This is a genomic window from Pseudomonas sp. GD03842, assembly GCF_029841165.1.
GTDB lineage: Bacteria > Pseudomonadota > Gammaproteobacteria > Pseudomonadales > Pseudomonadaceae > Aquipseudomonas.
Genome location: NZ_JAOCEA010000006.1, coordinates 229910 through 287580, shown reverse-complemented (window position 1 = coordinate 287580; position 57671 = coordinate 229910). Strand labels below are relative to the sequence as shown.

The window sequence follows — 57671 nt, the reverse complement described above, 5'->3', positions numbered from 1 at the left end:
CGCTGGACAAGCCAATTCCAATGGTCGCTACAGCGGACGTAGGCAGGGTAAGCGCTGAATTGCTGCAGGAGGAGTCTTCGGGCAAGCAAATCGTTGAGCTGGAATCTGAGCATCAAGTCACTCCCAATGACATCGCTGCTGCGTTTTCGGAATTGCTGAATAAAGACGTAAGAATGGAAGCAGTACCCAGCAACACCTGGGAAGCGGTGTTCAGCTCTCAGGGTATGAAGAATCCTCATCCGCGCATTCAAATGCTTCATGGATTTAATGAGGGCTGGATCCGGTTCGAGGGTGTTCCCCGCAAGGGGCGCGTAGGGTTGAAAGACGTGTTGTCAGAGATGCTTTCATGCTGATGCTCTTGGTTCTAATGCCGTGCTGCCTAAACTTGAACTTACGTATTGGTGGCGGCCGAGGGTGAAAGAGCTTTTTTAGCGTATCAAGATAAGTTTCATCAAAAAAAGCGCTCCATCAAATAGCTACATCCTTCTGCTTCCGAAACATGACTATCCAATAGCGCGGCTTAACTACCGAGCACGGCCTGACGTTACAAACGACTAGCGATTCCAAATAGTGATGAAGATTGGCCCTTGAGCAGACCCTAAGTGACGTTGGGTGACTTCTCAGCTGATGGCTGATCCGTCGATCAAATCCTCCTTGATCAGTAATTTGAATCACTCGTTACAGCCCAGCAAGCCGGGTGACGGCCTCATACAGGAGAAAAAATATGAGCAATAAATCTACCGCTTTAGTGATCGGTGCTTCTCGCGGACTTGGTTTGGCGCTCGCCGAGGAGTACCTCACACGTGGCTGGCAAGTCATTGCAACCACTCGTAGCACTTCTGAAGGTCTGGACAAACTGCAGCGACGCTTTGGCGTTGCGTTGGAGATCGAGCAAGTCGACATAATTGACTTGAGTTCCGTAAAGGCACTGCGCCGACGCCTGGATGCGCGTGAACTGGACACCCTTTTCGTAAACGCCGGCATCTGCAAAGCCAACGAACTTACGCCTGTCCAGGTTGCAGAGAAAGACTACTTGGATATGTTGCTCACCAACGCCCTCAGCCCAATGCGCGTCATCGAGCTTTTTCATGACCGTGTCAAAGGTAACGGCGTCGTTGCGGCCATGTCGTCGGAGCTGGGCAGTATCGCTGACAGCACCGGTTTCTGGGAGCTCTACAGCTCCAGCAAAGCCGCACTGAACATGTTGATGAAAAGCTTTCACGCGCGCCATGTGGAAGACACTCGCGCGCTACTGCTCGTCGCTCCAGGTTGGGTTCGTACCGACATGGGTTCGCAGGACGCGCTGCTGGAGGTGTCCGAGAGCATTCCGTTGGTCGTTGACGTTGTCAATCGCAACGCCGGAGTACCGGGCCTGCGCTTCATCAACCGCCACGGTGACGAACTGCCTTGGTGATACGCTCGACTCGTCCGGAGAATAGGCCTAAGGGGGAAACTTTAAGATCTGGTGGGTGAATCCATGACATTCGCAGATCGAAATCTGATATCTGATCGATAGGCGTGAAAGCGGGGTTCATTGCCCCGCCGTCACGTAATCAATCGAGCAACGTGACGGTGCTTGAGGTGGGCCAGAAAAAACCCTCGAACACATTCTCGACCTGATTCAAGTCGAGCGCCGGACAGCATGGCTTACTCATGGGGCGAGCGCAGATGCAGTGTCCGCTTTGGGTCGATTTCAGCCGCTCGCGCGAGGAGGCCCGCCGACTGAAGTCGATTGTTCGATCATTAATGCTTCATCCAGATGCTCACAGCCCCTCAGCACGCCGGGCGTGGCGGCTAGCCAAGGGGCCGAGAGCAAACAATTACCCTAGCTCTCGCTCGAGTTGTTCTCTGTCCAACGCGCCATCCCAGCGTGCAACGAAAAGGGTGGCGACCCCGTTGCCAATCACGTTAATCAACGCGCCGCCTTCCGAAATAAAGCGATAAACCCCCAGCACCAACACCAGTCCGGCAGCAGGAATGACGTCAATTGAGCCCAGCGTCGCGGCCAAGGTGATGAAAGCCCCACCGGTCACACTGGCTGCTCCTTTGGACGTCAGTAGCAGGATCAGCAGCAAGGTCACCTGATGATAAAGTGATACGTCGATGTCCAGCGCCTGGGCGATGAAGATTGCGAGCACCGTCATGTTGATACAGCTGCCGTCGAGGTTGAAACAGTAGCCGGAGGGCACCACCAGGCCCACGGTAGATTTCTCGCAGCCAAGCCTCTCCAACTTGCCCATCAGACGCGGAAGTGCCGACTCCGAGGATGAAGTACCCAGCACCAGAACCAACTCTTCGCGGATGTACTTGAGAAATTTCCAGAGGCTGAAGCCGGCCAGTCGCGCCACGATATTCAGGACCACAAAGACGAACACCAGGCCTGTAATGTAGTAGCACACCAGCAGGTTTACGTAGGCTCCCAGCGACTGGACACCATACTTACCAACAGTAAATGCCATACCACCAAACGCCCCAAGCGGTGCGAGATACATGACGATCTTGAGCATCCGGAAAAACGCTTTGGCAATCAGGTCGATGGTGTTCAGCAATGGCTTGCCCACCTCCCCCAGGAGTTGCAGCCCGAACGCGAACAACACGGAAATGAAGAGCACCTGGAGGATGTCACCATCGGTGAACGCCCCGAATACCGTGCTCGGAATGATATGGGTCAGAAACCCAACGACGCTCTGGTCATGAGCCGCTTTGGCGTATCCAGCGATCGCTGATGCATCCAGCGTCGCAGGATCAATGTGCATACCCACTCCCGGCTTGAGCAGGTTGACACCGATCAGGCCAATGATTAATGCGATGGTGGTCAGCACCTCGAAATACACGAGGGATTTGAAGCCGATCCGCCCTATGCGCTTGAGGTCCTGCATACTGGCTATCCCGCTGACCACCGTACAGAAGATGATCGGCGCAATGAGCATTTTGATCAGCTTGATGAACGTGTCACCCAGCGGCTTCATCTGCTCACCCAGCCCTGGACTGTAATGCCCCAGGATGACACCCAGAACGATGGCGACGAGCACCTGAACGTAAAGATGGCGGTAGAAGGGTCTACGACGTGGCAAGGCGACGTCGGCTGTGTCTATCGAAGAGCTGATTGTTTTTGTCATGGCTCTACCTATTTTTTAATGGGTTCGATGATGGGGTTTCAGGTCACCACGTTGATCGGTGCACCTTTGGCAAAGGCTGTGATGTTGGCGGCAAGCACGCTTTTAAGCCGTGCAACGCTGCTCTGGCTTGCCCAGGCCACGTGCGGGGTGACGATCAGATTGGGATGTGGGCTGTGGAGCAAAGGGTGATCTGCGCTAGGTGGTTCGGCATAGAGCACGTCCAGTGCCGCCCCGCCCAACCGCCCATTGGCGAGTCCTGCCAGCACAGCGTTCTCGTCGACCAGCGGGCCACGCGCAGTGTTGATAAGGACTGCACCGGGTTTCATCCGGGCTATTTCCGCAGAGCCAATCAGATAGCGGGTTTGCGGCGTCAGCGGGCAATGGAGCGTCAGTGCATCTGACTTGGCCAGTACTTCGTCGAATGCGCTGTAGCCTTCCCGTACCTTCTGAGCCCCTCGCTGCTCGGCGAACAACACATTGATCTCCAGAGCGCGCGCAAGGCGTGCGACGCGACTGCCAATATCGCCACGACCAACAATGCCGAGGGTCGAACCTTGCAGATCCTGAATCGGCTCCCCATGAAAACAGAAGTGCGATGTGCCGGGCCATTGGGACGCAGAAGCCGCCTGGTAGGCGAGCAGATGGCGGCGCAGTGCAAACAAAGAGCCGATGACGGACTCGGCAACGCTCACCGCGCTATAGGCCGGCACGTTGCACACGATTACTCCCTGATCGCGACAGGCAGCAATGTCGACGCAGTCGTAGCCGGTGGCAGCCACACAAATCAGTTTGAGTTGGGGTAGTTGCTCCAGCGCAGCTCGGTCAAGGCGAACCTTGTTGGTGATGGCCACATCTGCCCCGGCCAGCGCTTCAACCACCTGATCGAGCGGTGTTTTTTCACGTTCGATCCAGCCAGTGGCTTCCAGCGGACGTGCTAATGGGGACGGCAGGCTAGCGCCGTCAAGAAAGACGATATTCATGGCGATGGGTCTCTTCAGCGGTCAGGTGCGAGAAGCTCGGAAATCTCGATCAGATTCAGGTCGGGATCGCGTACGTACACCGAGCGAATCGGTCCGGTCGCGCCCGTTCGTTGCACAGGCCCATCGATGATTGGCCAGCCCTCGGACTCCAGTCGCGCAACCACGGCATCGAGCCCGACGCTTGCGATAAAGCACAGATCCAGCGCACCCGGCACAGGTAGATGTGCCTTGGGTTCAAACTCACGCCCGCGCTCGTGGACGTTGATTTTCTGATTGCCGAAACGGAATGCAGACCGGCCATTTCCGAACGTTTCAGCACGCATTCCTAGCACCCGAACGTAGAAATCCTTACACGCCTTGATGTCGATTGTGGTGAGTACCAGATGGTCGAGACGGTCGATCATTGCGCACGCTCCAACTCGGTGTTGGTCACCTGCCGGGTGAGCGTGTGCACATGTTCCGGAATCGGATGCAGATCCAGGCGCTTGCCGGCCCTGAGAATCTGGCTGGGCGTATCGTGGCCGATCAAAGCTGGCAGGCGCGCTGCCGCCGCCAGTACCCGGTCCAGATTCATGCCGGTGTCGTAATCCATCAGACTGAGCATGTGCACCAGGTCTTCCATGCATACGTTGCCGCTCGCTCCCGGCGCATAGGGGCAGCCGCCCAGACCGCCCAGCGAAGCATCGAAACGGTCCACACCGGCGGCAAGTGCGGCCAGCGTGTTGGCCAGGGCCATGCCACGGGTATTGTGAAAATGCAGGGTGACTTGCAGATGGGGAAAGCGCTCCAGGACTTGCCGAGACAACGCTTCAACCTGGGACGGATAAGCCATGCCTGTGGTATCGCACAGCGTCACCCCTCGTACCCCCAGCGCAGCGAAACGCTCAACGAAGCCAAGCACGTCAGCGCTAGGGACATCGCCCTGCATTGGGCATCCGAAAACGGTCGACAAGGAGACGTTTACGGCCACCGGGCCGGTGCCTATTGCCCCCACCACATCCTTGAGCTGGGAGAACGATTGTTCCCGAGTCATCCTCAGGTTTGAGCGGTTGTGCGGTTCGCTGACTGACATCACCAGATTGGCTTCATCGATGCCGCAGCCCATTGCTCGCTCAGCACCCGTCACGTTTGGCACGAGCACCGTGTACTCAACGCCCGGTTGGCGAGCGATACCCGCCATGACCGCTTCAGCGTCGCGCAGCGCCGGGATGGCCTTTGGTGACGTGAACGATGTGACTTCGATCTTGGCGTAGCCACACTGGCTCAACTCATTGATGAGCGCGATTTTATCGTCGGTTTGTATGAAGGTTTTTTCGTTCTGGAAGCCGTCACGGGTCGCGACCTCCTGCATGAACAGGCGTTTCATTCAAGGTACTCCGCTAATCAGATAAGGCCGCGCTGGCGCCATTGCTCACGCGTGGGAACATCGATGCCCAAACGACCGAGAACGGCGTCGGTGTGCTCACCCAGCATCGGAGCAGTCGAACGTAACTGACCTGGTGTTGCGGTCAGTTTGGGGACGACGCCTGGCAACGTGACCGGCGTACCGTCATCCAGTTGGCTGCGGATCAACATATCGCGGGCCTGGTAGTGGGGATCGGCAGCGATGTCGGCGGCGTCGTAGATTTTTCCGGACGGGATGTTGGCGTCCCTCAGAGCAGCCAATACCTCGTCCAGAGGACGTTCGGCGGTCCAGGTGGCAATCGCGGCATCCAGTCTGGCGACGTGGCGTACACGACCGTCGTTCTGCTGAAGCTCTGGATCGTCGGCCAGATCCTGCCGGTCGATCTTCTCCATCAAACGCTTGAAGATGCTGTCGCCATTACCTGCAATCAGCGCGTACTTTCCATCCTGGCAACGATACGCGTTGGTAGGCGCAATTCCCGGCAAGCTGCTGCCAGCTGGCTCGCGCACTGTGCCGAACACCGAGTGTTCAGGAATCAGGCTCTCCATCATGTTGAAAACCGATTCGTAGAGCGCCACGTCTACCTGCTGACCTGCCCCGTGATTCTGCTCCCGGTGACGCAGAGCCAAGAGAACACCAATCACGCCATGCAGCGCCGATAACGAATCGCCAATCGATACGCCAACACGCACAGGAGTGCGCCCTGGTTCACCAGATAGATGACGTAGCCCACCCATGGCCTCGCCTATGACGCCAAAGCCTGGAAGGTCGCGATAAGGTCCGGTCTGCCCGTAGCCTGATACGCGCAACATGATCAATTTCGGGTTGATATCGCTCAGTACATCCCATCCCAAACCCCAGTTCTCCAAGGTTCCCGGACGAAAGTTTTCGATGAGGATGTCAGCATCCTTCACCAGCTGCTTCACGACGGCATGCGCCTCGACCTGACGAAGATCCAGTGTTACGGATTGCTTGTTACGAGACTGAGCCGCCCACCACACAGAAGTGCCATTGTGCAGTAATCGCCATTTACGCAGAGGGTCGCCCGTCACCGGAGGTTCGATCTTGATTACTTCGGCGCCAAACTCGGCGAGGATTTTTGCAGCGAAGGGTCCAGCGATTAGCTGGCCCATTTCGACGACTTTGATGCCATCCAGAGGTAGGCTCATGACGTTTTCCGTTCTTGTTGGAGGTTCTGTCTGGATCATCCCCCTGAACGGTCCACGTGAGAATTTCAAAGTTTTCCACTACTCTTTCCAAAATGGAAACCTTTGGAGCAATGTGTGCTCAATCTCCTTCAACTCGACCTGGCGTCTCTGAGACTTCTGGTACTCGCGGCGAGCAGCCAGAATCTGACGAAGGCTGCGGACGGAGCGCACATGACCGTATCGGCAGCCAGCAAGCGGCTTGCTGAACTTGAACGCGTCACGGACTGCACTCTTTTCATTCGTCTTCCAAGGGGACTTCAGTTGACCCCCGCAGGAAGAGGCCTGGCCGAACATGCTCGATTAATCCTCGAAAGTGTCGAGCGCATGGCACATGACGCCAATGACTTTTCTCATGGCGTTCGGGGGCACGTCAGGCTGTTCGCCAATACATCAGCGGTGATCCAGTTCCTTCCCAAGGACCTCAACACTTTCCTTGCGACGAACCCGCACGTGCGCATTGGTATGGAGGAAGCGCTAAGCGACTCGACGATTCAGGCCGTTGAGGACGGTCGTGCCGACATAGGGATCTTCGCTGACAATGTATTGGCTCCAAATCTGGAGGTACGCCCTTACCGCGCAGACCAATTAGTGCTGTTAGTGCCAAACAATCATCCCTTGGCCGAACGCTCACAGCTGAGCTTTGCTGACACGCTCGATTACGATTATGTCGCGCTGAATCAAGGCAGCTCGCTATTACGGCGCATCAGCGATGCCGCCCATGATGCAAGGAAACTGCTGAAAGTCAGAATTCAGGTAGCCAGCTTCGATGGCATCTGCCGAATGATCGAGGCCGGTTTGGGTATCGGGATTTTGCCGTTGGAGTCGGTGAGGCATGGGCTTCTTGAGACGAGTTTGAAAGCAGTCGCGCTTGAGGATCATTGGGCATCTCGAACGTTGTTCGCAGGTGTTGCTGCCAACACGCGTCTATCTCCGGAGGCAGCGAATCTCTTCAACTTCCTGACAAGCTTGGAATAAGTAATCGAGTTTCAGAAGGCAGTGCGCGCGCCTGGACAGGCCGCTGTCGGCCAGAAACAGTCCTCGGTAACAGGCCTCAACATTCCTGATCGCTGATGATCACAGAAGCCGCTCACTTGTTTCCATCAAATAATCGATGAAGAGCCGCACGCGCATTGGGACCTGCCTGCCAAACGCGTGCAGGGCATGGATCGAGGTGGTTGCCATTAGCTCGTTTGGCAATACTCGGGTAAGCGTTCCGCGCTCTATCTCATTGCGCAATGCGAAAGCGGGCAGTTGAACAATTCCAACGCCCTCCATGGCAGCTTGAATCAGCGTGACCGCATCATCTGTGTCAAAGCAGCCATCAGGCAAGTAACTGCGCCCATCCGCAAATATGAAAGCGTAAGGGCGCCCTGCAAGCAGGTATCTGAGGCAGGCATGGTCTTGAAGATCGGCAACGCTTTCAGGATGCCCCCGACTGGCCAGATAAGCAGGTGACGCCACCAAGAGATACGGAATGTCTGCCAGGTGCCGCCCGATCAAGCCCGTATCGTCGAGATTGCCGATGCGTATGGCCAAATCATATCCCTCACGGATCATATCCACATTTCTGTCAGTCACCGTGACTTCAAGTTTGATGTTTGGGCTCCTTTCAGAGAACTCTTTGACCCAACCTGAAACCAACGATCTGCCAACCAGCACGGGCACCGTTATTCGCAAAAGCCCTTTGGCTGACCCGGCGGATTGCACAACATCTTCCGCGCTTTCGATACCTTGGAGCAGAGGTGCTACAAAGTCGTAATAGACGCTTCCCTCCGCTGTAAGACTCAGCGTTCGCGTAGACCGTTGCAGCAACCTGACACCCAGTCGCTTCTCCAGCCGAGCCACGCTTTTGGACACTGCGGACGGGCTTGCGCCCAATATTCTCCCGGCGCCACTGAATGATCCTGAGTCAACCGTGCGCACAAAAGCAGCTAGCCCCGCAGTTTTTTCAACGATGGTGACCATTCGAGAACTCCAGGCACAAATGAAACGATTATTTGGCGGATGGTGCAAAAAGCCAGGCCGATTAGGATATCTAAAACCTTGAATCGGAGTGGCACGGATGAACAGGCTAGACGGCAAAGTAGTTGTTATCACGGGGGGGGCCCAAGGATTAGGCGAATCTCATTCCAGGCTCTTCGCAGAGCTGGGCGCTCACGTGGTTATCACCGATGTGGAGACCGGTGCGGGCTTCAGACTCGCGCAAGAACTGACAGGCATGGGGTATGTCGCGAATTTCCAAGAACTGGACGTAAGCGATGAGGCCAACTGGGGACGGGTCATCGAGCAGGTTCTCGGCCAGCATCGTCGTATTGACGTTCTGGTGAACAACGCGGGTATCTATCTGCGCACCCAGCTTGAAGAGATTAGCGCTCAGCAGTTCGACAAAGTGATGGCAATCAACGTGAAGGGCACGTTTTTGGGGTGCAAAGCGGTTGCGCCTGTCATGCGTGCACAGGGCGGCGGTGTCATCGTCAACACTGGCTCAATCGCGGCAATGGTCGCTAACTTGGACGGTGAAGTCGCCTATTGCGCTAGTAAGGGCGCGATCAAGATGCTGACCAAAGCCGTCGCTTCAGATTTGGCTAAAGACAATATTCGTGTCAACTCGGTGCATCCTGGCGTCGTCAAGACCCCTATGGCAGCGGACTTTTTCAAGGACCCCCAACTTGCCAAGCAACTGCTGGGGACAACGCTGATGGAGCGCGCCGCTGCTCCCGCTGAAATCTCCCAGGCGATCGCATTCCTCATTTCCGATTCGGCTTCTTTCATGACCGGCTCCGATCTCGTCGTTGACGGTGGTTTCACTGCAGTGTGATCCGCACTGACCTTGTTCATCCCTTTGGCTGGGGAACCAGCCTTTTTTAACTCTTATCGAGAGCGATATACATGAACGATCTGACCGGCAAAGTCGCCATCGTCACTGGGGCATCAAAAGGTATCGGCGCGGCGATTGCCAAGGCTTTGGCCTCCGCGGGTGCCGCCGTTACTGTTAACTATGCGTCAAGCAAGTCTGGCGCGGACCGCACTGTGGCTGAGATTCTGAATAAAGGAGGAAAAGCAATCGCAGTTCAAGGTGATGTCGGGTCATCTGCCGACGTGAAAAGAATGTTCGAGGAAACCCAGGCCGCATTTGGGGCGCCTTCTGTACTGGTCAACAATGCGGCTACGTTTGAATTCGAGCCGTTTGAGAACGTGTCAGAAGAGGAGTTTCACAAGGAATACAACACCAATGTCCTGGGCCCCATTCTAACCATTCAGCAAGCGCTGAAGTACTTCCCCAAAACGGGTGGCAGCGTGATCAACATCAGCTCTATCTCCAGCAAGAACCCGGTCCCGACAGCGGTGCTTTACTCCTCCACCAAAGGCGCTATCGACGCACTGTCTGCCGGTTTGGCCAAGGAACTTGGGCCGCGAAATATTCGAGTGAATATTGTTGCCCCAGGCGGCACTGAGACCGAGGGAACAGAGCGTATCGGCTTGGTCGGCAGCGAACAACAACAGATCATGGCAGCTGCTACACCGCTGGGACGCTTCGGCCGACCAGAAGATATTGCTCCTGCAGTCGTGTTTCTTGCTTCGGATGATTCTGCCTGGTTGACGGGTGAACGCATTAACGCTTCGGGTGGTTTGCGCTAACAGCTAACGGTTATCGTAATTTTCCCACGCCAGCGTCTCCAATCCTCGACGATCAACTCGAAATGCCTTCATTCGTTTTTCAAATAAATGAAAGTTGTCGTCGAGGGCTACATGAGGAAGCTTCGATTGCGGACCCTATTGTGACTGACTACATCAGGAAATAAAAAATGTCGCTTCAACTCAAGCTCGATGCAGTGAAACATGACTTTGAATCCAGAGTTCCAGCTCAAGCCCTTGCCGTGATGGAGAAGTCTACTCAAGACCTCGTGGCCTCCAGACAGGCAGAGCGCGCGCTTAAAAGCGGCGATGTTGCGCCGACTTTCACGCTGGCGGATTCTGACGGAAACACGGTTGCATCTGAAGATCTGCTTTTGAAAGGTCCGTTGGTCATCACCTTCTATCGAGGCGTCTGGTGCCCTTATTGCAACCTTGAACTGCAAGCTTTAGAAGCCGTGCGCAGCGAAATCGAATCGCGGGGCGCGACGCTCATTGCCGTCTCCCAACAGACAGCGGGCAACAGCAGAGCGTCGCGCCGTGACAACGCTGTTTCCTTTCCAATCCTGATCGATCAGGGCGGGGGCTTGGCCGATTCGTTCGGAATTCGCTGGGCGCTACAGGGTGAAATCAAAGCGCTGTACGAGCAGTTCGGCGTCAATCTCCAAACATTCAACGGCGAGTCAAGCTGGACGCTGCCAATGCCTGCCCGATACGTGATCGATACAGAAGGCGTGATTGCGTACTCCGAAGTCAATCCGGATTATACGAGGCGCCCAGAGCCTGCCGAGTTGTTGCCCATCTTAGACGCCTTCGACAAATACGCTGGTTAGCGTGACCTCGGCAGGTGCGTTGTGAAGCTCTATTACCATGCTGGGGCATGTTCGACCTCCAACCTCATTGCGCTGGAAGAAGCCGAATTGAGCTACGAGGCAATTCCGGTAGACCTCACTGACTCCCTCAGTACAATTACGGCGCGGGTAAAAAAGCTGAATCCGATGGTCCAGCTCCCCATACTCGAGCTGGATGACGGGACGGCGCTGACCCAGAATGTTGCAATTCTTCCTTACATTGCAGACCTTGCCCCTGAAAAATCTCTATTCCCTCCGCAGGACAGATTTGAGCGCGTGCAGGCGGAAAGCTGGTTGTCATTCATCGCCGCAGATTTGCATACCGCGTTCGCTACAGAGTATGCATGGACGCTGATCTGGGAAAAGAACTCTCCAGATTCGTTTTTCATTTGCATTCAAAATGGGTGAGACGGGGGTGATCATGTGCGCACTCACGCGCAATTTTCGCAAGTCAGCTATCGGCTCGAAGCGGACGTTCAGGTGACACAACCCGTAACGATCCACACGCCCTCCGCAACGCGAGCATTCTTCCACCCGGTCCAGGGTATTGGGCTGAGCCATCGAAAAAATAGTGTGAGATGATGTGTTTGGCGTTGCCAAGGAGATAAGAATGGAGGGTATTAGGGACGCCATACCCCCCTCGCTTCTTAACTTTACGAGATGGGCATGGGACCTGGGCTGAAAAAGTGATAATGAACACCCTGTTAGTACAAGCCCCCGCTGTTGTTCTGGTCAACAATGCAGTAGGCATCACGATCATAAAATATGCGATTTACTTAGTCAGCCGCCGTGCGACTCGTTTAGCTAATTTCCCAAATTAATCAGAAGGAAGATTCCATTTTCAAGTGAATGATTATTTTGATGGCGCAGTGAAATCTATCGCATTCACTGCCGAGTCAGGCAGCACAAGCGTAAGCGTTATGAATCCTGAAGCTTATGTCTTGAGCGCAAGCCAGCGCGAAACGATGCAGGTCATTTCAGTTCGGTTGACAGCTAAGCTCACCTCTGACGGTGCCTGGGAGGCGCACGAAGCCGGGAGTCACTTCGACGCCCAGCAAAACAACCAGTTTGAAGTCAAAGTCGAAATCATCTCAGCTTACCTTTGCGAATATCATCCATAATTCCTAAGAAATTGTCGGTTTTCTGCACAATTTCAAAAGTTAAAAGTGTGCGCTGCCTGATGGGTTGCGCCCCGTCTGCAAGCTATGCAGAAAAGCCGTGATTAAATACTGTTTTCATGCAAGCCAACGCTGCACAACCCTACGTAGCATCTGGATACGGCGACGCTCGGTTTCGGACCGCCGACTGATCTAAAAACAATAACGTCAGTGACCCAGCCAAGCGGTATCTATCCGTAGTGCTAAACGCCTTTCTCACTGCCAAACATCCACTTCGCTCGCAAACCTCGTGGCGAATATTGTTATGAGCCAACGCTCTGTGAGGGCAGGAATGTCTATTTGCATCAGCCTGAAAAAACGACTCAACTACTTCAATTCGCTGCCCGGGCTCAGGGCCGGCGCAGCATTCCATATGGAGGTGGACGCCAAAATAATGTGTAGCAGCTAAAGCCATAAAATAACAATAGCTAAACTACCCTTCTGCCGCCGTTCGAAGTCAATGAAAGGAGCGATAAAATGGCAAGTCCTGAACCTCGGGCTTTAAAACACGGGTTGACCTCCCGACAAGTCTCAATGATTTCAATCGCGGGCATTATTGGTGCCGGATTATTTATCGGTTCCTCAAAAGCGATCGCTACCGCAGGCCCTGCTATTCTTCTTTCTTACCTTATCGCAGGCGTGCTGGTGCTTCTTGTCATGCGCATGCTCGGTGAAATGGCTGTCGCTAACCCTAATAGCGGATCATTTTCAACTTACGCGGGCCGTGCGATCGGGCCGTGGGCTGGCTTTACAATCGGTTGGTTGTACTGGTGGTTCTGGGTGCTCGTCATTTCGGTCGAGGCAATCGCCGGCGCAGATATCCTGCATGCTTGGATTCCAACGGTGCCGTCTTGGCTCTTCGCGTTCCTGATCATGGCCGCTCTGTCAGGAACCAACCTGGTAAGTGTTCGAAACTTCGGCGCGTTTGAGTATTGGTTTTCATTGGTAAAAGTTGTCGCAATCATTGCTTTCATTGTCGTCTGCGGCTTAGCAATCAGCGGGTATTGGCCTCTTGCGCAAGCCTCAGGAGTTAGCAATCTGAATGCTCATGGTGGCTTCATGCCAAATGGTTTTGGCGCTGTCCTTGGTGGCGTTCTTGTAACCATTTTCTCGTTCTTCGGGGCTGAAATCGTGACGATTGCAGCCGGTGAGACAGCCAATCCAAAAGAAAAAATCCGGCGGGCAACCAACTTCGTAGTCTATCGAATCGCGGTTTTCTACCTGCTGTCTATTTTCCTCATCGTTTGTCTGGTGGCGTGGGATGATCCTACTCTCGTGCAGGTTGGTTCATTCCAGCGAGCTCTCGAGATCCTGAATGTACCTGGCGCCAAATTGATGGTCGACATTGTGGTGCTGGTGGCCGTAACCAGTTGCATGAACTCTGGTCTCTACACTGCTTCGCGTATGCTCTACTCGCTGGGCGAGCGCGGCGAAGCTCCTCGTAAAGCCAAACACATTTCCCGCAATGGTGTACCTACCGTCGCAGTAGTGGGATCAACGCTGGCAGGCTTCGTAGGCTGCTTTGTTAACTACGCGCTGCCTGGCCAGGTTTTCGGCTTCCTGCTGTCTACCACTGGCGCCATTGCGTTGATTGTGTACCTGGTAATCGCGGTGTCGCAGCTTCGTATGCGCTCTATCATGACTAAGCAGGGAATCGATCCTGCGTTCAAAATGTGGCTCTACCCATGGCTAACCTGGTTTGTCATCGTGCTGATTGGTGCAGTACTCGGGTATATGGTATTGAGTCCATCTTACCGCTATGAGACCTTGATGACTGCGGCGGTGGCCGGGACGATGTTACTCATCGCACTCGTACGGAAAAAATCTGAAGTCAATCACTACAAGATTGAGAGTTTTTCTTGACCCACACGTAATCGCTTCAAGTAGTACGGCGCATGATTGCGCCGTACCACAAGATTCACTCCCCGCCTGATGGATTCAAAAACTACACCTCGATCAAGCTTTGGCCCGAGCTACCGAGAAGCCTCCGCCCCGCATCGCGAATGCCGCCCCAATCCCCAGCGCAATGAAAGGCCCACGCTCAGGTAATAAGTGGAAAGCCAACGACACCAGGACTGCGCCAAAGCACTGACCCAGAAATCTTGAGAGAGCGACGATTGCGCTCGCGCTACCCCGCGTTGTAATGGAGCGCTGAACATCATCATTTTGAGATTCGGAGCTTGGTAGAGCCCAAAACCAACTCCACAAACCACCATTCGCCATCCAACGTCGATGAACGCGACGTGATCCGGAAGAACGCTAAGCGCGAACATCCCAAGAGAAAGAATAAGCAGTCCGGTGGTGCAGAGCACATCGGGGCTAAAGCGATCGGAGAGCAAGCCGCTTATGATTGCCATGCAGGCAACAACTGCGGGCCACGGCGTTATCAACATGCCAGCCGCTCGGACACAACGGAAATCAAGTCTGTCTCCGTGAGTATCACCGGTAATGCCAACCAGTGGGGGATGGTTAGCGTAATTTTTCTACGAAGACTTCGCTCGGCCAACACATTGTCGACAAAACGCACGTCATGCTGAGTAACCGTCACGTGAACGTGATGCGCACGTAGAAACTCATCCAACGTCAAATCTCCTGCTGCCAAGGGGATGACCACTACGCATAACGGAAATCATCTGGTCGGTGAAAAGAGGTTCACCACTGATATTCGACGGAAGTTTAAGTTGCGTGCTGATTGCGAAATCGAGCTGGTCGTTTTCGAGCATCACAATCGTCTGATCGACGGAGACCTGAGTAATATCCACTTTTAAGCCGGGTGCCTGGACAAGAAACTCACCAGCTAGCTGTGGCATTACGAGGTAGGTGACCAGATCTGACAGGCGACCAAAAAATGATCATCGCTCAAGGCCGGTTCAAAGGTAACCTCAGAGGTCATCAAACGCTCCATCTCTCGCAGCATCCTGATGACACCGACGCTCAATTCGATTGCGCGCGGTGTAGGCTCAATCATCCTCCCAACCCGGATGAACAAGTTATCCTTGAACAACACGCGCAAGCGCGATACGGCGCTGCTCATTGCCGGCTGACTTATCGGCGCCTTTAGGGCTGCACGCGTCACATAGAGCTCTGTCACCAACGCATCGGAAAGAACCAATAGATTTAGATCGACGGCCGTAGATTCATTACCCCTCCGACATCTGGGCAGCACGCAGATAGTGGGACCAAGGCCATGATTAGAATCACGATCAACGTGCCATTACCAGTTGGCTCGATTTTCATTTGGATTTCTCCCCCCAGAGCGCACCAAGAATGCCACCGGTCAATGCGCCGGAGACAACATGGCTGTACTTTGGAAGAAACCAGTAAGCGCCGATTGAAGAGCAGGCCGCGCCCCCATAGACCAGCATGCGCAGACCTTTCTTCCCACCCACCACCATAGCGAGTAGAAAGCAGCCCATCACCATGTCGAGACCAAGGCTCACTGGATCATGCAGGGCATTGCCGAAATGAAGGCCGAGCCAGCTTCTTGGCGTCCGTTGTCATGGGACAGGCCCACCATTGCCCAATTTGCATCGGAGCTAATCACCAGAACGCCTTAGCGTTTGGCGGGCGAAAGATCTCTTAGCCAAGGATAAAGGGTGGCCTCCATGAGCAGATGCCTGGCATTGATGGCTATAACTGATACGACCAAAGGCACCGTCGGCACGTGTTCACCTCAGAGATCCGACACAGCAAATTGCGCCGCACCGACAAGTATCACGATCAAATCACCCTTTTTGATCAACTTATATTTCGTATAGCTCTATTTGAAAATCGAATGAGCAAATCGGCGTACTTAGCCGGAATCGGGTCCCAGTTGGCAGTCAGTCGCTCAAGGAATCAGGCGCAGGCGTTGCGAGTGCCCACCCTCCAGTCTCAGCAGCCTATAGGTAAGCGCCAAAAGAGCGGACACGGCTTGACTGTGCAGCGTTATCTGGCTGCGCGCTATCAACTCAGGCGCACTGTCGAGTAACAGGATGACACTCGTCGCCATCAACCTTAGATCTGAGTCATGATGTTTCCGCCCTGTGCACCCAGCAATAATTGTTATGAGTTCAAGTAGATACCGGTCGCGCTCTTGGGCTAGACGCGCCCGCTGGTCTTCACCCAAGTGGCGCATTTCTGATAATACCAACCCTTCCACCCTGCCAACCGTCAGTTGATCGTTCACGTGAAACGTGACGAATGCGGTAAGCAGGTCTGACGGGGTGGCACGCTTAGGTCGGGCGCATTGCCAACGCTCGAATCTTTGATCGATGATATTTTCAAGGACCTGCTCAAGCATTTCAGCTTTGCTTTTGAAATGGTGATAAAGGCTTCCCGGCTGCAATCCCAGCTTTCGAGCCAGGCAACGCATCGACATCGCGGAAAAACCCAGCTCGGCGATCAGTTGCATGGCTGAATTCAGTATGGCTTCGGCGGGGCTCTGCAAAGGCTCGGCTAACTGGGTTTGTGTCATGTATCACTCCAGCTCAAAAAGGATGTCGGCATAACCGACGACAGCGCCATCAGTTGCGTACGCTCGCGCCAGCACACCATCGTGTTCGCTCACCACGCCTTCAAGCGTATCTTTGTATTGGACGAATGCGATTATTTGTCCTTTCTTGACGGTTGCCCCTAATGCGGTAAAACGCTCGCTCTGTTGCGGATGGGTCAGTCTGAGGACGCCCATTTCAGGTGAGTTAACCACTTTCGCCTTTCTGATCGATTCGCAGGACGCAACCACCTTCGTGGCCGTTTTCGGGCGAGGTGCAACACTCAACTTCAAGTGTTGCCCTCCGTGTTCGAACTCAAAGTTACGGACTTGGGTCGAAGCAACAAACGTCACCAGCCTTTCAAGTTCTTCGTGTGTCACTTCGCATGCTCCCTGGTCCGCTCATTGCTTTGGCTGAGGTAACGCTCAAGGTGATGGATGTCCGCCCCACCTTGCACGAATCCGTCCTCCGTCATCAGCGTTTGATGCAATGGAATGTTGGACTTCACACCACTTAGACGTGTCTCGCTGAGCGCGCCCTGCATACGAGCAATAGCTTCCTCACGAGAAGCTGCGTGCACGATGCATTTTGCGATCAACGAATCGTAGTAAGGCGGGATGGTATAACCGCTATACAAGTGCGTATCGACCCTGACGCCAGGACCTGCGGGCGCAATCCATTGCTCAACTTTGCCCGGACAGGGGGCGAAGGTGTACGGATCTTCTGCGTTGATACGGCACTCGATAGCGTGCCCCCGCATCCTGACGTCTTTCTGCTCGATGGACAGGGTCATACCCATTGCAATACGCAGTTGCTCGCGGACGATATCCACGCCAGTCACCAACTCGGTTACTGGATGTTCGACCTGCACACGGGTATTCATTTCAATGAAGTAGAACTCGCCATCTTCATAGAGAAACTCGAACGTGCCGGCACCACGGTAGCCGATCATTGAACAAGCCTTCGCACAACGCTTGCCAAGATCCCGAAGCGCGTCACGATCAATACCTGGCGCAGGTGCCTCTTCGATCACTTTCTGATTACGCCGCTGCATCGAACAGTCACGCTCCCCTAGCCAGACCACGTTACCGTGACCGTCGGCAAGAATCTGGATCTCGATGTGACGGGGATGCTCAAGGAATTTTTCAAGGTAGACCTCAGGATTGCCGAACGCTCGCCCGGCTTCCTCCTTAGTCACGGCCACTGCCTCGTCAAGCTGCTCGGCAGAGCGCACCACACGCATTCCGCGTCCTCCGCCTCCTCCGGAGGCTTTGATGATCAGGGGATAGCCACACGCTTTGGCGAGCGCGTGGGTCTCCTTCTTATCAGCTGGAAGCGCGCCCGGAGAACCAGGTACACAGGGAACTCCCGCTCGAAGCATGGCTTGCTTGGCGCTGACCTTGTCTCCCATGATGCGAATAGCTGCCGAATCTGGTCCTACAAAGATCAATCCGGCCTTTTCAACTGACTCAGCAAAGTTGGCATTTTCGGAAAGAAAACCGTATCCGGGATGAATTGCCCCGGCCCCGGTCAGCTCAGCGGCCCGCAAGATGCGATTGGCATCCAGATAGCTGGAGCTGGCTGCTCCAGGGCCAATGCACAGGGATTGATCGGCCATATTCACATGCAATAGGTCGCGATCGGCCTCCGAATGAACAGCCACTGTGCGTAACCCTAGATCCCGGGCCGAGCGCAGAATACGCAGCGCAATCTCGCCACGGTTTGCTATCAACAATGTGTCAAAAGCAGCACTGGCCATGTTCAAGCCTCCTCATTGATCGTGAACAGCGGCGCACCCGCATCAACCATTTCGCCCTCGCGAATGAGGATTGCCGAAACGCGGCCCTGTGCGGGAGATTCGATGGGATTGAGCATCTTCATTGCCTCAATGATCGCGAGCGTCTGACCTTCTTCCACCCAATCGCCGACCTGCACGAACGGTTGCTCACCGGGAGCTGGTGCGCGATAGAACACCCCGCCCAAACTTGAGATGACCGTTTGACCGTCGGCTGCTGGAAGAGGAGTCTGGGCCGCTGTTTGCACCATCGTCGTCGCTGCGTCGTCACTGATTGCTTGGGCGCTTCCTAAGGGTGAGGCCTCATCGGCATCCAGTTTGAACCGTACTACGTCTCCGTTTTCGGAGTACTCCAGTTCTCCCAATCCGGTACGCTCCGCGAGCTGGATCAACCGCTCGATGAACTCAATCTTCATACAGGCACCTGTTCTTATATAAAGCGCGATTCAACTGAAATTGGTGACTTCGATGCCTTCGGTCGCCAAAAGCTTACGGATCGTTCGGGCGATCTCTACTGCCGCAGGCGTGTCGCTGTGGACGCAAATGGAATCCACTGGGCAACTGAAGATTTTCCCCGATACAGTCTCAACGCCCCCACCGCGAATCATGCGTATGACACGCTCTGCTGCGAGCTGCGGGTCGTGAATGACCGCGCCCGCCACCTTGCGATTTTGCAAGTGGCCGTCTTCGGTATACGCGCGATCAGCGAAGATCTCAGCGCGGGTGGTCAGCCCCATGTCTTGGGCGATCTTCGCGTGGTCGCCGACGGCCATGACCAAACAGATCAGTGTGGGATCGACTGCTTTCACAGCGCGGCACACCGCGGCCGCCACCTGCGGATCCTGTGCGGTGAGATTGCTCAGGGCACCATGTGCCTTCACGTGAGTAATTGGATGACCAGCCAGAGCGGACATCGCTTGCGCCGCACCAATCTGATACGCAACGAGGCGCTCAATCTGCCCGGGCGTGAATGCCATCACTCGCCGGCCGAACCCCCACAGATCCGGAAACCCTGGATGCGCTCCGACAGCCACGTTTCGCTCTTTGGCCATAGCGAACGTCTGCGCCATAATCTCAGGGTCACCGGCGTGAAAACCGCAGGCGATGTTGGCTGAGGTCACGACATCCAGAATGGCGTCGTCATCGCCCATCTTGTAGGCGCCGTACCCTTCGCCCATATCGGTATTGAGATCGACCTTGAATGAATTCGACACGGCTTGTTCCTCGTTTTTAGACTAATTTTTTGTACGCAGTGCCGACGACTCGCCGCAGTCGGTACAGTTCATCGTCAAGCTGGATTTGCGCCTGCAGCGCTTGGTCATGCGTGACTTCGACGAATCGGAACGTCGATCCCACGGCAAGCTGTGCTAGGCGAGCTATATCAACGTCGATCACGTTGGCGATTTTCGGGTAGCCTCCACAGGTGTTCGCATCGGCCATTTGCACGATGGGTTGCCCGGCGGGGGGGACCTGAACCGTTCCAGGCAAGATGCCATGTGAAAGCATCTCCATTTTCTGCCGGGGGGCGATTGTTGGACCTGCCAAGCGGATACCCATCCGGTTGGACTCTTGGGTGACTGTCCATTTGCTTGTAAAAAAACGTCGTAGTTCTTCGTCTGAGAACTCGCTGTACTCAGAAGCAGCGGTCACTCGGATTTCAGCTTCCCCTGTGACAACCGAAGTGGGGGCGCACACGCCACCGCTGAACTCAAAAGCAGCAGACTGATACACATCAATCGTGTCTCCGCGCCTCAGACCACGACCCTCCAGCCCACCCAATGCACTTTTCAAATCAGTCGAACGCGATCCCATGACCAACTGAACATCAAGCCCGCCGGCGAAGCAGACATAGCTGCGCACGCCGACGCTCGGTGGTTGCAGCACAAGAGTGTCGCCGGCTTTGGCATGACATACCCATTGAGGTGGCACGACTCTTTCGCCTAACGTGATCTGGCAATGTGCGCCTACGACGGCGAAGGTCTGCTCCTTGGTGAACCTTAATTTGAACGGGTACATTGCCACTTCAAGCGCCGCGCAAGCTGGGTCGTTGCCCAGCACCAAGTTACCAACCGCCAGTGCAGTAGCATCCATAGCGCCGGACTGCGCGACGCCAAGGTTCAGATAGCCGAACCGACCGGTGTCCTGAACCGAATTCAAAGCACCCGTAGTAAGGATCTCGATCACGATTGGATTCCTTCAATGACAAAACGAATCCGGTCGCCTGGTTGCAGCAGAGCCGGTTGTTCAGCGCTCGGATCAAACAGTCGGGTTGCCGTACCGCCAATGACATGCCATCCAGACGGTGCAGCGCATGGCGTGATACCGGCGTGACTGCCCCCGATGGTGACGGACCCTCCGTCGAGGCTCAGCCTCGGAGATGAACGTCTCGGCACCTGAATGCGCGCATCGAGTCCCGTGAGATACGGAAAACCTGGCATGGCACCCAAGCAAGCCACTTGGTACTCAGCCTCACTGTGAATACGGACGAACTCTTCCACCGACACGCTGCAGTAATCGGCGACGGTTTTGAGATCGCAACCTTTCGCTCCCCCATACTGAACGGGGATTTCAAACAGGCGACCCGGCGAGTTAACGGAATCGGTCTGATCCCATAGCGCAGAGAGCTTTCTCATCAGATCGCCTGCGCTAATGTTGCGTGGCTCGTAAACCACCAACAAACTGTTCACGCCAGGCACCGTCTCAGTCACAAACGGATGAGTGTCGACCGTTCTGGCCATGGACAGGATTCTGCTCTGTACCTGATCATTGAACTGCGCCTGCGCGGCATTCAGAAAAATGCCGCGAGTTCCTGCAACGCTCAACATCGGTTTGAGATTGAGGCTAGGCATAAGCCGATCACTCGTTAACAGGGACTGTATAGTTGAGGATCAGACGGCCGCCATCGGGATAGATGGTCTGTCCAACTATGTACGAAGCATCATCGCTGGCGAGGAACGAGGCCACACTAGCCACCTCGGAGGCATCGCCCAGTCGGCCAATCGGGGTACGTGACAGGACTGTCTTACGCTGTTCTTCACTAGCCATGACCGAGTTCATCACCAGTTCGGTTCCGATGGTGCCTGGGCCCAGAGCGTTGACGCGAATACCGTGTTTAATCAGCGCCACTGCCATAACGGCCGTCAGTTGCTTCACCCCACCCTTGGAAACGGCGTAACCCACCGCACTCGGATTGGCGAGGATCGCGTTGATGGACGACATGTTGATGATGGCACCCTTGATGCCACGATCGATCATGACGCGTGCCGCTGCTTGCCCGATCAGGAAAGGCGACTTGAGGTTGATGCGTTGAATCCGATCAAACTGATCTTCAGGGAAATCTACGAAGTCGGCGGTATGGATGACGCCCGCGTTGCAGAGCACGATATCAATCGAGCCAAAGTGATCGACTGCTTTAGCGACAATCGCGGCTGCCATCGCGCTATCAATTTCGCTGAGATCCGCCGCATACCAGGTAGCTTTTTCACCCAAACGCTCGGCTTGTGCTTTGACTTTCTCGCCCTGCACGTCCACCAATACCACTTTTGCACCATCTGCCAGGAACCGTTCGGCACATGCGAGACCCAACCCCTGAGCGGCACCTGTGACTAGCGCAACTTTGTTTTGATGCTTCATTACCTGCCATCTCCGTTGATGAATTGAAACTTCCCTGGGTTTTGGCTCAGGGCAACTGTCTCAATGCTACGGAGCTAGCCTCTAGCTGGCTTGCACCCTCTGTGGTGGCTTTTCTCGGTTTTTTGCACAGTTATGCTCGCCAGAATGAGTGCTATTGCCGCTTTTTTTGACGGATCCCCGCCTTATCTGGCTCATCAGTTCAGGGGCGCACCTGGTAGTTTTTCTGCGCTAAAAGCGAACGTTTGTGCGTGGATTAACAGAGCTAGTGTAAGCCCATAGCGCAAAAATCATCATCGTTCAAATATCCGTCTGGCTGCGAAAACTATGCAGTAAACCGTGATTATCGACGGAGCCTCTGCAAGACAATAAAACAAGGCGAGCTGCACACTATTGGCTCAATAGAGAGAAGTGTGGAGAGGACGTGATGAGCCAGGTATCAGAAACGGTCGTCATCATTGGTGGCGCCATCATTGGAAGCTTTGCTGCGTACTTTCTGAGGCAGGAAGGCTTCAAAGGACAGATCAAGATCATCGAGAAGGACAGCACCTACCAGTTTTCTTCTACTGCTCTGTCTGCCGCATCAGTACGTACTCAGTTTGGTTGCCCATTCAACATTGGAATGAGCCTGTTTGGCGTTCATGTGTTCAAGAACGTCCAACAGTACTTCGGTGACGACGCCGACATCGGCTTCGATGAGCGCGGCTATCTGATGCTGGGGTCGCATGATGCGGCGCAGAGTCAGCGTGAAAACGCGATGATGCAGCGCGAGCAAGGCGCGAGTATCGAGATTCTGACACCTCAAGATATCCGCGCTCGTTATCCCTGGCTGAACGTCGACGATATAGGCATCGCGACTTATGGCAGTGCCAACGAAGGCTGGTTCGATGCCTGGGCACTCCTGCAACTGGTGCGTAAGCAAGCACGCAAACTCGGCGCGGAGTACATCAATGGCGAGGTTACTGGCATTGAGACTTCAGCAGACGCAGTCGTAGGAGTTCGGCTCGCTGACGGTAGTCGAGTTGCCTGCGACTGGTGTGTCAATGCAGCTGGACCGGCAGGCGGCCAAGTAGCTGGGCTTGCAGGGGTGCAAATCCCGGTCGAGCCGCGCAAACGTACGGTCTTTCACTTTACTTCGCCCGTCGCCAGCGAGGGATTCCCGATGCTGTTCGACAACTCTGGATTGTGGGTGCGGCCTGAGGGTGATGGTTTCATCGCTGGTATCGCACCGGACGAGATCGACGATGCTCACCCCAACGACGATTTCGAACCCGCACATGGGCTACTCGAAGGCAAATTGTGGGAGTTACTTGCCCACCGTATTCCGGCAATGGAGCAATTGCGTCTGCGCCGTGCATGGGCAGGTCATTACGAGATGAATCTACTGGACCACAACGGAATCGTCGGTGCCCACGACACTCTGAAGAATTTCGTGCTGGCGACTGGATTTTCCGGGCATGGCGTCATGCATTCACCCGCGACTGGCCGTGGAGTCGCCGAACTGATTACCCACGGCAAGTTCACCTCGCTGGATCTCTCGCCGCTTGGTTTTCAGCGCATTCGTAACAACCAGCCCATCGTGGAATCAGTCGTCTATTGAGGTCCGATACACCTGTCAGCAGGAACTACCTATGAGCAAAATCGAACAACTGTTGCAAGAACAAGGACTTGAGTTGCCCGTACTGTCCGCAGGCGTTGGCAGCTACAAGCCTTATTACCTGGCCGGCAGTTTGCTGTTCCTTAGCGGGCAAGGCCCCCGCGACGACCAGGGAACTCTCCTTAAGGGCAAAGTAGGTGCCGGATATACCACCGAGCAGGCGTCTCAGGATGCTCAGCGTATTGCCCTGCAATTGCTGGCCACCGCCAAGCTTGCATTGGGCGACCTGAATCGGCTCAAGGGCGTGGTCAAGGTATTGGGGCTGGTCAACTGCGTACCCGAGTACACGGACCACCCCAAGGTAGTAGACGGCTGCAGCCTTTTGTTCAACAAGGCTCTGCCCCAAACGCCAGGGCATGCTCGTTCTGCCGTGGGTGCTACGTCTCTGCCCGGTGGAATCAGTGTCGAAATCGAAGCGATTTTTGAAGTCGAGTGATTCGTTTCCTAATCCGTTATCTCCAACTGCTGAACGATCGCCCAGCCTCTGTAGAGGCGCTAGAGGTTAGCCATGTCCGAGACAAAAAGTGCCTTTGTGAGCACTGATTCCATCCGCCTGCAATTTTCCGAGGCGATGTCCGATATGTATAAGCAGGAGGTCCCGCTTTACGGTGACCTGCTGGAATTGGTCAACGCAACCAATACTCAAGTGCTGGACGAACAGCCTCTGTTGGCCAGCCAGCTCAGTGACGATGATCATTTAAGTCGTTTGTCAGTCGAGCGTCACGGCGCCATTCGCCTCGGGAGTTCCAAGGAACTGAACATGATGCGGCGATTGCTGGCAGTTATGGGTATGCATCCGGTTAGCTATTACGATCTGAGCGTTGCGGGTGTCCCTGTTCATGCGACTGCATTTCGCCCTGTCACTGACGCCGCTTTGCATGCCTGCCCCTTCAGATTATTTACATCGTTGCTGCGCCTTGAACTGATAAGCGACCCGGAATCCCGGGAGCTTGCGCGCGAGTTGATCGAAAAACGCGACATTTTTACTGACCGCGCAAGGGAGTTGGTCGCAGCGTTCGAAGCCTGCGGTGGGCTGACTGAGCCCCAAGTACGGGAATTCGTAGCGCAAGCACTGCAAACCTTCAAATGGCACAGTCAGTCGACTGTCACCAGCGAGCAGTATTCCCGCCTGAATGCGGAGCACAGACTCGTTGCGGATATCGCCGCGTTCAAAGGACCGCATATAAACCATTTGACGCCTCGTACCCTAGACATCGACCGCGTACAGGCGTTGATGCCTTCCTACGGCATCGATGCAAAAGCACTGATCGAGGGCCCGCCGCTGCGGCGTTGCCCAATCCTGCTGCGTCAGACCAGCTTCAAAGCGCTGGAAGAGGCAGTCGCGTTTACCGATCAGAACGATGCACAGGGCCGACACACTGCCCGGTTCGGTGAGATTGAACAGCGGGGGATCGCTCTGACCCGCAAAGGCCGTGAACTGTATGACCAACTTCTCACCCAAGCCAAGGCCGCACACACCAGTGCTGGTGGAGGACCTGCGACATATGGGCAGCATCTTGAAAGGGCGTTCACTCAAATTCCAGACGATTACAGAGATTTGAGAACATTGGGCCTTGCGTATTTCCGCTACAGCACCGCGCAACCCGCCGATGCTCCGCCACTCGATGAAAGCTGGAACGTCGAAGCGTTGTTGGAACACGGATATCTGACCATCGCTCCACTGATCTACGAAGACTTCTTGCCAGTCAGCGCGGCGGGCATCTTCCAGTCAAACCTGGGAGAAGCGGTTCACGGCGACTATGGCATCCCGTCCAACCAAACCACGTTCGAAGCTGCTCTGGGTCTGCCAGTGCTGGACGAGTTCGAACTCTACGATGCCGCACAAGCCCAGTCTCTTGAGAACAGTCTCAAACAACTGAAAACAATTCACGGCTGATTACGCGATAACAACGATCCATTTCCCGCGAACAACAGAGCGAGAGCTGCACATGAACGACCAGAATTTGCCGATTACCGATGACGACAGAAGCTTGCTGCTGATCCAGGCTGATCACTTTGTAGACGATCGCACCGGCGCACTTGTGCCTCCTATCCACACTTCTACTGTCTTCGCGCGCGACGAGAATTACGAGCTGATCGGCAACATCCGCTATGGCAGATATGGCAATCCTACGACCATTCTGGCAGAGGAGCTGCTTGCGAAGCTGGAAGGTGGACGAGAAGCTCGCTTGTTCGGCTCAGGTTTAGCGGCCACAACCGCCATCCTAGAAACGGTCAAAACCGGTCAGCATATCCTCGCGCCGCAGGTTATGTATCACGGCGCCCAAAAATGGATGCGCCGGATTGCCGAGCGCCGGGGTATCGAACTCAGCTTTTTCGACCAATCGAAGCCAGGCGCGATGCGTAAGGCAATCCGCCCAAACACCGGCTTGTTGTGGATCGAAGCCGCAGTCAATCCAACGTGGGATATCATCGATATCAAAGAAGCCGCAGACGCGGTGCACGCGGTTGGCGGCATTCTGTGCGTAGACGGCAGCGTTTCGCCTCCTGTGACCTCACACCCACTGGAGCTAGGCGCGGATATCGTTTTCCACTCATGCTCCAAATACCTGAATGGGCACAGTGACGTATTGGCTGGAGTGCTGGTTACCAATACGCTTGACGAACGCTGGGATGAAGTTAACGTCATTCGCAATTTATCGGGAGCGGTGCTGGGGGCTTTCGAATCGTGGCTACTGATTCGAGGTATGCGTACGTTGTCGGTACGCTTCGAGCGCGCATCCGACAACGCCCTTGCGTTAGCCAAGCACTTCCTCAAGCACCCTAAGGTACAGGGCGTACTGTATCCCGGCCTTGAGTCTCATCCAGGTCATGAAGTAGCAAAGCGGCAGATGACCAATGGCTTCGGCGGGATGATGTCTATTCTGTTCGACGGGTCGCCAGAAGACGTGCAACGGGTCGCTTGCGCGCTGAAGGTGTTCATTATTGGCGCATCACTTGGCGGTGTTGAAGGCCTGGTCGAACATCGTGCGTCGGTTGAAGGGCCTGATAGCGTAGTGCCGAAGAATTTGCTCCGGTTCTCGGTTGGTATCGAACCGATTCAGGCGCTGATCGGTGACCTAGAGCAAGCGCTCGATGTGCTCAACAAATAGTCACGAAGCATCTGCGTAACGCTCGGGTTCCAGCCAGTCTCAGGATCGGTGAGAACCCGACTGGGTGCGATGGTTATGAGGAATACAAGCGATGATGACTGACTGCGAAGGATTGTTTCGCGCTGCGGGACGCGACGTCGCATTACTTGAACACATCTTTGACCGACTCCCAGATGTGCTGTTTTACATCAAGGATCGAGAATCTCGGTATGTAGTCGTCAATTGGGCTGTCGTGCAACAGAGTGGTGTCAAAAGCAAGGAAAATGTCTGCGGCAGAACCGCTGATGAGCTGTTTCCCGTCACGGGGTATAGCACTTGGGCGCAGGATATGGAAGTGATCAACAGTGGGAAGGAGATTATTGACCTACTGCGTCTCTACTTTTCTGCTGATGGCGGCCGGCAGTGGTGCCTTAGTACAAAGTATCCCATTCGTGGAGACGATGGCGAGATTCAAGGCCTTATCGGAATATCCAGGCGACTCCCACGCCCTGATGAAAACCACCTTAACTACAAGCGGTTGGATGAGTTCCTGAAAATTCTAGGCGAGGACTGCAGTCGCAAGATTCTCATCAGTGAAGTAGCCAAACGCGTGAGCATTTCCGTTGACATACTCGAAAAGCTATCGAAAGAGATATTTCATCTAACCCCCAAGCAATTACTTCTGCAAATGCGAATAGACAGAGCCTGCATGCTACTTGAAACGACAAACTTGAACGTTACCGAGGTCGCCGCAGAATGCGGCTACTCGGACCACAGCGCTTTCTCCCGCCAGTTTAAAGTGGCGACGCACTTCACTCCGCGCGACTACCGTAATTCTAAATCCGCCTAAACTATGTTCCTATTCAGCCTCGTCCTAAGAAACGTAGTGCCCACACGGCTCACACATAATGTCTAACAATCTCGCTTTTGACTGCAAGCATACATCCTAAAGGGGGTAATACGGCCGCAGAGGTTAGGAGGCACTGAAGTATGCCGCGGGTAGATTACCACCCACGACACTGAACATGTTCACCCATTCGGCTGCTTCTATAAGCCATTTCGCAATTGACTAAACTTGCTCAGCCCTGCCAAGAAACAGAACTCTCACACTAGCACTGTGCAGTTGCCAGCCCGTTCGGGAATATATATTCGCGGATTAAATTTTCAGCGACTTAGGTGGACGAAAGGTAACGATCAAACCGTGATCACCTTCGGTACATGCTTGATATGGTTAAGAAACGTCTCGACGACGTCCAGCGTTCTGAGCTTCATATAGCCTGTGGTGGTGCCATCACTGCAACCGTACCAAGGATTTGATACTACATCCTTATCCAGCACGACCTGCACAGCGTCAACGTCATCGAGAAGCTTTGAGAAGACGGTGGCAGCCCCCACCGTGACGCCCATTTTTTCCTTCATGAAACCTGTTGGAGCGAAAGATACGCGAGAGCACCCTAGTGCCTGGCTGAAAGCTTTAGAATCAAATGCTTTTTGGCCGCATGTAACAAAGAGATAGAAACGGCTCTTCTGCGCATTGGTCAGAAAAAGCGTCTTAACCATCTGCATGTCTAGCTTTTCATCAATGAGCTTACAATCACTCATAGAAATAGCCGCATCAGTACTTACGCGCACAAATGGAATTTTTAAAATCTCTAAGACCTCATACACCTTTCGTTGCAACTCAGTAGTGAACATTGCAGGCGACGAATACTGCAAATCACTGATATACATAACCGCTCCAAAGACGAAGAAATTAACGACCCATCACCGAAACCATGTACATTGCACAACACTGCCAGAAGCAAAATACCCCGAACCCTTTAGATATTTCAACTCATCCTCCCTAAAAAGCGACTCTACTGAGCAAGCTCAGCTAAAAGTCGCTGAATGACACGGTTTTTTGCACAGTTTTTTTGATAGGAGCACTGTCTTTTATTTCAGCAGCCCGGTGAAATCTTGCAGAGTGGGGACGCGTATTGGTAACAGCCTACATGCAGCTTTTTCAAAATGAGCGTTTCCCAGTTACTTAGCTTATCGCGATGACATAGCGCCCCCCTCAGGTTGGCCCATTCCGCAAGTCGCGTCAGAGTTCACATGGCAGAGCGACAAATACCACGCGCTTACTGAAAAGTAACCGGACAGCCGCGGTTGCGACCCGAGCGTCCGCTTTGGGTCGATGGCTGCCCCACAAGCGGGAGATCAAGCGATTCTCCCGCTACGCTGGCCGAGGTCCATCAACCCCATTTCCTTGAGGGTGTTTGCTGCGAATTCGATGAACGCGATACCGCACGAGGCAGTTGACGGCGACTGTGATAGACAAGATGCACGCCTTGTGCGCCTGAGGTGTAATCAGGTAGCACTTCCTTCAAGCGTCCAGCATCGATGTAGGTAGCGCTGAGTGCCACTCCCTGTGGGCGATCTACGACTATTTCCGGGGCAAAAACGATGAAGTCGAGGCTGCGCTGGAGGCACAGAACGATCAGGCGGGACGCATGATCGACGATCTGCTCTGGCACTTTCCGGCACGGCCGCTATCACCTCGGTGACGGCGGTTTTCGTTTGAGCCCTGTCAGCGACCCTCAAGAAAAAAGCCACGGCAAGATTGAGCAGATCGCACAAAGAAATGATCCCATCGCGAATAATCGGCTTCGCCCCTCCCCTTAATCTGAGCCCACACCAACTTAAGGGCTCATCATCATGACCTCCCCCAATACCCTGATTCAAAAGCTTCTAATCCAGGCAACCCAGCTCGATAAACTCGGCGTACATCTGATCCGTATCGGGGTCGCGATCATTTTCATCTGGATTGGCGCGCTGAAATTCGTGCCGTACGAAGCCGACAGTATTACGCCGTTCGTGGCCAACAGTCCTTTCATGTCGTTCTTCTACGCACACCCCGAGCAGTACAAGGCTCACCTGACTCACGAAGGCCAACTCGACCCCGTGCAGCGCCAATGGCAGACCGACAACCATACCTACGCGTTCTCCGACGGCTTGGGAACAATCGAAATTCTGATTGGCCTGCTGGTACTGTCGTACGCCTTCTCAAGACGCCTGGGCATGGTTGGTTCCGTTCTCGCATTTCTGACGCCGCTGGTGACGCTGTCATTCCTGATCACCACACCCGAAGCCTGGGTATCGAACCTTGGAGATGCGGACTTCGGCTTCCCCTATCTGTCCGGAGGTGGACGGCTCGTGCTCAAGGATGTGCTGATGCTGGCGGGAGCGGTGGTCATGATTGCGGATTCGGCTCGCCAACTGCTTCAGGAAAAACCGGCTCGACAGGCTTACGAGGCTCAGAGCGTCTGACGAAAACCTCCGCACTTGCACTCGTCTTTGCATGTTTCGCGGCGAATGCCTTCGCTCAGGAGGCTTCGCCTACCTCGGCACGATCACTGGACATTGTCCAAGTCATCAGCCAGACCACTGACGACGGCCGTTGTGGCCTCGTACCGATGCACCTGGTGTACAAGGACTCCGAGGGCCTGGTTCATACTCTCGATTACACGATCAGCGGATGCTCCAGCGGCTGACGGACAACCAAGGGAACCAGGCCTGCGCTTCGTCAACCGCCACGGCAGCGAACTGCCTGGGCAATAAGCTCGACCCGTCCGATGAATAGCCCTGGGGCAACTCGGGATCTGGCGGGTGAGCCCATGCCATTGCAGATCGACATCCGATATCTGATCGATGGAAGCGTGAAAGCGGGGGTTCATGGCCCCCGCCGCCACGTCATCAATCCAGCAACCGCACGGTTGCTCCGGGTAGAGACTACCGAACCGTCTCTGTGGCAGCCCTTAGAAGCCTTCGAGAACGATCTTGCCCTTCGCCTTGCCGCTTTCCAGTAGCGCATGGGCACGACGGAGATTTTCTGCGCTGAGGCGTCCGTAGTTATCGCCGACCGTGGTGCGCAAGAGACCCGAATCAACGTGCCGCGCAATCTCGTTGAGGATGTTGTGCTGCTCCTGCATGTCCTCGGTTTCGTAAAGCGAGCGGGTATACATCAGTTCCCAGTGCAACGACAGGCTCTTACGCTTCAGCGGTACGACGTCAAGCGTGGCCGGATCGTCGATCAGGCCCAGCCTGCCCTGGGGCTTCAGAGATTCGATGATTTGCTCGTAGTGCCGATCAGTCTGGGTCAGACTTGCGACATAGCTGACTTGTCCGATGCCAATGCGCTTGAGCTCTTCGCTGAGTGGCTTGGTATGGTCAATGACGTGATGCGCACCCAGCTCGGTGACCCAGGCTTGGGTTTCCGGGCGCGAAGCCGTGCCGATGATTGTCAGCCCAGTCAGCTGACGCGCCAACTGAGTCAGGATTGAACCCACCCCGCCCGCAGCGCCGACGATGAGCAGGGTTTCGCCCCGGTCGGTGGTATCACGCGCAACACCGAGGCGATCGAACAGCAATTCCCAAGCGGTCAGGGAAGTCAGTGGCAATGCCGCCGCGTGGCTGAAATCCAGCGACTGGGGCATCGAACCGACGATACGCTCGTCCACGAGTTGCAGCTCGCTGTTGCTGCCTGGGCGGATCAACGACCCGGCGTACCAGACCCTGTCACCCGGCTTGAACAGCGTCACGTCGCTGCCAACCGACTTGACCACGCCGGCAGCATCCCATCCGAGGATACGGGGCTGGCTTTCGTCTTCATGCGGTACGTAGCCCTGTCGCACCTTGGTATCGACAGGATTGACCGATACGGCTTTCACCTCTACGAGCAAGTCGCGCGGCTTCGGCACTGGCTCGGTCATATCGATCTCCACCAAGGCATCGGGATGTTCGATAGGCAGGCATTTGAAGTGTGCAATGGCTTTCATTCGAAGGACCTCAGGAGATGCGATACATTTTTGTGAAGGTGAGCTTTTCAGCAGCACGCTCGATGATAGGGAGCGCTGCCTGAAAATGCGGTGTCGCTTCGTGTGCCGTCAGCGCCGCTTCAGTGCGCCACTGTTCGATCATATGGAAGGTGCGAGGCTGCTCGGCATCACGATGGAAGTCGTACTGGATGCAGTCCGCTTCGGCTCGGCTCGGGCCTTGCAGGCCCTGCAGCGTCTGCTCCAGCTCGCCGTCAAGTCCGCCCTTGGCGATCAAAGTGGCAATCAGTGTCAGAGGGGTGGTCATCAAACCTCCTGATGGGCGTTAGAAAAAGAGCGCGCTGGCTGGCACGGCTTTATCGACGATAACCCCGCTGGCGGCCGTGGGGCCGACAAACTTGAATCCGGGGTATTGCGAGGTGCCTGCCTGGTCGAAATCCAGACCATGGACACGGCAGGCATGACCTCATGGCTGGAGAAGAGTTGAATCACCGTGTTCCAGGCGCTGTGGACGCGAACCTGTGTGGGCGCGATCAAGCCTTTCGCTCAATGACGACTTTGCCAATCGCGCGACCTGACTCCAGGCGAGCATGTGCGGCACTGACACCCGCTGCAGTGAAATCATGGCGCTCATCGATCAGAGGCTTGACCAAGCCGCGATCAACCAAGGCAGCCAGTCTTTCCAGGATCTCCCCATGGTGCTTGCGGCCTTGGTTGTGAATGATCGAGACAGCCATGAATACCAAGTCGAGTCTCAATGCCTTGAAGTGCATTTCGGTCAGATCGTAAGTGTCGTAACCGATGATCGAGACGACATGACCCTTGAGCTTCGCGGCCTTGAGGGAATTCTGTAAGACCTCGCCGCCCAGGGTATCGAAGACCGTATCGAACCCCTGTCCTCCGGTGATTCGCTGACTGTATTCCTGAGGCGTCTCGGTGGCATAAAAAATAATGTCATCGGCGCCCAATCGACGGGCTATATCCGCTTTTACCTGCGTGGAAACCGTCGTCGATACCCTGGCTCCCAGGACCTTGGCCAACTGGATGCCTATGTGCCCGACACCACCGGTGCCGCCATGTACAAGGACGTTGTCATTGGGTTTGATCGAAGCACGGTCGATCAGCGCCTCCCATGCCGTAATTGCCACGAGCGGCAAGCTTGCTGCTTCGCCAAACGAGAGCGACTTGGGCTTTAGCGCGAGCATCTGGGCATCGACTTCCATCTGATCTGCCAACGCGCCGGGAATCCCCACGATGCCGCCGAAACAACCGTAGACTTCATCGCCTGGGTTGAAGCGCGTTACGCCAGCGCCGACGGAGCGGACCACCCCTGAAACGTCAATGTGAAGAATAGCCGGAAACGTCAGACCGGCCGTACCTTCGCTGCCTCGACGAATTTTCGTGTCCACTGGATTCACGCTTGTCGCCCGCACGTCGACAATCACATGCCCCGCTCGCGCAACGGGATCGTCCGTCTGAATTTCGACGAAGAGGTCCGAGCCACCATGCTGATTTATCACTATGGCTTTCAAGTGCTTGACTCCGAGGAACTGTAGGCGAATAAATTATCATCAATAAAACAGGATAAATACGCTAAGATCGTTGAATCTTTCGGTCCTTTTGGTTGGTAATCGTGCTGGATTCCATCGATGAGTTACGTTTGTTTACTGCCGTTTTCGAGGAGGGCTCAATCCGAGCGGCTGCCGAACGACTGGGGATGACGGCTGCAGGTGGAAGTAAGCGTCTTCTGGCCCTTGAAGACAGCGTCGGTCGGAGACTTTTTAACCGCACCACCCGCAAACTCAGCCCCACTTCGGACGGCGAGAAGCTGTATCAGCATGCCTTGAGCATCCTCGAAAGTGTCGAGAAGGCCGAGCGAGGATTCTTTCAAAAGACTGAGATGACCGGTCATCTGCGCGTCACCGCTTCCGCGACATTCGCCCAAGCTTATTTATCGAGCGTCGTGAGCAGCTATCTCAAACGCTACCCTGGTGTCATCGTTGACCTCCATCCGACGGATCAACTGGTTGATCTGGCTGCCCATGGTACCGATCTCGCGATTCGACACGGCGTGATGGCCGATTCGTCCCTGATTGCGCAAAGAATTGCTGATTCCCGACGCCTGATTTGCGCCGCTCCCCAGTATTGGGAAAAACAGGGCATGCCTGTCTCGCCAAAGGAGTTGGCCACACTGGATGGCCTCATCATCGGAAAGGATTCCAGTTGGGCGATGTCCCGCGGAGGCATCAAAAAAACCTGCAAAATACGCAAACGGTTTTCATCCAGTCTTGGGGAAGTGGTTCGCCAGATGGCGATAGATGGGCACGGCGTAGCGCTGCTCATGGACTGGCACGTCCGAGATGATCTCGATTCAGGAGCACTGGTCGAGGCGTTGTCCGATTGGACCATTGAGGCGCCGGTGGGAATGTATGCGGTCTACCCTTCAAGAGAGAACATCTCTCCGACTGTGCTCAGCTTTGTTGCTCATCTCAAAGAGTGGGTCGCGACCCACCCCGTTTGAAGAAAGCAACCGTGCCGGCACGATGAAACCCGCCGGATGGTGTAAGAAGCCGGAACGTGTCAGTTGAACTGCAGATCAATCAGGTTCGTTGCCCCCGGACAGGGGCGTCGCTTTCACATAAAGCTGCAGCAGATCAGAGTGCATCCTGTCCACCGTATCCGTTCATCCGGCAAAGGCCTTCAAACTTCAAGCCCCTCAAAATGAGAATGATGATGGGTGGACGTCAATGATCGTATTCGCGCGATCGGGGCGCCCGTTCAGTCGAATTGTGTACCTTTTTGAATCAACTCAACCTTATAGCCATTGGGGTCCTCGATGAACGCGATGATCGTGCGCCCATGTTTCATAACACCTGCAGGTCGCGGAACGCGATATCCCATGATCGCAGCACGGCTGCATAACGCTTCCGCATCTTCAACCTCGATAGCGACATGCCCGTAAGCATCCCCGAGCTCGTAGCTGTGTTGACCCCAGTTTCGCGTCAGCTCCAATGCAACCGTCTCGGTCTCCGGACCATAACCCAGGAAAGCCAGTGTGAACTTGCCCTCTGGATAGTCTTTGCGTCTCAAGAGGCTCATGCCAAGCAGCCTCGTGTAGAAGTGAATGGATTTGTCCAGGTCCACTACACGCAACATGGTATGCAGTATGCGCATCTATTTCTCCACGGCAGCGTTGGCCCATTGCATGGCCAACATCTCTTGAAAGGCTTCTCGTGGCCCGATTCCAGGCCTATTTCTGCGCAAACAGCCAGGCTGTTCAACGCTGGAAGCCCTTGATGGGAGAATGTTAAGCTGCCCACTCAATCACTAAAAGTGACTAGATGTGAGCCAGACCATCATAAAAGGAGATTCTTTTGAAGCTTTCGCAGCTCGGCTTTTTTTGCGCCGTCGTCGAGCACGGCACGATAGCCGCCGCCGCCGCATCGCTGCACTGTGTGCCCTCGAACATCACGGCCAGACTGCGAGAGCTCGAAAGTCAACTTGGCGTCGTTTTGTTCAACCGCGAAAACAACCGATTGCTGGTCACTCCCGAGGGCAGGCTGGTCTACCGGAAAGCCAAACAGCTCATTGACCTGGCAGCTGAAACGCGCTCGCTCTTCTCAAACGATTCCATCCAGGGAGTGCTTCGCGTCGGAGCGCTCGATGTAGCGCTGGCCAATCATTTACCAGAACGCCTGGTTCGCTATCGCCTTGAGGCACCGGGGGTCGAAGTTCACATTCGCCCGGAGCACTCGCTATTCCTTGAGCGGCTTTTGATGGATGGCGAGCTTGATTTGATTCTTACTGACGGCCCGATCCAGCATCCCTTGCTGGATAGCCGATTAGCGTTTCGTGAGCGCTTGCTCAGAGTAGTGCCCAAATCGCTTTCCCCGCCCACGCCTCAAGACCTGTCGGGGCTCGAACTGTATGTATTCGGTCGCACATGCCACTACAGACAACAGGTCGATGACTGGTTGGAAAGCAGCGGCATCCAGCCTAGGGCTATTCTGGAAATCGAATCGTATCCGACCATCTTCGCCTGTATCGCGCAAGGCATAGGTTTCGCCTGTGTACCGGAGAGTTACGTGGATCGTTTTGCCAGTCAGGCGCACACGTTTCAGGCTGACCAGGCGCCCAGTCTGGACTCAAGCGATATCTACTTCGTCTGGAGAAAGAACCAGCAGTCCCCCCTGATCAGAAATTTCATTGAGGTCATCGACCGTCAGGGTGATTAATGGCAACCACGCCTTACCCGTCAAACCCCCACGGCGTCTTGTGCTGGGGCGTGGTCGACACGCCCTGACGAAGCAGGGCTGAGTGTCACGACTTTTTTTCCTCCGACAATCTGCCCTGTTTGCTAAACAACCAAAAGATGATACCCAAGACCAGCGTTGCAAACCCCATTGCAGCGATGGTGGCAGCCGGCGTCGAAGCCGAATCAAGAATCACGAACTTGCGGCTCAAGGCCAGGAGCGCGATCAGAATCACTGTCCGCAGTTGTACGATGCTGCCTTGCCTGAACGCTGGACGAATGATGGAGTGCTTGAACTCCAGAGCGATCAACACGGTGAATATCGAACCGAAGAGTACCTGGAAGTCGCCGTGATCCAAGGGATCAATCGCGCCCCCCACCACCAGCGGCAGCACTCGTCTGTAGAGCTGGATCAAAGCAATGACGATGACGCACGAGATGATCACACCGAGCGCCAGCACGATGATTTGCTCGAATCGCTCATAGGCGTTCATCAGTGACCACTGGACACGAAGGTTTTTGAACGTCGACCTCGAAGGCAGTGGCGCTGAGGGGTCCGGATTATTCATTAGTTTTTTCTCCAGCTCGTGTGGTTTTAGCCGTCGGCATGGCTCGCCTGTAGCCGCTGATCCAGCGCGCCGGAGGGTTGAGTCAAGCAGAGTTTCAGGGGTACATCGGAAACAATCCTAGTGATCTCGATGCGCTATCCGCTCGGCGGATCGATGCGATCAATATTTCCCAGCACCAGCGCACGGCCGGCAAACAGGCCGCCCGCTGTCTCCAGCGCAAAGCGTTCGGCATCGCGTTTGCGAACTTCGTCGACCAATGCGTCGGCTTCTCGCTCAGACGCACCGAGCGTCAACACTGCCTGACGACCGAGCAACAGGGCAGCTTCAAACGTCTCTCGCACAATGTAGCCCGCATTGTGTTTGATCAGCTCGAGCGCGTGTTCACGGTCAAAGGCCCGCACCACCAGTTTCACGTGCGGGCAGTAGTGCCGCGTGCTTTCGACAATGCGTGTCGCTGCTTTTTTGTCATCCACACAGACAATGATGGCGCGAGCGTGATGCGCCCCGGCCGCGTGCAGGATTTCATGGCGCGCGCCGTCGCCGTAATAGACCTTGAACCCATACGGTGTCACGGCGCGGATGACCTCCGGATCGATATCAATGATGGAAATGTTCGCCCCCTGGGAGAGCGGCGCCTGGCAGGCAATCTGCCCTACACGCCCAAAACCGATGATGAGCACATTGCATCGCAGATTGTGTGCGGCCTCCACCCCGTCCAGGGAAACGGGTCGCGCGGGAGCCAACCGTCGAGACAGCAGCAGCGTCACGGGGGTAAGCGCCATGGACAGCACGACGATAGCGGTCATGTTAGCGTTGACTTCCGCACTGATGACCCTGAGTTTGAGTGCCTCGGCAAACAATACAAACGCAAACTCGCCCCCCTGTGCCATCAGCATGGCGCGATCCAGTGCGTCGCTATGGCTGCTTTTCGCGAAGCGAGCGACGCCATAAATACACAGCGCCTTGACCGCCATCAGCGAGAGCACGCCGGAGGTGATGAGTGCCCAGTTTCTGGCCATGACTTGCAGATCCAGCGTCATGCCGACACCGAGGAAGAACAACCCCAGCAGCAGGCCACGAAACGGTTCTATGTCGGCCTCCAACTGGTGGCGGAAGGTCGACTCCGACAGCAACACGCCCGCCACGAAAGCGCCCATCGCCATTGAAAGACCGCCAACTTCCATCAGCAGCGCCGCGCCCAACACCACCAGCAGCGTCGCAGCCGTCATGACTTCGCGCGCTTTGGCCTGGGCCAATACCCGAAACATCGGATTGAGCAACCACAGACCGATGGCGGTTAATGCGCCCAGGGAGAGCGCGGCGATACCGACGCGTTGCCAGAGAGGGGATGCAGGTTCATGCGCCCATTCAGGGGGCGCCAGGAAGGCGACTACTGCCAGTAACGGCGCAATCATCAGGTCTTCGAATAACAAGATGGACACGATGTGCTGTCCCCTTGGCTCGGTGATGTCACCGCGCTCGGAGAGCACCTGGGTAACAATGGCCGTGGACGACAGGACAAAACCCGCCGCGCTCACGAACGAGACCTGCCATGGAAACCCGAAGGCCATGCCCACCAGGGTGAGCAGCGCAGCACAGACCAGCACCTGCAGGCTGCCCAACCCAAAGATCTGCCGGCGTAAATCCCACAGATGCGAGGGTTTCATCTCCAGGCCAATCACAAAGAGAAACATCGCCACACCCAGCTCGGCGATATCAATGATGGTGTGGGGGTTGTTGATCAGTTGCAGCCCGAAGGGACCAATGATCAGCCCCGCTGCCAGGTAACCGACCACTGAGCCGAGTCCGATGCGCTTGAGCAATGGCACTGCCACCACCGCAGCGGCGAGCAAAGTGACGACAGTGAATAGTTGGCCTGCATTGCCTTCAGCGACCATGGCATTGACCCTCATCCCACATCAGGACCGTAAGGCATCCGCAGGCAGGCGTGCTGAACAGAGCGATGAAAAAAGTGCCCGGCCCTGAAAAAGGCTTCAGGACCCGGCACCCTCCGGAGCGTGCAGCAAGCCGAATCGTCGTCCGCCGGGCTCGGCCAGGCGTCCAAAGAGCCAATGCTTCATCTCACGACGTGATCGACAACGCCGCTGCCCAATAACGGGAGTGGGTTGCGTTAAGTCCCTGTCCCCGTCACAGGCACGCGATCATCAGGCCAATCAGGCGGACTCACAGTTGCTGAGGTCGCTGGCGCGTCCAGCTTATTGAACATCACCTCGTCACGCGTTGTGTCGTAACTCAGCTCAACGCTGTCGCCGCCCTGGAGCTTGCCGGCGAGCATTTCCTTGGCAAGACGCGTTTCGACGGTCTGGCGAATCTGACGTTTCAACTCCCGCGCGCCAAACTCGGGCTGATAGCCAACCTCCGCCAGGTGATCAATGAGCGTGTCAGCCACTTTCACCGTGATGTTTTGGGCAGCCGCGGTTCGAATGACCCGATCAAGCTGAATGCCCACAATCGATCGGATGTTGTCCCGAGTGAGGGCATGGAACACGATGATGTCGTCGATGCGGTTCAGGAATTCGGGACGGAAATGCCCTTTCAAGACGCCCATCAACTCATCACGTAACGCTTTATCCGTAAGGCGATCATCTTCTGGCCGCTCAAGATTCTGCATGATGATGGAAGAGCCCAGATTGCTGGTGGCGATGATGATCGTATTGCTGAAGTCCACAACGCGTCCCTTCCCGTCCGTGAGACGACCATCATCGAACACCTGCAGCAATACGTTGCTCACATCGGGGTGCGCCTTCTCAATCTCGTCGAGCAAAATCACGCTGTAGGGCTTGCGGCGGACGCGCTCTGTCAACTGACCGCCTTCGTCGTATCCGACATAACCGGGCGGGGCGCCGATCAACCGGGCCACCGCATGACGCTCCATGTACTCCGACATGTCGATCCGAATGATCGATTGCTCGTCACCAAACACCGTTTCCGCCAACGCCTTGGCCAGCTCGGTTTTTCCGACCCCGGTCGGGCCAAGAAAAAGAAACGTGGCAATGGGTCGATTGGGCTGACCAAGGCCGGCCCGAGACAAACGAACGGCATCGCTGACCGCCAGCACGGCGTCCTCCTGCCCTACCAGCCGATCGCGCAACGTGTCTTCCATGTTCAGCAGCTTTTGACGCTCTTCCTGGGTGAGTTCGGTCACCGGAATACCCGTCAGACGGGACAGTACTTCGGCAATCGACTCAAGGGTCACCTCAAGGGTTTCGGAACCCGTCTTGCGCTCCCAGGCCTCTGTCTCCTCTCCTAACTGGGCTTGTTTTTGACCGATGCGCTCTTCGAAGCCTTTGGATTCATCAAGCGTTTGCGCGAGGATGAATAGTCCTGTTCGCGTTTGAGCTGGGTGATTTCCGCTTCCAGTTCCTGAATCCCAGCAGGCCTTGAGGAGGCGCTGATGCGCACGCGGGCCGCGGCCTGGTCGATCAGGTCGATGGCCTTGTCCGGCAGAAAGCGCGAGGTGATGTAACGGTCCGACAGTTCCGCGGCGGCCACGAATGCTTCGTCGGCGAACGTCACCTGATGATGCGCCTCAAGCTTGTCCCGCAGCCCACGCAGGATAACGATGGTCTGTTCTACGGTGGGCTCGGCTATCAGGACATGCTGAAAACGCCTTTCGAGCGCCGCATCTTTTTCGATGTGCTTTTGGTACTCATTGAGCGTCGTCGCACCGATCAGGCTGAGCTCTCCGCGCGCCAGGGCGGGTTTCAATACGTTGGCAATATCCAGGCCGCCCTCTTCGCCTCCCTGCCCCGCGCCCACAATCGTGTGCAGCTCGTCGATGAACAGAATCAGCTCCGAGCTCTTTGCAGCCACTTCATCGAGCAGTTGCTTGGCGCGTTCCTCGAACTCGCCCCGGTATTTGGAGCCCGCGACCATTGAGTTCAGGTTGACTTCAACCAGCCGTCTGCCACGTAGAATTTCCGGGACATCGCCCTTGACTATGCGCTGTGCAAGCCCTTCGACAATGGCTGTCTTACCGACGCCGGGTTCGCCGATCAGGACCGGATTGTTCTTCCTGCGGCGGGCGAGCACCTCGATGGTATTTTCGATTTCCTGCGCGCGGCCCAATACGGGATCCAGCTTGCCCTCGCGAGCCAATGACGTCAGGTCGCGACCGAACTTGTCGAGCGTCGGTGTTCCCGTCGGGGTATCGACCCTCCCGTCCTCAGCCCCCTTGCCCACCACCTTGACCACCTTCTGCCGCAAGGCCTCAGGGGTTACGCCGTATTTTTTGAGCAGCGTTCCGGCGATGCTTTCGGGCACCGAGGAAAGCCCGATCAATAGATGCTCGGGCCCAACGTACGAGTGCCCTAACTCACGAGATGCCTGGAATGCAAAATTGAACACTTTTTTCAGGCGAGGCGAGATGCTCATCTGATCCACCGGGGCCTGCGCCTCCGCTGCGCCCCTTTGAGCGTGTTGATCGATGTAGCCTTTGATGTCGTCGGCTGAAAGCTTCAATTCCTTGAGCAAGGCGGTGCCAACGTCGGTGTCGGCAAGCACATACAACAGGTGCTCGGTGTCGAGCTCGCTGCGGTTCAACTCATGGGCTTTCTCTGCAGCGCGTTGCAGGATTTCCAGGGTCTGGGAGCTGAAGGCATCGGTTGCATCGACAGATTCGCGAGGCACATGCGCCGAGAGCCTGAATTCGTCCCCTCCCGGGTCCGCTGCACCTCCCATGCTGTCGAAAAAGCGTGACACGCCGCCGCCCAGCAAAGAGTCGAAGGGATTCAACATGCTTTGATGGCGTAAAAGTCGACGGTAATCGTGGTCGCAAATGGACATCGTTCTGGCCTGGCCATTTTGCGATACAGTCACTCGCGCGACGGCCGGTCTGGCATTACATATTTCACAGAGAGTAGCCATGATGAGTTGTCTCCAAAAATGGATAACACGGACTCATACAGATGGATCTACGTGCCCGTAAGCGATGCTCAAGAAACAGGGGCATGAGACCAGCAATACGCTGAGCGTGGTCGGGAAGACGATTGCGTGGGAGGGAATGGCGGCCCTGGGAAGCGACGCCACCCGATCAACATAGTCGCGATCTCATCAATGTGCGCCTCGTCGACCCGATTACCGACGAACGACCCCCAAGACAGCTCGTTGACAAAATGACCTGTCGTCACCTATCCACCCACGTGCTCTCTAGCGATTGAGCCCTCGCATTGAGGCAAGCTTGATCGCCTGACTCATCTCGGTGACCTCGGGTGGCCCGTCATAACGGAGGCCGTCGATGTAAAATGCGGGCGTGCCGTTTACCCCGCTACGGACGCCGCCATTGAAATCGGATTGTATTTTGGGCAGGTAGATATCGGTTTGCATGGCAACCGCGAGCTCATCGCTGGAAAGGCCGTGTCTCAGCGTGATGGCGTCATACAACGGCAGACCCAATCGATCCTGATGTTCATACAACTCGTCGTGGGCCTCCCAAAAGAACCCTCGACTTCCGGCGTATTCCGCGGTGACAGCTGCGCTCAGCGCATGCGGGTGAGCGGTGGTCAGTGGAAAGTTGCGGAACACAAGCAACAGGTCCCCGCCAAAATGCTGCTGCAGCTTCTTGACGACCCAGTACGCCAAACCGCAATAGGGGCATTCATAGTCACCATATTCCACCAGTGTGACCTTGGCATCCGCCCTTCCCTGGCGATGATCGTTTGCAGTTACCGGGACTTTGAGAGTGGCCATATGATCACCTACTGGTGGTGGGTGGGCGTGCTGTGTGGGGAATCCGAAAGAGCATCCAGCGCATCCAGAATGCCGTCCGCTCCAGGGTTGATTGCCATCGGTGAAACGTAGCTCCAGGCGATCACCCCCTCCTTGTCAATCACGAACAACGCTCGCTTACACACTCCAAGGTGGGCATCGTACGCACCATACTGTCGCGCCACTGCCCCTTTGGGCTCGAAATCGGCAAGCAGGCTGAAGTGAAAACCACGATCTTTGACGAAGGCCTGATGACACCAGGCGCTGTCGACGGAAATACCCAACAGCGTCGCGCCGTACTCTCTGAATGTGGGGAGCACCTGGTTGTACAAAGTCAGTTGGTCGCCACACACCGAGCTCCAGTCGGCGGGATAGAACGCCAGTATGACGGGACTTCCCTTCAGCTCGTGCAGGGACAGCCGCTGATCGGGGGTCGCGTACAGGGAGAAATCGGGAGCGACAGTGCTGGCTGAAAGGGGTTCTTGAATCAGGCTGTCGGTCGTTTCTTTTGCATCATCCAATGCTGAGGTGTTCATTGCTTGAGCCCTGATAGGTGGAGGTGGGTTCTGCTCAGCCGGATACGACTCACCCGGCGGGATCACTCCATCCACCGTCAAGGGATTCAAAAATGGCGAAGATGCCTCGATACAAGCCTGAGTGTCTTCGGCTGCGAGGTTAGGGGCCGCATCGACAAGCACGAGGAGGTCCGCCGTGCTTTTGCGGAATGGGGGTTGAGGTCAGGTTGGCAGCACAATGGCTGATCTGATCTGGTGCACCCATGACTATAGTCGCTGTTGGCACCTGCCGACCGAAAAGAGACCTGCGGTACGTCCGAACTCCGCCGCGTAAAAAGTGGCAGGGACGAGTTGGAGTGCCTTGTCGAGCGTGCTTAGCCGGGCAGCTTAGCCGCAAGGACGTCAACCTTCTCGATTGACGGCGGTTCGGCAAACAATTCAGCAGCCTTTGCCATAAGCGCGGCGGCGACCTTTCCCGAAAGATGAGCCTGTCGGCCTGCTTCATCCGGGAAGGCGTCAAAGATGCCAAAGGTGGAAGGCCCCAAGCGGATGGCGAACCAGGCCGTGGTGGCTGGCTCCTCCTCCACGATAGCGAGACCACTCATTAAAAAACGCTCCACCTCTTTCTCTTTCCCGGGTTTTGCTTCGAGACGAACGAACAACGCTACGTTGACCATGACGTGTCTCCTCTTCTACGACCAGTCATCATGCGCCATGCTTTCCGGTAAGCCCAACGGAATATTCGCCAAGTCGTCAGTAAGGTCCAACGTCGCGGGCAGGGAAACCAACGTCGAGTCATGTTGCCGACGGAGCAAGCGGCCAGAAGCGCACGCTCAAGATCGGCAGCCTCCGCACGCAATCGCTCGGTTAGAAGCGGTCGATCGCAAGCAACGGCTTCAAACCGTCGCCAATTCTCACCCGACAGGTCAGAGCTTGTAGCCACCACTTGCTTCAATCACTTGTGCGGTTATCCAACGCCCTGCATCAGAGGCCAGAAAAAGCAACGACCGATGTGATGTCTGCAGTATCTCCAAAACGCCCCAGGGCGGTATCGGCCTCGATTGCTTTCACCGTGTCGGGATTTTCACGAACAGCCGCATTCATGTCGGTTTTTACCCAGCCCGGTGCAACGGCGTTCACGGTGATACCCCGTGGCCCCAGTTGCATGGCAAGCAAATGCGTGAGGTTGTTGATGCTCGCCTTCGCCATGGCGTAAATCGGTACAACCGGCAGTGGGCGAGTGCCAAGCGCTGAAGAGATATTGATCACCCGTCCACCCTCTGCAAGCCGACTCAACGCGTTTTGGACCACGAAGAATGGCGCGCGGGCGTGGACAGCGAAGATTGCGTCCCAACTGGCGGGAGTCGCATCCGCGAAACCGCCCCAGCCTGGGTTCCCGGCGTTGTTGACCAAAACATCGAGCGTAGTGCTCCCACGCCGTTTGATGAACTCACTGTCCAGTTTCACGAACAAGTGTGGAATGGCGTGTCCATCCAACAGGTCGACCTGGAGTGCGAACGCGTTACCACCGGCTTGCTGGATAGAGGAGACAACTTCATCGGCGTCTGCCTGGTTGGCGTTGTAAGTCAGCGCGACGGTCGCGCCTTCTCTCGCAAGACACAGGGCGACTGCGCGTCCAATGCCTCTGGATCCGCCGGTGACCAGGGCGGTTTTTCCGATAAGTGATTGAGACATGAATATTTCCTTGGCCAGGCCAAATGCGTAGCTGATTGTGCGGAATGAAGGGGCGTTGCTGATTGATGTCTAGCGAACGAAGGGGCCTGGGGTAGCCTCAATGATGGCGAGACCCAAGCGAACAAGATCGGTATCACCGTTGTATTCGTGCTGTGCGATCTGATGCATCAAGACACCCAACTGCTCGAGTTGCCGGGCGGCTTTCAGCGGACCTGCGTTGACCGGAACCATCCCAGCGTCCTCAATCAGCCGGCGGGCGATCTTTCCCGCTTCCAAGTCGTCGGTGACGTAGAAAACACTCGGCTTGACCGGACTTTCCGTCCAGGCAGCAGCCTCCAGCAACGGCGCGGCCAGCAGATTGAAGGTCTTCACTACACGAGTTTTGGGCAGGCGCTCTTGCAGGTACTCTGCCGTTGAGTTGTCGTGCATGAAGTCATGATCGTGGAAGTGGACGAACTCAGCGGTGACGCCGAGAGGATTCATGGTCTCGATCACCACCTTGCCATCGAGCCCATCACCAATCGCGTCGATTACGGCGTTTACTCGGGGCCAATAGACCGAAAAAAGCGCGACCTCGCCAAAATCCGCAGCTTGTCTGATCGTCCCCAGACGTGCTCGCTCGCCCAGTTCGGCGATAAGTGGAGTGATCTTGCGATCCTCTCCGTCTTTTGCGAGGACCAATTGGTGCTCGGCCGCTGCCCAAGCTCTAGCGAGCCGGCTGCCGATATTGCCGGTATTCAGAATGCCTATTTTCATCATGTTCCCACGGTTCGGTTTTCGTGTTCGGAAGACGGCCATGAGCCTACGCGTGGCGTCTTTCCATTCACGCTGATGCACGTGCGCTGTCAGCGGATGCACTCTAACCGTGGCTTTTCGTAGCGATAAATAGGTGAGAAAACAACTGAGTGTTGTCGTCCAAACCGACAATCACTCGATGAAAGGCGCCAGTTTCAAGCAACGAAGCCGTTCGTGAACTCACTCAAACAAAGGTCGATGAAACCTCGTACCTTGGGGTCCATGTAACGGCTCGATGGGAATAAGGCGTGAACCGGAGCGGGTGCCTGTGACCAGCCGGGCAGTACCCGAACCAGAGCGCCGTCGGCCACATAGGGCTCAGCCATGAAGCGTGGCAGGTGTGCGACCCCAATGCCGGAGAGTGCAAGGTTCTTTGCGGCGATGACGCTGTTGACCGCAGCGCGGGGAGCTTGCGCCCAAGTCAGTGTTTCCTCCCCGTTCAACAGTGTCCAGGTCGCTCGGCCGCGAGAGGGTTTCATGATGAGATCGTGATCTTTCAGATCCTCCACGGCGCCAGGTTCGACCTTGCCGACGAGATAATCCGGGCACGCGTATAGCCCATAAGTCACCTCACCGATCTTGCGCGCGGACAACCCGGAATCTGGAAGCACGCCCACCCGAACGGCGACATCGATCCCTTCATGGATGATGTCCACCAAACGGTTGGTGTATTCCGCCTCGACCGTCACTTTCGGTGCCAACCGCAAGAACTTTGCGATCCATTGGTCTACCACCATTGTCCCGAACTCTGATCCGGCCGTGATCCTGAGCAGGCCTTTAGGTTCTCGACCCTGATGCGCCACTGCGGCCTCGGCAGCCTCCGCAGCACTCAGAATGCCGACCGCTCGCTCGAAATAATCGCGCCCTACTTCCGTGACGCTCAGTCGGCGGGTGGAGCGAGTAAGAAGTTGGGCGCTGAGTTTCTGCTCCATACGCCGCACGATGCGACTGACCCGAGCTTTGTCGGTGCCCAGCCGCTCTGCTGCCAACGTGAACGAACCGTCCGTCACAACTGCGACAAACGTCCGCATTTCCATAAGGTCGATTGATGTACTCATAGACAACAGTCTGTGTTTTTCCGTTGTATTTATCAAACCAGCACACCTTTCTACAGTGCAGCGACAACCCGCTCTTAACAATATGGGCGGCAGGCTGCTGCCCACTCAGGAAGGAAATGCAAGATGGCCCATACCCTCGGAATAATCGGCGCAGGCCTTGTCGGCAAGGCGGTTGCTCACCTGGCCGTTGCGGCGGGATACAGCGTCGTGATCAGCAATTCGCGCGGCCCCGAGTCCTTGTCCGGCCTGATCACCGAACTCGGCCCATTGGCGCGGGCAGGATCGGTCGAGGAAGCGATTACAGCCGCAGACATTGTCTCGATCGCAATTCCGCTGGCTAATTTCGAAGCTCTGCCTGCTGAGAAACTGGCTGGAAAGATCGTCATCGATCAAACGAACTACTACCCAGGTATCGGTGGATTTCGCAGGGCCGATCTTGACCGTGGTGAGCTGACATCAAGCGAGCTGGTACAGCGGCACTTGCCAAGCGCGAAGGTCGTGAAAGGGATGCACAATCTGGGGTGGATTCACATGCAACAGAACGCCCGACCAAGGAATGATTCCCAACGGACAACCCTGCCCATTGCGGGAGACGATGCGCTGGCAAAGGAGTCGGTTCGACGATTCATCGAAGCAATCGGCTACGACGTCGTTGACGCTGGCTCACTGGCTGACAGTTGGCGCATTGAACCCAACACCCCTATCTATTTCTGGCCCTATGCGCCAGCCATTCCGGAAGGCCTGAGTGAAGATGAGGCGAAGGAAGCCTATCAGCGCCCAGGCAAGCCACTCTCACTCGACGAGGCGCAGGAGCTGATCGACCAAACGCAGCGTCCATCTCCAATCGGCGGCACGCTGGAAGGCATGCCCCCCATTCATATCGCGCTGTTTCTCGAGCTTGCCAGCGCCAACACGATCAAGAAGTAACGTATGACGTCAGGCGCCACATGCTGGCGCTTGGCATCAAGTCGACACTTACAGCGTTCCCTACGCTCGTCAACCCACGGAGCCGGTATGAGCATTTTGAACCCAATCGGGTGTGCCACATTACTGCTTTTGCTAGCAGCTTGTGCAACCGAAGCGTCTCGCCCAGAGGACGGGCAAACTGTTGTCGATCTGCGCCCCACACCCGGGAATGAGATGGTCGCAAGACGGCTGGGTCAAGCGCCTGTCAGCAATATGAACAGTTTTCGATTCACCGGCAGCAAGCAGAGCCTTGAAATTGGACTGGCCAGGCAAGACTATCGAGGCATTCATCGTCGGTGCGTCACCACGCTCAATTACGACGACTTCCAGCCCGATCAACGCTACTCAATCACCGAAGGCAGTGTAGATGGGCAAGCCAGCGTGCGGCTTGCCGACAGCAATGGAAGAGTCGTAGCCCAAGTCGACAAAATTCCATGCTTGTAAAGGTCAGGACCGGAAGCCTTCCATTCACGGACCTGCTCAGGGTTCAAGAAACTCAATGCAAACACTGCCTCACGCTGACTGCCCTCGACTTTGAGCTAACCAAGCTTTAGCAGAAGGCCACTGCGACGCCGACATTTGCGAGGGACCGCAAAAGCTTTCGCATGCTCCCCAGCGGTGTCGACAATTCGCATCACGGGTAGTCGTCGCCCGATCCATTGTTCTCCGCTCTGGAATTCCTCATTTGGAGCCAGCATGCGCTTGTGCCCACCACCGCCCAAGGGGAGCAGCGATGACTTGACCATCCTACGCGAGGTACGGGGGTGAGCTCGCCCTGAAATGCTTAAATTTTCACATTACACTTGTAGTGATCGATACATAGAAATATAGTGGTCACTACAAAAAGCATGAATGTGCACTGACCCTACCCATTAGCCATTCATCCAACATCGATCCAACACGGAATGCGCAATGAATTCTTTTGCTGATACCAACGTTAACGCTTCGATCTCGGCCGAGCGTGAGATCGGTCGTTTGATCTCGACCTATTCCTACCTTCTCGACAGCGGACAATTCGACGAGGTAGCCAAGCTCCTGAAACATGCCACGCTCGAAGTGCCAGGGGCGACTGCTGAAGGAGAGGCCGATATCGAAAAGTTTCTGATCTCGGGAGTTCAGCGCCATGAAGACGGTACCCCTCGCACCTGGCACGCGGTCTCTAATATGCTCATTGATGTCGATGTTGAGCAGGGCTCAGCCACGTCAAAAAGCTACTTCACGGTTCATCAGGAACTCAAGGGTTTCCCGCTGCAAGCCATTTGTGCGGGCCATTACCACGACACTTTCTGCAAGCTCAACGGCAACTGGCACTTTGTGCGAAGGGCTGTCACCGCCCATTTGATGGGTGATTTGAAGTTTCATGTTGGCGGCCTCAGCAGCGACACAGCGTCATGAACGTAACGGCTACCGCCTGTAAGACGGCTTTGATCACCGGTGGCAATAAAGGCATTGGCTTTGCCATCGCCACCGGGCTAGGCAAGCAGGGATACAGCCTGTGGGTCGGCGCTCGCGATGTTCGCAGAGGTCAGCGGGCGGTCGGGCAGTTGGTGGCAATGGGCATAAATGCTCGCCTCCTCCTCATTGACGTCACCGACGATGAGAGCGTCAATGCCGCCGCGCGGCGAGTGCTAAAGGAATCCGGGCACCTCGACATCCTGGTGAATAACGCGGGCATCATATTAGGAGCGGATGCCTCGCCTTTGGAGCAATCGCTTGCCGAGGTCAAGGCCGTGTATGAAGTCAACGTATTTGGAGTTATCCGGGTGACGCAGGCCTTTGTGCCAGCACTTCGCAAGTCGGAGAGCGCAAGGGTTGTGATTATCGGCAGCGGCTTGGGCTCGTTGGGTCTTGTAAATAACGCAGCGTCTATTTACTCGACGGCCAATTTTCTGGCTTACAACTCATCGAAGACGGCCGTTAATGCCGTTGCCGTTTCTTTTGCAAAAGCGCTGGCGCCAGACGGCATAAAGGTCAATGTCATTGAGCCGGGAAGTGTGGCAACCGATTTGAATGAGCATCAAGGCGCGCTGACGCCGGACGAAGGTGCATCTGTAGCGATACGGCTGGCCACTATAGGGGATGACGGTCCGACGGGAGGCTTTTTCGGGCACGAGGGTGTGCAGCCTTGGTGACGAAACATTCCTGTGTATCGCATGAGACCCATCCTCGCGGTCGAGGCTGTTTCAGCGGTGCGAATGACACCCCAAAGCTTGCGTCCATCGCTCGATTACCGTTGCATTGGCTCCGAATAAATTTTGGACAGGCGAATCCAATATGAAAAATCTACGTTCGCAAGCAACACCACAAGGCGCTGAGGACTTGGCTGTCCGTAAGCAAAGGCGATCCCTGGACCGAGAGGCGGGAATACTCATCGCGAAGGATCTGTTTCACGAACGAGGGTTTGATGCTGTTGGTATCGCGGAGCTGACGCGTGCTCTGAACATCAATCCACCCAGCCTCTATGCTGCCTATGGCAGTAAGGCCGGGTTATTTGAGCGATGCCTCGCAGTTTACGTCGAAGAAGCAAACCTGCCGGCGGATAAAATCCTGACGGATGATCGCCCCTTGCATGAAGCGATGACCGACTTATTTCTTAATGCAGCCGCGCTCTACACTCGGTCCAAGGTCAAGCGGGGCTGCATGGCCGCGGAAGGCATGCGTTCTGCTGATCCGCAGGTACGTGCACTTGCTAACGGCTATGGAGACGCTGCCGCTTCGTTCATCGAGCGCTACATCCGCCAAACTCAGCCGCAACGCTCTCGCGAGCTGGCGGATTACGTTGTGACCACATTGCAGGGCTTTTCGGCGGCGGCTCGATCAGGACTGTCCCGGCCTCGCCTCACGAAAGTCGCGAGCCTTGCTGGCCAGAGCTTCGAGGCTTTACTCGCCCCCACGAGCGGCTCGCATCCATGACAGTCCTAGACCACATCGAAGTGGCAGTAAGTGACGCTGAGACGTCGCGGCACTTTTACGAACGAGCCCTGAAACCTTTGGGCATCTGTCGCATCATCACGATCGAACCTTCGCGGACACGTACGGGCGGGACGCGACATGGCTTTGGCAGGGAGGGGTACCCCAGTCTGTGGGTCCATGACAATGAAGAGCCTAACGTCGGCATCCATATCGCATTTGCCGCACACTCAAGAGACTTGGTCGACGCCTTTTACAAAGCGGCTTTACAGGCTGGAGGGACGGACAATGGACCACCGGGCGTGCGCAACCAGTACCACGCCCACTACTACGCCGCTTATGTGCTGGATCCGGATGGCTTTAACGTTGAGGCGGTTTGCCAAAGCACCCAGGACACAGCATTAGAGGATCCATTAAATGCCTAGACTGACTATCCAACCGCCTTCTTTATTTTCGAGTCTTGAGTGGGGATTTTCGCAAGTCGTGGTCTGTGGGCCAGGAAACATTGTATCCATCGCCGGGCAAGTCGCTTGGGACGCTACGGGTACGCGAAACGCAGAAGGATTAGAGGGCCAGTTTCGCCAGGTATTGAAGCAGGTCGTTATCGCTGTCGAGGCGGCTGGCGGCGTGTCGGATGATATTCAGAACCTGCGAATCTACGTTCCAAACTTCCGATCGGGTGCGGATGCCGATGTGCTTGCAAAGGTTTTAGTTGAGATTTTTGGCTCCGAAAACCCACCGGCCTCCTCGTGGATCGGGGTCCAAGCGTTGGCCCAACCGGAGTATCTGGTGGAAGTAGAAGCCATGGCCGTCGTTCCGGGCAAACGCCAGTTCCGATCGTGGTAACGGATGCTGGGTAAGAACTAAGAAAACTATGACGCTCGGTCCATGAGTACGAACTCTGTCAGAGCCGCGTCTCCTGAAGTTTCTTCAGACCCCATTAGAGTAAAGTTGTCCAGAATGCCAGATAAGTTTCTGTTGAACGGGTAACTCGTGGCCGTATGGCGGGCGTCACCCGCGAGCACTGTAAATACATTGGAAGAATCTGGCAGCCAAAATGCTCTTGGTGGAGGGCCACAGCTTAGGCATAACGTTCGCTCACCCTGAACAACTGTGAATGTCGCAGTCTCAATTAAACGAAAGGACCAACTAATGTCAGGCAAACTTTCCAATAAAATCGCTGTTATCACAGGCGGGTCGAGCGGAATTGGTCTCGCTATCGCCAAAGAATTTGTCGCTGAAGGCGCCTACGTATTCATCACCGGCCGCCGCGCCGCTGAACTTGAAAAAGCGGCTAAGGAAATAGGACGGAATGTCACCCCTGTTCAGGGTGATGTCGCTGACTTAGAAGACCTCGAGAGGCTTTACGGCATCGTTGAGCGTGAGAAAGGCCGCGTCGATATTATCGTCGCAAACGCTGCCGTTGGGGGGTTGGCTCCGCCAGGTGCCGCCGCGTCGCCGGATCACTTCGATCGAGTTTTCAACGTGAACACCCGAGGCGTCTTCTTTACCGTGCAGAAGGCCGTCAAACTACTAAGCGATGGAGCGTCTATCGTCCTCACTGCGTCGAACGCCCATTATCTGGGTATTCCCGGTTTCGCCCCCTATTCCGCCTCCAAAGCAGCCGTTCGCTCATTTGCTCGTACGTGGGCCGCTGAATTCAAAGATCGAGGCATCCGCGTCAATACCCTTAGCCCTGGTCCTATCGATACACCGATCATGGGCACATCTGGGCTCACTCCCGATGAGGTCGAGAAGTTTATGCAGCAAATAGTGGCGAATGTGCCCCTCGGCCGCATGGGTCGGCCCGAGGAGATGGCGAAGGCAGCTCTTTTCCTCGCCTCTAGCGACTCAAGCTTCGTCACCGGCATCGATCTGGTTGCCGATGGCGGTATGACTCAGATTTAATTTATTTGTGTCACGCCGCCACATTCGTTGGGACAAGCGAGCGCCGCATGATCTGGCACTGAATCAATCCAGTAAATACCGCTGCACATAAGCACGGTGAGCAGCGATTAACGCTCGCCTTGCTTATCCCGCAGCACAGCAAGGCGCACTGTGATATCGGTTCATTAGGCACGGAGGCTGTATGTCCTTCATAGCTGCCTCCCATGGCACCGACGGCCTTGATACAACTTCAGCTTAGGTGCCAGGGTAGGCTCGAAGGATGAACACAACTTAGGTGCTTTTTTGAGGAACCTTTACTCACTCGACTGGCGTTGCGGGCTTCAGGTCGTATGCGGCCTGCACGAGCTCATGTCGGGTACCAAGTCCGTCCTGAAACGAACGATCCCAGACCGCTTGCTGTTCATCTTTGACCTGCGTCTCAAAGGCCTTGAGCACGACATTTCGATAGCGCTTCGAACGGCCTTCAATTACATCGAGGACCGCGTCGACCACCGGTTTGAAATCAAATTGCTTGTGGGGAAAGGCAATTGAACTGTAATCAAACAATCGAGATTTAGGGTCGCTGGCCCATGTCTGGCAAGTTTCAAACATTCGGTCATTGAATCCGGTCAAAAACGGGCCTGGATTAATGGTAGCGACCTGGACGTTGAATTCGAGCATCTCCTTTCGAAGGGCCTCCGCGAAAGCTTCCACAGCGTGCTTAGATCCCGCATATGCACCGGTAAAGGGGTCAACGGTCAGGCCGGCTACAGACGACATGAAGATCACCATCCCTTGACCCCGCCTGGCCATGCTCTTCGCGATTCCCTGCGTCAACAAAACAGGCCCAAATACATTAACCTCGAACTGACGCTGGAGCTGTGCGTGTGGAATATCCACGACGCTTCCGCCCTCAGAAATACCAGCGTTGTTCAGTAAAATGTCTATTGGCCACAGCTGTGCTCGGTCCCTGTCCTGAGCATCGGTCACGTCTAACTTCTCAACCTGAAGATCCAACCCTCGGCGCTTGGCTTCATTGCTGAGGTCTGCGATCTGCGCAGTGATTTCAACCCCGGCAATCACATGATGCCCCGCGGCCGAGGCTTGTAACGCAATTTCTTTCCCGAACCCAGTTCCAGCGCCCGTAATAAGGATAGTTTTGGATGACATAGATATAAGTCCGCCTCAGTTTTTTTGAGAATGCATTGACTTTGGCATTGCGTTTTTTTCAAACGCACCTACCGCCGCTAGCGCGATTTGATGATCCTGCTCGGCCGTGCCGCCGCTGACCCCAATGGCTCCGATGACGCAGCCATCTGATTTGACAGGAACTCCACCTGCGAACGTGATTACTCTTCCATCGATGCTGCCGGCAAGCCCGTACAGCGAACCTCCGGGTTGCGCCTGATCAGTTAGCACGCCTGTATCTGAACGCAGTACGCAGCTCGTAAAAGCCTTATCAATAGAATGATGTACGCTGCCCAATTGAGCACCATCCATCCGAACATGAGCTATTAAGTAACCTGTGACATCCACAATTGCGATATTGCTTGGACTGGAAAGCCTGTTTGCTTCTGTCTCGGCGGCAGCAATAAGCGACTTCGCATCGGTCAGTTCGAGTGAAACTAGGCTGTGCATGCTGGCACTCCCTGATAGTTGATGGGTTGCAGCCGCAGGGATTCTTCACGTCCCCTGCGCCGATCTCCATTTGAACTTTGAAATCGTCGTATGGAGGTGTTCTATTGAGCGATTGAACAGGAAGATGTTTGATGAAAGAAATTCAACTCGGCGATGAGCAGGCTTGGCCGATCGCCGTTGTGTAACCGGTGATCAAAATACTCGTCGCTAGGATGAGGTTTCCTCATCGAACCAAATCATCCGTGGAACTATCTCTTTTAATGCGCCACCACCCAAACAGATATTTCTAAAGCTGAACCTGGTCACGCGCTCCTTGCCCCTTGGGGTCAGAACAGTGTGCAGCTTCAGGCCGCGATGGGAATACATCGACTATCAGGTGTCGCTAACGCTAACCATGACCATCGAACTCGGTCGGTCGTCTTCAATAGAGACCGTTCTCGGTAAAGGGGTTGTTATGACCGAATACAACAGTACACGGAGAAGATTCTTAGCCATGTCCGCGACCGCTGCAGCGGGCGCGACATTGCTGCCTGCCTTCGGCGACGAATCGAGCCAAACGAATCACGGAGAACACACCATGACGACCCGCGCGCACCAGATATTCAAGCCTGAATTCAAATTTGGCTTGGGGGGCGTTCCCCTGGGCAACGAATTCGATAAGCATACTGATAAGCAGTCAGATGCCACGTTGGAAGCAGCTTGGGATGCGGGCGTTCGTTACTTCGATGTCGCTCCGTGGTATGGGTTCGGATTGGCAGAGCGGCGCTTTGGTCGCTTCCTTCACAACAAAGCCCGCGACCAATACTTACTGTCCTCAAAAGTAGGAAAACTTTTCAAAGCATCCAAGAATAATAAACATGCAGAAATTTTTCCGCTGTCCGATTCCCCAAATGATTTGGTCATCGACTACACAGCCGACGGCGTCCGCCGCTCCATTGAGGACAGTCTCCAACGCTTGGGTGTATCACATCTGGATATAGCCTTTGTGCATGATTTGTCACCCGATTTCGCCTACTTCCCGAATGGATGGGAAGAGCAGTACGAGATCGCACGCAAAGGAGCCTTCCCCGCGCTATCCAAGATGCGAGATGAAGGCATCATCCGAGGTTGGGGCGTTGGGGTAAATACCCCTAACGCCATACTGAAAGTGATAGAAGATGCGGATCCGGATGTATGCCTGTGCGCGCGACAGTATTCGCTTATTGATCATGAAGATACTATTACGAGGCTCTTTCCGGCTGTTCGAGCCAAGCAGGTTTCTCTAGTGATGGGATCTTCGCTAAACGCCGGCTTCATTTCCGGCAGCTCGCGTTATAACTATGGAAAGCAAAACTTCATGATTCCAGCAGCGGTTCTCGCTAAACGTGACCGTCTTCGAGCAGTTGCCGCGCGGCATGGCGTAGACCTGCGCACGGCCGCCCTGCAATTTTCCGCTTCCGCGTCCGAGGCGGTTGCACTGGTGGTGGGAGCGCATAGCGATCAGCAAATTTTAGAGGACTATAACTCGATGCAGGCGAAGATTCCCTCTGAGTTCTGGGAGGAGCTGTTGCATGAAAAGCTCATCGCAGCAGGTGCCCACTTGCCACCAAAACCGAAAGCCTAGGTATTAGAACTCGCCACGTTGCCCACTCGCAGCGCTTTGGCATTTGCCACCCACAAACGGGGCCAACGATGGCCCCGTCATTTCACGCGGGTCAGCAGTTAGACTATTTTGATAAATATTGATCATCCACCGGCACATCATAGCCGAGCGCCAAGCGGTTGGTTGCATTCGCCAATGCGATAACTGCTTGTAATTCACCAAACATTTCGCTGGTCATTCCGGAGGTCTTCGCTGCAGCGGTGTGAGAAGCTGTGCAGTAAGCGCAGGCGTTGGTGATGCTGACAGCCATGTAGATCATTTGCTTGACTAGTGGACTCAGCGCCCCTTCGTCCATGATTGACTTGACAGAGTGCCAAGTATCCCGAAGTGTCGGTGGGTGAGCAGCAACACACTTCCAAAAATTGTTGACATCTTCGACGCCTCGATGAGACATGATATCGTCGTAGACAGCTCTGACCTCTGGAGATGCATCGTCGTACTCTATCAATTTGTTGAAAGCCATCTGTTGATTCCTCTGTAGTAAGAAAAAATTAAGCGCTAGTCATTTGTTTGGCGATAATCAACCCCCCTCCACGTTTTCATGCAAAAACATTCGAGCCGAGCGTCCTACTGCGTGGGATGCTTCCAGCTATCGTCGATAAGCATTTTTCCGGGCCATGTATAAGCCATTACTCCTCCGTCGACCAGCAGGGACTCACCCGTCATGAAAGAGCTTTCATCGCAAGCCAGGAATACAGCTACGCTTGCAACTTCCTCAGGTCGCCCGATCCGACCTAACGGCGTAACCCATGTTTGCGCGTCTCGAAAAGCTTGCCCATCACGGTCTTCCTTGGCCCCTGCCAAGGTATCCACTAGCGGCGTCTCAATCGTCCCAGGGCAAATGGAGTTGACACGTATACCCTGACGTCCATAATCAATTGCCATCGCTTTCGTAAGATTGGTAATACCTCCTTTAGCCGCGTTGTAGCCTGACCGATCAAGATCGGCGGCCAAGCCTGACATTGAAGATACATTGACGATTGAACCGCCTTGTTGGAGCATCAGGGGTATAACGTATTTACTCATCAAAAATGTACCACGAAGATCAACCGCCACGATTTTGTCAAATAGCTCTGTCGGATAATCGTGCACTTTCCCGCCGATTGCATCCACTCCAGCATTGTTGAATAGCACATCGACCCTCCCGTAATGTTCATTGACGTAGCGAGTGAAATGAATGATCTTTTCTTCGTCTCCCACATTGAGCGTGTATCCCTCTGCCAGACCACCCGAGTTAACAATCTCCTGCACAGTACGTTTTAGCTCATCTTCATTGACGTCGACCCCGACCACGCGGGCCCCTTCTCGCGCAAATGCAATAGATGTCGCTCGCCCAATACCGGTGGCCGCGCCCGTCACGATTGCAACAGTGTCTTTCAGACGTTTCATAGAACCTCACTCATGATAGTTAGAAACGCGAACTTGATTCGCTTTCGGTTGACCACGAGAAGCTGCGTACAATCGTTTACTATTACTCAACATCGGCGTTAGGAAACTTCAAATGACGGAAACAGACAGTGCAATGCTGGGCGATCTGTATGTTTTTCAGGTAATTGTCCGCCATGGCAGCTTTGGCCAAGCGGCAATTGAATTGGATGTGACCCGTTCGGCGCTGAGCCATCGGCTGCGCAGGCTAGAACAACGCTTGGGAATACGTCTTCTCAACCGCTCCAGTCGCACGATAACAGTGACCGAGGCAGGTATGTCGCTGTCGCGTCAACTGGGGGTAGGTTTCGCGTCGATACAGCGCGCCCTGAATGAGTTAGAGGGGAGCCGGGGCACGCCAAAAGGCATTTTGAAAATTACCGCATTACGCGATGGTGCCAGGCTTGTCCTGGCGCCAGCACTCACATCGTTTTTCGCAGCCTATCCCGACGTAAAACTAGACGTCTGTGTTGATGACCAGATGGTCGACATTATTCAGCGAGGATTTGATGCTGGCATTCGCTATGGGGACAAGGTGCCGAACGATATGGTGTGTGTAGCGCTCACGGCTTCAGTACGCTGGGTAGTAGTAGCGGCCCCAATGCTTATCGACCAAGTCGGATTGCCTGAGTCGCCCGCGGATCTGCTGCAGCTACCTTGCATACAGATGAGAATCGGCGATGGCAGCCTGTACCCTTGGGAGCTGGGCAACGGTGAATCGACGGTTCGACTCCACGTCGACGGCCCGATCTGCGCTAACGAAACCGAGCACACAGTGG

The 57671-nt window shown here is 55.2% G+C and carries 59 protein-coding genes and 2 pseudogenes (2 of these 61 running past the window's edge); 27 read left to right on the top strand and 34 right to left on the bottom strand.

The features are described from left to right. Together N5D61_RS11410 and N5D61_RS11405 are read left to right on the top strand one after the other, a co-directional pair. A protein-coding gene (locus N5D61_RS11410; protein WP_279892688.1) for an NmrA family NAD(P)-binding protein crosses the window boundary here: on the top strand, positions 1-353 show its 3' end. 499 nt of this gene lie to the left of the window's left edge; the window shows 353 of its 852 coding nt (coding positions 500-852); the start codon falls outside the window, past its left edge; its stop codon occupies positions 351-353. Positions 354-724: 371 nt separating this feature from the next. After that, positions 725-1414, top strand: coding sequence for an SDR family NAD(P)-dependent oxidoreductase (locus tag N5D61_RS11405; RefSeq protein WP_279892687.1), 690 nt, complete (start codon positions 725-727; stop codon positions 1412-1414). 406 nt (positions 1415-1820) lie between these two features. On the opposite strand, the gene N5D61_RS11400 is transcribed toward N5D61_RS11405, so the two are convergent. From N5D61_RS11400 to N5D61_RS11380, 5 genes are read right to left on the bottom strand one after another with little or no spacing between them, the layout of a single operon-like run. Beyond that, the gene (locus N5D61_RS11400) at positions 1821-3119 is read right to left on the bottom strand and encodes a dicarboxylate/amino acid:cation symporter (RefSeq protein ID WP_279892686.1); all 1299 of its coding nucleotides are present in this window, start codon (positions 3117-3119) and stop codon (positions 1821-1823) included. 38 nt (positions 3120-3157) lie between these two features. After that, positions 3158-4099: a D-2-hydroxyacid dehydrogenase gene (locus N5D61_RS11395; RefSeq protein WP_279892685.1), complete on the bottom strand. Its 942-nt coding sequence runs from the start codon at positions 4097-4099 to the stop codon at positions 3158-3160. A 14-nt stretch (positions 4100-4113) separates the two neighbouring features. After that, a complete protein-coding gene (locus tag N5D61_RS11390) occupies positions 4114-4503 on the bottom strand; it encodes a VOC family protein (RefSeq protein ID WP_108238999.1) in 390 nt (129 codons plus the stop codon). Further along, complete coding sequence (locus N5D61_RS11385; RefSeq protein ID WP_279892684.1) at positions 4500-5465, bottom strand: hydroxymethylglutaryl-CoA lyase; 966 nt, start codon at positions 5463-5465, stop codon at positions 4500-4502. Before N5D61_RS11385 ends, N5D61_RS11390 begins: the two co-directional genes overlap by 4 nt. A 17-nt stretch (positions 5466-5482) precedes the next feature. Then, positions 5483-6673, bottom strand: a complete 1191-nt coding sequence (locus N5D61_RS11380) for a CoA transferase (RefSeq protein WP_279892683.1) — start codon at positions 6671-6673, stop codon at positions 5483-5485. 114 nt (positions 6674-6787) lie between these two features. Here N5D61_RS11380 and N5D61_RS11375 point away from each other — a divergent pair, with 114 nt between their 5' ends. Next, positions 6788-7687 (top strand): LysR family transcriptional regulator, encoded by a 900-nt coding sequence (locus N5D61_RS11375; RefSeq protein WP_108238996.1) that lies wholly within the window; start codon positions 6788-6790, stop codon positions 7685-7687. A 99-nt stretch (positions 7688-7786) separates the two neighbouring features. On the opposite strand, the gene N5D61_RS11370 is transcribed toward N5D61_RS11375, so the two are convergent. Beyond that, positions 7787-8677 carry a LysR family transcriptional regulator gene (locus N5D61_RS11370; protein WP_279892682.1) on the bottom strand — a complete coding sequence of 297 codons (891 nt, stop codon included), beginning with the start codon at positions 8675-8677 and terminating at the stop codon, positions 7787-7789. Between the two features lie 97 nt (positions 8678-8774). Between N5D61_RS11370 and N5D61_RS11365 the strand changes: the two genes are divergently transcribed. The 6 genes from N5D61_RS11365 (at position 8775) to N5D61_RS11340 (ending at position 14216) form a co-directional block, all read left to right on the top strand. Further along, positions 8775-9530: a glucose 1-dehydrogenase gene (locus N5D61_RS11365; RefSeq protein ID WP_279892681.1), complete on the top strand. Its 756-nt coding sequence runs from the start codon at positions 8775-8777 to the stop codon at positions 9528-9530. A gap of 71 nt (positions 9531-9601) precedes the next feature. Continuing rightward, entirely contained in the window at positions 9602-10351 is a 750-nt protein-coding gene (locus N5D61_RS11360; RefSeq protein ID WP_279892680.1) for a glucose 1-dehydrogenase, read from the top strand. Between the two features lie 167 nt (positions 10352-10518). After that, complete coding sequence (locus N5D61_RS11355) at positions 10519-11178, top strand: peroxiredoxin-like family protein (protein WP_279892679.1); 660 nt, start codon at positions 10519-10521, stop codon at positions 11176-11178. Between the two features lie 21 nt (positions 11179-11199). Next, complete coding sequence (locus N5D61_RS11350) at positions 11200-11604, top strand: glutathione S-transferase N-terminal domain-containing protein (RefSeq protein ID WP_279892678.1); 405 nt, start codon at positions 11200-11202, stop codon at positions 11602-11604. A 437-nt stretch (positions 11605-12041) separates the two neighbouring features. Beyond that, a complete protein-coding gene (locus tag N5D61_RS11345) occupies positions 12042-12317 on the top strand; it encodes a pyrimidine/purine nucleoside phosphorylase (RefSeq protein WP_279892677.1) in 276 nt (91 codons plus the stop codon). Positions 12318-12830: 513 nt separating this feature from the next. Beyond that, on the top strand, positions 12831-14216 hold the full coding sequence (locus N5D61_RS11340; RefSeq protein WP_279892676.1) for an amino acid permease: 1386 nt from the start codon (positions 12831-12833) through the stop codon (positions 14214-14216). Between the two features lie 710 nt (positions 14217-14926). On the opposite strand, the gene N5D61_RS11335 is transcribed toward N5D61_RS11340, so the two are convergent. From N5D61_RS11335 to N5D61_RS11290, 10 genes and pseudogenes are all read right to left on the bottom strand, one after another. Beyond that, on the bottom strand, positions 14927-15163 hold the full coding sequence (locus tag N5D61_RS11335) for a LysR substrate-binding domain-containing protein (protein ID WP_279892675.1): 237 nt from the start codon (positions 15161-15163) through the stop codon (positions 14927-14929). 423 nt (positions 15164-15586) lie between these two features. Beyond that, positions 15587-16071, bottom strand: a pseudogene (locus N5D61_RS11330) (AzlC family ABC transporter permease); the annotation flags it as partial. Positions 16072-16182: 111 nt separating this feature from the next. After that, positions 16183-16809, bottom strand: a complete 627-nt coding sequence (locus tag N5D61_RS11325) for a TetR/AcrR family transcriptional regulator (protein WP_279892674.1) — start codon at positions 16807-16809, stop codon at positions 16183-16185. Positions 16810-16812: 3 nt separating this feature from the next. Further along, positions 16813-17205 (bottom strand): hypothetical protein, encoded by a 393-nt coding sequence (locus N5D61_RS11320; RefSeq protein ID WP_279892673.1) that lies wholly within the window; start codon positions 17203-17205, stop codon positions 16813-16815. Continuing rightward, positions 17202-18584 carry an acetyl-CoA carboxylase biotin carboxylase subunit gene (accC, locus tag N5D61_RS11315; protein ID WP_279892672.1) on the bottom strand — a complete coding sequence of 461 codons (1383 nt, stop codon included), beginning with the start codon at positions 18582-18584 and terminating at the stop codon, positions 17202-17204. The genes N5D61_RS11320 and accC overlap by 4 nt, the downstream gene beginning before the upstream one ends. A 2-nt stretch (positions 18585-18586) precedes the next feature. After that, entirely contained in the window at positions 18587-19036 is a 450-nt protein-coding gene (locus N5D61_RS11310) for a biotin/lipoyl-containing protein (protein WP_279892671.1), read from the bottom strand. A gap of 30 nt (positions 19037-19066) precedes the next feature. Next, positions 19067-19834, bottom strand: coding sequence for a 5-oxoprolinase subunit PxpA (locus N5D61_RS11305; RefSeq protein ID WP_108238985.1), 768 nt, complete (start codon positions 19832-19834; stop codon positions 19067-19069). A 16-nt stretch (positions 19835-19850) separates the two neighbouring features. Beyond that, positions 19851-20804, bottom strand: a complete 954-nt coding sequence (locus tag N5D61_RS11300; protein WP_158541392.1) for a biotin-dependent carboxyltransferase family protein — start codon at positions 20802-20804, stop codon at positions 19851-19853. Beyond that, positions 20801-21469, bottom strand: a complete 669-nt coding sequence (gene pxpB / locus N5D61_RS11295; protein ID WP_279892670.1) for a 5-oxoprolinase subunit PxpB — start codon at positions 21467-21469, stop codon at positions 20801-20803. Before pxpB ends, N5D61_RS11300 begins: the two co-directional genes overlap by 4 nt. Positions 21470-21476: 7 nt before the next feature. Then, on the bottom strand, positions 21477-22253 hold the full coding sequence (locus N5D61_RS11290; protein WP_279892669.1) for an SDR family NAD(P)-dependent oxidoreductase: 777 nt from the start codon (positions 22251-22253) through the stop codon (positions 21477-21479). A 424-nt stretch (positions 22254-22677) separates the two neighbouring features. Between N5D61_RS11290 and N5D61_RS11285 the strand changes: the two genes are divergently transcribed. The 5 genes from N5D61_RS11285 to N5D61_RS11265 all read left to right on the top strand — a co-directional run bounded on the left by N5D61_RS11285 (position 22678) and on the right by N5D61_RS11265 (position 27849). Then, entirely contained in the window at positions 22678-23850 is a 1173-nt protein-coding gene (locus tag N5D61_RS11285) for an FAD-binding oxidoreductase (protein ID WP_108238982.1), read from the top strand. A gap of 31 nt (positions 23851-23881) precedes the next feature. After that, complete coding sequence (locus tag N5D61_RS11280; RefSeq protein ID WP_279892668.1) at positions 23882-24343, top strand: RidA family protein; 462 nt, start codon at positions 23882-23884, stop codon at positions 24341-24343. 72 nt (positions 24344-24415) lie between these two features. Further along, complete coding sequence (locus tag N5D61_RS11275) at positions 24416-25804, top strand: VOC family protein (protein WP_279892667.1); 1389 nt, start codon at positions 24416-24418, stop codon at positions 25802-25804. A 52-nt stretch (positions 25805-25856) separates the two neighbouring features. Then, complete coding sequence (locus N5D61_RS11270) at positions 25857-27020, top strand: PLP-dependent aspartate aminotransferase family protein (RefSeq protein ID WP_279892666.1); 1164 nt, start codon at positions 25857-25859, stop codon at positions 27018-27020. Between the two features lie 91 nt (positions 27021-27111). Next, complete coding sequence (locus N5D61_RS11265; protein ID WP_108238978.1) at positions 27112-27849, top strand: AraC family transcriptional regulator; 738 nt, start codon at positions 27112-27114, stop codon at positions 27847-27849. Positions 27850-28193: 344 nt separating this feature from the next. Here the strand turns inward: N5D61_RS11265 and N5D61_RS11260 are convergent, their stop codons facing one another. After that, on the bottom strand, positions 28194-28730 hold the full coding sequence (locus N5D61_RS11260; protein ID WP_279892665.1) for a YbaK/EbsC family protein: 537 nt from the start codon (positions 28728-28730) through the stop codon (positions 28194-28196). A gap of 966 nt (positions 28731-29696) precedes the next feature. Here N5D61_RS11260 and rclC point away from each other — a divergent pair. Further along, on the top strand, positions 29697-30308 hold the full coding sequence (gene rclC / locus N5D61_RS11255; RefSeq protein WP_279892663.1) for a reactive chlorine resistance membrane protein RclC: 612 nt from the start codon (positions 29697-29699) through the stop codon (positions 30306-30308). Positions 30309-30796: 488 nt separating this feature from the next. Here rclC and N5D61_RS11250 read toward each other — a convergent pair whose 3' ends face one another. The 3 genes from N5D61_RS11250 to N5D61_RS11240 form a co-directional block, all read right to left on the bottom strand. Next, positions 30797-31816, bottom strand: coding sequence for a zinc-binding alcohol dehydrogenase family protein (locus tag N5D61_RS11250; protein WP_108238974.1), 1020 nt, complete (start codon positions 31814-31816; stop codon positions 30797-30799). Between the two features lie 10 nt (positions 31817-31826). Further along, on the bottom strand, positions 31827-32120 hold the full coding sequence (locus N5D61_RS11245) for a putative quinol monooxygenase (RefSeq protein ID WP_279892661.1): 294 nt from the start codon (positions 32118-32120) through the stop codon (positions 31827-31829). A gap of 226 nt (positions 32121-32346) precedes the next feature. Next, positions 32347-33345, bottom strand: a complete 999-nt coding sequence (locus N5D61_RS11240) for a zinc-dependent alcohol dehydrogenase family protein (protein ID WP_279892660.1) — start codon at positions 33343-33345, stop codon at positions 32347-32349. 101 nt (positions 33346-33446) lie between these two features. Between N5D61_RS11240 and N5D61_RS11235 the strand changes: the two genes are divergently transcribed. Then, complete coding sequence (locus tag N5D61_RS11235; protein WP_146749632.1) at positions 33447-34334, top strand: LysR family transcriptional regulator; 888 nt, start codon at positions 33447-33449, stop codon at positions 34332-34334. Positions 34335-34591: 257 nt separating this feature from the next. Here N5D61_RS11235 and gloA read toward each other — a convergent pair whose 3' ends face one another. Then, entirely contained in the window at positions 34592-34987 is a 396-nt protein-coding gene (gene gloA / locus N5D61_RS11230) for a lactoylglutathione lyase (RefSeq protein ID WP_108238970.1), read from the bottom strand. 200 nt (positions 34988-35187) lie between these two features. Here gloA and N5D61_RS11225 point away from each other — a divergent pair, with 200 nt between their 5' ends. Continuing rightward, positions 35188-36048: a LysR family transcriptional regulator gene (locus N5D61_RS11225; protein WP_279892656.1), complete on the top strand. Its 861-nt coding sequence runs from the start codon at positions 35188-35190 to the stop codon at positions 36046-36048. An 85-nt stretch (positions 36049-36133) separates the two neighbouring features. Here N5D61_RS11225 and N5D61_RS11220 read toward each other — a convergent pair whose 3' ends face one another. The 9 genes and pseudogenes from N5D61_RS11220 to N5D61_RS11180 form a co-directional block, all read right to left on the bottom strand. Beyond that, positions 36134-36634 (bottom strand): phosphate-starvation-inducible PsiE family protein, encoded by a 501-nt coding sequence (locus N5D61_RS11220; protein ID WP_279892654.1) that lies wholly within the window; start codon positions 36632-36634, stop codon positions 36134-36136. A gap of 134 nt (positions 36635-36768) precedes the next feature. Continuing rightward, positions 36769-38532, bottom strand: a complete 1764-nt coding sequence (locus N5D61_RS11215; protein ID WP_279892739.1) for a monovalent cation:proton antiporter-2 (CPA2) family protein — start codon at positions 38530-38532, stop codon at positions 36769-36771. A gap of 233 nt (positions 38533-38765) precedes the next feature. Continuing rightward, positions 38766-41521 (bottom strand): annotated as a pseudogene (locus N5D61_RS11210) (AAA family ATPase). 282 nt (positions 41522-41803) lie between these two features. Then, positions 41804-42343 carry a DsbA family protein gene (locus tag N5D61_RS11205; RefSeq protein WP_279892653.1) on the bottom strand — a complete coding sequence of 180 codons (540 nt, stop codon included), beginning with the start codon at positions 42341-42343 and terminating at the stop codon, positions 41804-41806. Positions 42344-42351: 8 nt separating this feature from the next. Beyond that, complete coding sequence (locus N5D61_RS11200; protein WP_279892651.1) at positions 42352-42897, bottom strand: redoxin domain-containing protein; 546 nt, start codon at positions 42895-42897, stop codon at positions 42352-42354. Positions 42898-43250: 353 nt separating this feature from the next. Continuing rightward, entirely contained in the window at positions 43251-43553 is a 303-nt protein-coding gene (locus N5D61_RS11195) for an antibiotic biosynthesis monooxygenase (protein ID WP_279892650.1), read from the bottom strand. A gap of 307 nt (positions 43554-43860) precedes the next feature. Beyond that, positions 43861-44571, bottom strand: coding sequence for an SDR family oxidoreductase (locus N5D61_RS11190; protein ID WP_279892649.1), 711 nt, complete (start codon positions 44569-44571; stop codon positions 43861-43863). A 69-nt stretch (positions 44572-44640) separates the two neighbouring features. After that, positions 44641-45330: an NAD(P)-binding domain-containing protein gene (locus N5D61_RS11185; protein ID WP_279892648.1), complete on the bottom strand. Its 690-nt coding sequence runs from the start codon at positions 45328-45330 to the stop codon at positions 44641-44643. A gap of 191 nt (positions 45331-45521) precedes the next feature. Next, positions 45522-46460, bottom strand: a complete 939-nt coding sequence (locus tag N5D61_RS11180; RefSeq protein WP_279892647.1) for a LysR family transcriptional regulator — start codon at positions 46458-46460, stop codon at positions 45522-45524. Positions 46461-46547: 87 nt separating this feature from the next. Between N5D61_RS11180 and N5D61_RS11175 the strand changes: the two genes are divergently transcribed. From N5D61_RS11175 to N5D61_RS11140, 8 genes are all read left to right on the top strand, one after another. Beyond that, entirely contained in the window at positions 46548-47351 is an 804-nt protein-coding gene (locus tag N5D61_RS11175) for an NADPH-dependent F420 reductase (RefSeq protein WP_279892645.1), read from the top strand. A gap of 87 nt (positions 47352-47438) precedes the next feature. Then, complete coding sequence (locus tag N5D61_RS11170) at positions 47439-47834, top strand: hypothetical protein (protein WP_279892643.1); 396 nt, start codon at positions 47439-47441, stop codon at positions 47832-47834. A gap of 468 nt (positions 47835-48302) precedes the next feature. Continuing rightward, a complete protein-coding gene (locus N5D61_RS11165) occupies positions 48303-48785 on the top strand; it encodes a nuclear transport factor 2 family protein (RefSeq protein WP_279892640.1) in 483 nt (160 codons plus the stop codon). Then, positions 48782-49522, top strand: a complete 741-nt coding sequence (locus N5D61_RS11160) for an SDR family oxidoreductase (protein WP_279892638.1) — start codon at positions 48782-48784, stop codon at positions 49520-49522. Before N5D61_RS11165 ends, N5D61_RS11160 begins: the two co-directional genes overlap by 4 nt. 142 nt (positions 49523-49664) lie before the next feature. Beyond that, on the top strand, positions 49665-50303 hold the full coding sequence (locus N5D61_RS11155) for a TetR/AcrR family transcriptional regulator (protein ID WP_279892636.1): 639 nt from the start codon (positions 49665-49667) through the stop codon (positions 50301-50303). Further along, positions 50300-50725 (top strand): VOC family protein, encoded by a 426-nt coding sequence (locus N5D61_RS11150; RefSeq protein WP_279892634.1) that lies wholly within the window; start codon positions 50300-50302, stop codon positions 50723-50725. Before N5D61_RS11155 ends, N5D61_RS11150 begins: the two co-directional genes overlap by 4 nt. Further along, entirely contained in the window at positions 50718-51146 is a 429-nt protein-coding gene (locus tag N5D61_RS11145; protein ID WP_108238958.1) for a RidA family protein, read from the top strand. Before N5D61_RS11150 ends, N5D61_RS11145 begins: the two co-directional genes overlap by 8 nt. 306 nt (positions 51147-51452) lie before the next feature. After that, a complete protein-coding gene (locus tag N5D61_RS11140; protein ID WP_279892631.1) occupies positions 51453-52208 on the top strand; it encodes an SDR family oxidoreductase in 756 nt (251 codons plus the stop codon). Positions 52209-52505: 297 nt separating this feature from the next. On the opposite strand, the gene N5D61_RS11135 is transcribed toward N5D61_RS11140, so the two are convergent. Then, positions 52506-53357 carry an SDR family oxidoreductase gene (locus tag N5D61_RS11135; protein WP_279892629.1) on the bottom strand — a complete coding sequence of 284 codons (852 nt, stop codon included), beginning with the start codon at positions 53355-53357 and terminating at the stop codon, positions 52506-52508. Between the two features lie 15 nt (positions 53358-53372). Next, positions 53373-53825 (bottom strand): heme-binding protein, encoded by a 453-nt coding sequence (locus tag N5D61_RS11130; RefSeq protein WP_279892627.1) that lies wholly within the window; start codon positions 53823-53825, stop codon positions 53373-53375. A 454-nt stretch (positions 53826-54279) separates the two neighbouring features. Between N5D61_RS11130 and N5D61_RS11125 the strand changes: the two genes are divergently transcribed. Beyond that, positions 54280-55428 (top strand): aldo/keto reductase, encoded by a 1149-nt coding sequence (locus N5D61_RS11125; RefSeq protein ID WP_279892625.1) that lies wholly within the window; start codon positions 54280-54282, stop codon positions 55426-55428. 103 nt (positions 55429-55531) lie between these two features. Here the strand turns inward: N5D61_RS11125 and N5D61_RS11120 are convergent, their stop codons facing one another. Next, complete coding sequence (locus tag N5D61_RS11120) at positions 55532-55930, bottom strand: carboxymuconolactone decarboxylase family protein (RefSeq protein WP_279892623.1); 399 nt, start codon at positions 55928-55930, stop codon at positions 55532-55534. 104 nt (positions 55931-56034) lie between these two features. After that, entirely contained in the window at positions 56035-56856 is an 822-nt protein-coding gene (locus N5D61_RS11115; protein WP_279892621.1) for an SDR family oxidoreductase, read from the bottom strand. A 112-nt stretch (positions 56857-56968) separates the two neighbouring features. Here N5D61_RS11115 and N5D61_RS11110 point away from each other — a divergent pair, with 112 nt between their 5' ends. Further along, positions 56969-57671: the 5' portion of a LysR substrate-binding domain-containing protein gene (locus tag N5D61_RS11110; RefSeq protein WP_279892619.1), read on the top strand. Its footprint extends 215 nt past the window's final position; only the first 703 of its 918 coding nucleotides appear in the window; its start codon is at positions 56969-56971; the stop codon falls past the right edge of the window.

Coding starts and splice junctions, on each gene's coding strand:
- N5D61_RS11405 (WP_279892687.1), top strand. CDS start 725: ATGAGCAATAAATCTACCGCTTTAGTGATCGGTGCTTCTCGCGGACTT.
- N5D61_RS11400 (WP_279892686.1), bottom strand. CDS start 3,119: ATGACAAAAACAATCAGCTCTTCGATAGACACAGCCGACGTCGCCTTG.
- N5D61_RS11395 (WP_279892685.1), bottom strand. CDS start 4,099: ATGAATATCGTCTTTCTTGACGGCGCTAGCCTGCCGTCCCCATTAGCA.
- N5D61_RS11390 (WP_108238999.1), bottom strand. CDS start 4,503: ATGATCGACCGTCTCGACCATCTGGTACTCACCACAATCGACATCAAG.
- N5D61_RS11385 (WP_279892684.1), bottom strand. CDS start 5,465: ATGAAACGCCTGTTCATGCAGGAGGTCGCGACCCGTGACGGCTTCCAG.
- N5D61_RS11380 (WP_279892683.1), bottom strand. CDS start 6,673: ATGAGCCTACCTCTGGATGGCATCAAAGTCGTCGAAATGGGCCAGCTA.
- N5D61_RS11370 (WP_279892682.1), bottom strand. CDS start 8,677: ATGGTCACCATCGTTGAAAAAACTGCGGGGCTAGCTGCTTTTGTGCGC.
- N5D61_RS11365 (WP_279892681.1), top strand. CDS start 8,775: ATGAACAGGCTAGACGGCAAAGTAGTTGTTATCACGGGGGGGGCCCAA.
- N5D61_RS11360 (WP_279892680.1), top strand. CDS start 9,602: ATGAACGATCTGACCGGCAAAGTCGCCATCGTCACTGGGGCATCAAAA.
- N5D61_RS11355 (WP_279892679.1), top strand. CDS start 10,519: ATGTCGCTTCAACTCAAGCTCGATGCAGTGAAACATGACTTTGAATCC.
- N5D61_RS11340 (WP_279892676.1), top strand. CDS start 12,831: ATGGCAAGTCCTGAACCTCGGGCTTTAAAACACGGGTTGACCTCCCGA.
- N5D61_RS11335 (WP_279892675.1), bottom strand. CDS start 15,163: ATGCCACAGCTAGCTGGTGAGTTTCTTGTCCAGGCACCCGGCTTAAAA.
- N5D61_RS11325 (WP_279892674.1), bottom strand. CDS start 16,809: ATGACACAAACCCAGTTAGCCGAGCCTTTGCAGAGCCCCGCCGAAGCC.
- accC (WP_279892672.1), bottom strand. CDS start 18,584: ATGGCCAGTGCTGCTTTTGACACATTGTTGATAGCAAACCGTGGCGAG.
- N5D61_RS11310 (WP_279892671.1), bottom strand. CDS start 19,036: ATGAAGATTGAGTTCATCGAGCGGTTGATCCAGCTCGCGGAGCGTACC.
- pxpB (WP_279892670.1), bottom strand. CDS start 21,469: ATGCCTAGCCTCAATCTCAAACCGATGTTGAGCGTTGCAGGAACTCGC.
- N5D61_RS11290 (WP_279892669.1), bottom strand. CDS start 22,253: ATGAAGCATCAAAACAAAGTTGCGCTAGTCACAGGTGCCGCTCAGGGG.
- N5D61_RS11285 (WP_108238982.1), top strand. CDS start 22,678: ATGAGCCAGGTATCAGAAACGGTCGTCATCATTGGTGGCGCCATCATT.
- N5D61_RS11280 (WP_279892668.1), top strand. CDS start 23,882: ATGAGCAAAATCGAACAACTGTTGCAAGAACAAGGACTTGAGTTGCCC.
- N5D61_RS11275 (WP_279892667.1), top strand. CDS start 24,416: ATGTCCGAGACAAAAAGTGCCTTTGTGAGCACTGATTCCATCCGCCTG.
- N5D61_RS11270 (WP_279892666.1), top strand. CDS start 25,857: ATGAACGACCAGAATTTGCCGATTACCGATGACGACAGAAGCTTGCTG.
- N5D61_RS11265 (WP_108238978.1), top strand. CDS start 27,112: ATGATGACTGACTGCGAAGGATTGTTTCGCGCTGCGGGACGCGACGTC.
- N5D61_RS11260 (WP_279892665.1), bottom strand. CDS start 28,730: ATGTATATCAGTGATTTGCAGTATTCGTCGCCTGCAATGTTCACTACT.
- rclC (WP_279892663.1), top strand. CDS start 29,697: ATGACCTCCCCCAATACCCTGATTCAAAAGCTTCTAATCCAGGCAACC.
- N5D61_RS11250 (WP_108238974.1), bottom strand. CDS start 31,816: ATGAAAGCCATTGCACACTTCAAATGCCTGCCTATCGAACATCCCGAT.
- N5D61_RS11245 (WP_279892661.1), bottom strand. CDS start 32,120: ATGACCACCCCTCTGACACTGATTGCCACTTTGATCGCCAAGGGCGGA.
- gloA (WP_108238970.1), bottom strand. CDS start 34,987: ATGCGCATACTGCATACCATGTTGCGTGTAGTGGACCTGGACAAATCC.
- N5D61_RS11220 (WP_279892654.1), bottom strand. CDS start 36,634: ATGAATAATCCGGACCCCTCAGCGCCACTGCCTTCGAGGTCGACGTTC.
- N5D61_RS11215 (WP_279892739.1), bottom strand. CDS start 38,532: ATGGTCGCTGAAGGCAATGCAGGCCAACTATTCACTGTCGTCACTTTG.
- N5D61_RS11205 (WP_279892653.1), bottom strand. CDS start 42,343: ATGGCCACTCTCAAAGTCCCGGTAACTGCAAACGATCATCGCCAGGGA.
- N5D61_RS11200 (WP_279892651.1), bottom strand. CDS start 42,897: ATGAACACCTCAGCATTGGATGATGCAAAAGAAACGACCGACAGCCTG.
- N5D61_RS11195 (WP_279892650.1), bottom strand. CDS start 43,553: ATGGTCAACGTAGCGTTGTTCGTTCGTCTCGAAGCAAAACCCGGGAAA.
- N5D61_RS11190 (WP_279892649.1), bottom strand. CDS start 44,571: ATGTCTCAATCACTTATCGGAAAAACCGCCCTGGTCACCGGCGGATCC.
- N5D61_RS11185 (WP_279892648.1), bottom strand. CDS start 45,330: ATGATGAAAATAGGCATTCTGAATACCGGCAATATCGGCAGCCGGCTC.
- N5D61_RS11175 (WP_279892645.1), top strand. CDS start 46,548: ATGGCCCATACCCTCGGAATAATCGGCGCAGGCCTTGTCGGCAAGGCG.
- N5D61_RS11170 (WP_279892643.1), top strand. CDS start 47,439: ATGAGCATTTTGAACCCAATCGGGTGTGCCACATTACTGCTTTTGCTA.
- N5D61_RS11165 (WP_279892640.1), top strand. CDS start 48,303: ATGAATTCTTTTGCTGATACCAACGTTAACGCTTCGATCTCGGCCGAG.
- N5D61_RS11160 (WP_279892638.1), top strand. CDS start 48,782: ATGAACGTAACGGCTACCGCCTGTAAGACGGCTTTGATCACCGGTGGC.
- N5D61_RS11155 (WP_279892636.1), top strand. CDS start 49,665: ATGAAAAATCTACGTTCGCAAGCAACACCACAAGGCGCTGAGGACTTG.
- N5D61_RS11150 (WP_279892634.1), top strand. CDS start 50,300: ATGACAGTCCTAGACCACATCGAAGTGGCAGTAAGTGACGCTGAGACG.
- N5D61_RS11145 (WP_108238958.1), top strand. CDS start 50,718: ATGCCTAGACTGACTATCCAACCGCCTTCTTTATTTTCGAGTCTTGAG.
- N5D61_RS11140 (WP_279892631.1), top strand. CDS start 51,453: ATGTCAGGCAAACTTTCCAATAAAATCGCTGTTATCACAGGCGGGTCG.
- N5D61_RS11135 (WP_279892629.1), bottom strand. CDS start 53,357: ATGTCATCCAAAACTATCCTTATTACGGGCGCTGGAACTGGGTTCGGG.
- N5D61_RS11130 (WP_279892627.1), bottom strand. CDS start 53,825: ATGCACAGCCTAGTTTCACTCGAACTGACCGATGCGAAGTCGCTTATT.
- N5D61_RS11125 (WP_279892625.1), top strand. CDS start 54,280: ATGACCGAATACAACAGTACACGGAGAAGATTCTTAGCCATGTCCGCG.
- N5D61_RS11120 (WP_279892623.1), bottom strand. CDS start 55,930: ATGGCTTTCAACAAATTGATAGAGTACGACGATGCATCTCCAGAGGTC.
- N5D61_RS11115 (WP_279892621.1), bottom strand. CDS start 56,856: ATGAAACGTCTGAAAGACACTGTTGCAATCGTGACGGGCGCGGCCACC.